The organism is Fructobacillus parabroussonetiae (assembly GCF_018437265.1).
Classification (GTDB): domain Bacteria; phylum Bacillota; class Bacilli; order Lactobacillales; family Lactobacillaceae; genus Fructobacillus; species Fructobacillus parabroussonetiae.
The window spans coordinates 56895-113245 of the sequence record NZ_JAAMFL010000005.1 but is presented as its reverse complement, the minus strand read 5'-3'; the positions used below and the strand labels follow the sequence as shown (position 1 = coordinate 113245).

Annotated in this window: 58 protein-coding genes and 3 pseudogenes (2 of these 61 cut by a window edge); 6 read left to right on the top strand and 55 right to left on the bottom strand. The window is 46.5% G+C overall.

Features of this window, described 5'->3' with window-relative positions:
• Positions 1 to 84: pseudogene (locus G6R30_RS06265) on the bottom strand (aldehyde dehydrogenase family protein) (its annotated part extends 682 nt beyond the left edge of the window); the annotation flags it as partial.
• A 141-nt stretch (positions 85 to 225) separates the two neighbouring features.
• On the bottom strand, positions 226 to 789 hold the full coding sequence (locus tag G6R30_RS03390) for an NAD(P)H-dependent oxidoreductase (RefSeq protein ID WP_213821460.1): 564 nt from the start codon (positions 787 to 789) through the stop codon (positions 226 to 228).
• A gap of 155 nt (positions 790 to 944) precedes the next feature.
• On the opposite strand from G6R30_RS03390, the gene G6R30_RS03385 reads away from it, so the two are divergent.
• Positions 945 to 1391 carry a DUF2798 domain-containing protein gene (locus G6R30_RS03385; protein ID WP_213821458.1) on the top strand — a complete coding sequence of 149 codons (447 nt, stop codon included), beginning with the start codon at positions 945 to 947 and terminating at the stop codon, positions 1389 to 1391.
• A 54-nt stretch (positions 1392 to 1445) separates the two neighbouring features.
• Here G6R30_RS03385 and G6R30_RS06335 read toward each other — a convergent pair whose 3' ends face one another.
• The 4 genes and pseudogenes from G6R30_RS06335 to G6R30_RS03365 form a co-directional block, all read right to left on the bottom strand.
• Entirely contained in the window at positions 1446 to 1697 is a 252-nt protein-coding gene (locus G6R30_RS06335; protein WP_213821455.1) for an IS3 family transposase, read from the bottom strand.
• Positions 1637 to 1918, bottom strand: a pseudogene (locus G6R30_RS03375) (transposase); the annotation flags it as partial. The gene G6R30_RS06335 and the pseudogene G6R30_RS03375, both read right to left, overlap by 61 nt.
• A 60-nt stretch (positions 1919 to 1978) precedes the next feature.
• Positions 1979 to 2116 (bottom strand): annotated as a pseudogene (locus G6R30_RS06330) (IS3 family transposase); the annotation flags it as partial.
• Between the two features lie 1213 nt (positions 2117 to 3329).
• Positions 3330 to 4331, bottom strand: coding sequence for a YeiH family protein (locus tag G6R30_RS03365; RefSeq protein ID WP_213821453.1), 1002 nt, complete (start codon positions 4329 to 4331; stop codon positions 3330 to 3332).
• Between the two features lie 164 nt (positions 4332 to 4495).
• Here G6R30_RS03365 and G6R30_RS03360 point away from each other — a divergent pair, with 164 nt between their 5' ends.
• Entirely contained in the window at positions 4496 to 5194 is a 699-nt protein-coding gene (locus G6R30_RS03360; protein WP_213821451.1) for a YjjG family noncanonical pyrimidine nucleotidase, read from the top strand.
• 42 nt (positions 5195 to 5236) lie between these two features.
• On the opposite strand, the gene G6R30_RS03355 is transcribed toward G6R30_RS03360, so the two are convergent.
• The 17 genes from G6R30_RS03355 to G6R30_RS03275 form a co-directional block, all read right to left on the bottom strand.
• Positions 5237 to 5890, bottom strand: a complete 654-nt coding sequence (locus G6R30_RS03355) for an NAD(P)H-binding protein (protein ID WP_213821449.1) — start codon at positions 5888 to 5890, stop codon at positions 5237 to 5239.
• Between the two features lie 66 nt (positions 5891 to 5956).
• The gene (locus G6R30_RS03350; RefSeq protein ID WP_213821447.1) at positions 5957 to 6613 is read right to left on the bottom strand and encodes a nitroreductase; all 657 of its coding nucleotides are present in this window, start codon (positions 6611 to 6613) and stop codon (positions 5957 to 5959) included.
• Positions 6614 to 6688: 75 nt separating this feature from the next.
• Positions 6689 to 7414, bottom strand: coding sequence for a 2,3-bisphosphoglycerate-dependent phosphoglycerate mutase (locus G6R30_RS03345; protein WP_213821445.1), 726 nt, complete (start codon positions 7412 to 7414; stop codon positions 6689 to 6691).
• Positions 7415 to 7529: 115 nt separating this feature from the next.
• On the bottom strand, positions 7530 to 9350 hold the full coding sequence (spxB, locus tag G6R30_RS03340; protein WP_213821443.1) for a pyruvate oxidase: 1821 nt from the start codon (positions 9348 to 9350) through the stop codon (positions 7530 to 7532).
• 97 nt (positions 9351 to 9447) lie between these two features.
• Entirely contained in the window at positions 9448 to 9714 is a 267-nt protein-coding gene (locus tag G6R30_RS03335; protein ID WP_213821441.1) for a hypothetical protein, read from the bottom strand.
• Positions 9704 to 10099 (bottom strand): hypothetical protein, encoded by a 396-nt coding sequence (locus G6R30_RS03330; protein WP_213821551.1) that lies wholly within the window; start codon positions 10097 to 10099, stop codon positions 9704 to 9706. Before G6R30_RS03330 ends, G6R30_RS03335 begins: the two co-directional genes overlap by 11 nt.
• Positions 10092 to 11429 (bottom strand): Y-family DNA polymerase, encoded by a 1338-nt coding sequence (locus tag G6R30_RS03325; RefSeq protein WP_213821439.1) that lies wholly within the window; start codon positions 11427 to 11429, stop codon positions 10092 to 10094. Before G6R30_RS03325 ends, G6R30_RS03330 begins: the two co-directional genes overlap by 8 nt.
• A 97-nt stretch (positions 11430 to 11526) precedes the next feature.
• Positions 11527 to 12090: a 5-formyltetrahydrofolate cyclo-ligase gene (locus tag G6R30_RS03320; protein ID WP_213821438.1), complete on the bottom strand. Its 564-nt coding sequence runs from the start codon at positions 12088 to 12090 to the stop codon at positions 11527 to 11529.
• Between the two features lie 23 nt (positions 12091 to 12113).
• On the bottom strand, positions 12114 to 13346 hold the full coding sequence (glyA, locus tag G6R30_RS03315) for a serine hydroxymethyltransferase (protein WP_213821437.1): 1233 nt from the start codon (positions 13344 to 13346) through the stop codon (positions 12114 to 12116).
• Positions 13347 to 13484: 138 nt separating this feature from the next.
• Complete coding sequence (locus G6R30_RS03310) at positions 13485 to 14450, bottom strand: asparaginase (RefSeq protein ID WP_213821543.1); 966 nt, start codon at positions 14448 to 14450, stop codon at positions 13485 to 13487.
• Positions 14450 to 15238: a DNA repair protein RecO gene (gene recO / locus G6R30_RS03305; RefSeq protein ID WP_213821436.1), complete on the bottom strand. Its 789-nt coding sequence runs from the start codon at positions 15236 to 15238 to the stop codon at positions 14450 to 14452. Before recO ends, G6R30_RS03310 begins: the two co-directional genes overlap by 1 nt.
• A gap of 80 nt (positions 15239 to 15318) precedes the next feature.
• Positions 15319 to 16230 (bottom strand): GTPase Era, encoded by a 912-nt coding sequence (gene era, locus G6R30_RS03300; RefSeq protein ID WP_213821435.1) that lies wholly within the window; start codon positions 16228 to 16230, stop codon positions 15319 to 15321.
• A 3-nt stretch (positions 16231 to 16233) separates the two neighbouring features.
• Entirely contained in the window at positions 16234 to 16791 is a 558-nt protein-coding gene (locus G6R30_RS03295) for a diacylglycerol kinase family protein (protein ID WP_238476782.1), read from the bottom strand.
• On the bottom strand, positions 16769 to 17251 hold the full coding sequence (gene ybeY, locus G6R30_RS03290; RefSeq protein WP_213821434.1) for an rRNA maturation RNase YbeY: 483 nt from the start codon (positions 17249 to 17251) through the stop codon (positions 16769 to 16771). Before ybeY ends, G6R30_RS03295 begins: the two co-directional genes overlap by 23 nt.
• Positions 17242 to 18252: a PhoH family protein gene (locus tag G6R30_RS03285; RefSeq protein WP_213821428.1), complete on the bottom strand. Its 1011-nt coding sequence runs from the start codon at positions 18250 to 18252 to the stop codon at positions 17242 to 17244. Before G6R30_RS03285 ends, ybeY begins: the two co-directional genes overlap by 10 nt.
• A 90-nt stretch (positions 18253 to 18342) precedes the next feature.
• Positions 18343 to 19761: a pyruvate kinase gene (pyk, locus tag G6R30_RS03280; protein WP_213821426.1), complete on the bottom strand. Its 1419-nt coding sequence runs from the start codon at positions 19759 to 19761 to the stop codon at positions 18343 to 18345.
• A 94-nt stretch (positions 19762 to 19855) separates the two neighbouring features.
• Positions 19856 to 23254, bottom strand: a complete 3399-nt coding sequence (locus tag G6R30_RS03275; protein WP_213821424.1) for a DNA polymerase III subunit alpha — start codon at positions 23252 to 23254, stop codon at positions 19856 to 19858.
• Between the two features lie 193 nt (positions 23255 to 23447).
• Here G6R30_RS03275 and G6R30_RS03270 point away from each other — a divergent pair, with 193 nt between their 5' ends.
• Positions 23448 to 23636: a YjzD family protein gene (locus G6R30_RS03270; protein WP_213821422.1), complete on the top strand. Its 189-nt coding sequence runs from the start codon at positions 23448 to 23450 to the stop codon at positions 23634 to 23636.
• Positions 23637 to 23729: 93 nt separating this feature from the next.
• On the opposite strand, the gene pepT is transcribed toward G6R30_RS03270, so the two are convergent.
• From pepT to G6R30_RS03215, 11 genes are all read right to left on the bottom strand, one after another.
• Positions 23730 to 24962 (bottom strand): peptidase T, encoded by a 1233-nt coding sequence (gene pepT / locus G6R30_RS03265; RefSeq protein ID WP_213821420.1) that lies wholly within the window; start codon positions 24960 to 24962, stop codon positions 23730 to 23732.
• 10 nt (positions 24963 to 24972) lie between these two features.
• A complete protein-coding gene (locus G6R30_RS03260) occupies positions 24973 to 25764 on the bottom strand; it encodes a Nif3-like dinuclear metal center hexameric protein (protein ID WP_213821418.1) in 792 nt (263 codons plus the stop codon).
• Positions 25761 to 26450 carry a tRNA (adenine(22)-N(1))-methyltransferase gene (locus G6R30_RS03255; protein ID WP_213821416.1) on the bottom strand — a complete coding sequence of 230 codons (690 nt, stop codon included), beginning with the start codon at positions 26448 to 26450 and terminating at the stop codon, positions 25761 to 25763. The genes G6R30_RS03260 and G6R30_RS03255 overlap by 4 nt, the downstream gene beginning before the upstream one ends.
• A 111-nt stretch (positions 26451 to 26561) precedes the next feature.
• Positions 26562 to 27326: a ribonuclease HII gene (locus G6R30_RS03250; RefSeq protein WP_213821414.1), complete on the bottom strand. Its 765-nt coding sequence runs from the start codon at positions 27324 to 27326 to the stop codon at positions 26562 to 26564.
• Positions 27319 to 28164 carry a ribosome biogenesis GTPase YlqF gene (ylqF, locus tag G6R30_RS03245; RefSeq protein WP_213821412.1) on the bottom strand — a complete coding sequence of 282 codons (846 nt, stop codon included), beginning with the start codon at positions 28162 to 28164 and terminating at the stop codon, positions 27319 to 27321. Before ylqF ends, G6R30_RS03250 begins: the two co-directional genes overlap by 8 nt.
• A gap of 13 nt (positions 28165 to 28177) precedes the next feature.
• Positions 28178 to 28405, bottom strand: coding sequence for a YozE family protein (locus tag G6R30_RS03240; RefSeq protein WP_213821410.1), 228 nt, complete (start codon positions 28403 to 28405; stop codon positions 28178 to 28180).
• Entirely contained in the window at positions 28395 to 28970 is a 576-nt protein-coding gene (locus G6R30_RS03235) for a YpmS family protein (RefSeq protein ID WP_213821409.1), read from the bottom strand. Before G6R30_RS03235 ends, G6R30_RS03240 begins: the two co-directional genes overlap by 11 nt.
• An 18-nt stretch (positions 28971 to 28988) precedes the next feature.
• Positions 28989 to 29840 (bottom strand): DegV family protein, encoded by an 852-nt coding sequence (locus G6R30_RS03230; protein WP_213821407.1) that lies wholly within the window; start codon positions 29838 to 29840, stop codon positions 28989 to 28991.
• A 9-nt stretch (positions 29841 to 29849) separates the two neighbouring features.
• A complete protein-coding gene (locus tag G6R30_RS03225; RefSeq protein WP_213821405.1) occupies positions 29850 to 30350 on the bottom strand; it encodes a dihydrofolate reductase in 501 nt (166 codons plus the stop codon).
• Entirely contained in the window at positions 30350 to 31552 is a 1203-nt protein-coding gene (locus G6R30_RS03220; RefSeq protein ID WP_213821403.1) for a CCA tRNA nucleotidyltransferase, read from the bottom strand. The genes G6R30_RS03225 and G6R30_RS03220 overlap by 1 nt, the downstream gene beginning before the upstream one ends.
• A gap of 90 nt (positions 31553 to 31642) precedes the next feature.
• Complete coding sequence (locus G6R30_RS03215; protein WP_213821401.1) at positions 31643 to 32905, bottom strand: tetratricopeptide repeat protein; 1263 nt, start codon at positions 32903 to 32905, stop codon at positions 31643 to 31645.
• 235 nt (positions 32906 to 33140) lie between these two features.
• Here G6R30_RS03215 and G6R30_RS03210 point away from each other — a divergent pair, with 235 nt between their 5' ends.
• Positions 33141 to 33692 carry a helix-turn-helix domain-containing protein gene (locus G6R30_RS03210; protein WP_213821399.1) on the top strand — a complete coding sequence of 184 codons (552 nt, stop codon included), beginning with the start codon at positions 33141 to 33143 and terminating at the stop codon, positions 33690 to 33692.
• A 25-nt stretch (positions 33693 to 33717) separates the two neighbouring features.
• On the opposite strand, the gene G6R30_RS03205 is transcribed toward G6R30_RS03210, so the two are convergent.
• The 7 genes from G6R30_RS03205 to G6R30_RS03180 all read right to left on the bottom strand — a co-directional run bounded on the left by G6R30_RS03205 (position 33718) and on the right by G6R30_RS03180 (position 41900).
• Positions 33718 to 34521, bottom strand: coding sequence for a hydroxymethylpyrimidine/phosphomethylpyrimidine kinase (locus tag G6R30_RS03205; protein WP_213821398.1), 804 nt, complete (start codon positions 34519 to 34521; stop codon positions 33718 to 33720).
• Positions 34522 to 34602: 81 nt separating this feature from the next.
• On the bottom strand, positions 34603 to 36696 hold the full coding sequence (topA, locus tag G6R30_RS03200) for a type I DNA topoisomerase (RefSeq protein WP_213821397.1): 2094 nt from the start codon (positions 36694 to 36696) through the stop codon (positions 34603 to 34605).
• A 125-nt stretch (positions 36697 to 36821) separates the two neighbouring features.
• The gene (locus G6R30_RS03195) at positions 36822 to 37442 is read right to left on the bottom strand and encodes a pyridoxamine 5'-phosphate oxidase family protein (RefSeq protein WP_213821396.1); all 621 of its coding nucleotides are present in this window, start codon (positions 37440 to 37442) and stop codon (positions 36822 to 36824) included.
• Positions 37443 to 37529: 87 nt separating this feature from the next.
• The gene (locus G6R30_RS03190) at positions 37530 to 38888 is read right to left on the bottom strand and encodes a cytosine permease (RefSeq protein ID WP_213821395.1); all 1359 of its coding nucleotides are present in this window, start codon (positions 38886 to 38888) and stop codon (positions 37530 to 37532) included.
• Between the two features lie 167 nt (positions 38889 to 39055).
• Positions 39056 to 39454: a DNA-processing protein DprA gene (locus G6R30_RS06310; RefSeq protein WP_338018328.1), complete on the bottom strand. Its 399-nt coding sequence runs from the start codon at positions 39452 to 39454 to the stop codon at positions 39056 to 39058.
• Positions 39339 to 39935, bottom strand: coding sequence for a DNA-processing protein DprA (locus tag G6R30_RS03185; protein ID WP_338018326.1), 597 nt, complete (start codon positions 39933 to 39935; stop codon positions 39339 to 39341). The genes G6R30_RS06310 and G6R30_RS03185 overlap by 116 nt, the downstream gene beginning before the upstream one ends.
• Before the next feature lie 69 nt (positions 39936 to 40004).
• Complete coding sequence (locus tag G6R30_RS03180) at positions 40005 to 41900, bottom strand: ABC-F family ATP-binding cassette domain-containing protein (RefSeq protein WP_213821394.1); 1896 nt, start codon at positions 41898 to 41900, stop codon at positions 40005 to 40007.
• Positions 41901 to 41987: 87 nt separating this feature from the next.
• Here G6R30_RS03180 and G6R30_RS03175 point away from each other — a divergent pair, with 87 nt between their 5' ends.
• Complete coding sequence (locus G6R30_RS03175; protein ID WP_213821393.1) at positions 41988 to 42836, top strand: N-acetylmuramoyl-L-alanine amidase; 849 nt, start codon at positions 41988 to 41990, stop codon at positions 42834 to 42836.
• A gap of 72 nt (positions 42837 to 42908) precedes the next feature.
• Here the strand turns inward: G6R30_RS03175 and G6R30_RS03170 are convergent, their stop codons facing one another.
• The 4 genes from G6R30_RS03170 to xerC all read right to left on the bottom strand — a co-directional run bounded on the left by G6R30_RS03170 (position 42909) and on the right by xerC (position 47973).
• The gene (locus G6R30_RS03170; RefSeq protein ID WP_213821392.1) at positions 42909 to 44921 is read right to left on the bottom strand and encodes a KUP/HAK/KT family potassium transporter; all 2013 of its coding nucleotides are present in this window, start codon (positions 44919 to 44921) and stop codon (positions 42909 to 42911) included.
• Between the two features lie 232 nt (positions 44922 to 45153).
• On the bottom strand, positions 45154 to 46050 hold the full coding sequence (locus G6R30_RS03165) for a hypothetical protein (protein ID WP_213821390.1): 897 nt from the start codon (positions 46048 to 46050) through the stop codon (positions 45154 to 45156).
• Between the two features lie 52 nt (positions 46051 to 46102).
• Positions 46103 to 46978, bottom strand: coding sequence for an aldose 1-epimerase family protein (locus G6R30_RS03160; protein WP_213821388.1), 876 nt, complete (start codon positions 46976 to 46978; stop codon positions 46103 to 46105).
• A gap of 71 nt (positions 46979 to 47049) precedes the next feature.
• A complete protein-coding gene (gene xerC / locus G6R30_RS03155; protein WP_213821386.1) occupies positions 47050 to 47973 on the bottom strand; it encodes a tyrosine recombinase XerC in 924 nt (307 codons plus the stop codon).
• 131 nt (positions 47974 to 48104) lie between these two features.
• On the opposite strand from xerC, the gene G6R30_RS03150 reads away from it, so the two are divergent.
• The gene (locus tag G6R30_RS03150; RefSeq protein ID WP_213821384.1) at positions 48105 to 48353 is read left to right on the top strand and encodes a hypothetical protein; all 249 of its coding nucleotides are present in this window, start codon (positions 48105 to 48107) and stop codon (positions 48351 to 48353) included.
• A gap of 34 nt (positions 48354 to 48387) precedes the next feature.
• Here G6R30_RS03150 and G6R30_RS03145 read toward each other — a convergent pair whose 3' ends face one another.
• From G6R30_RS03145 to prmA, 10 genes are all read right to left on the bottom strand, one after another.
• Positions 48388 to 48726: a type II toxin-antitoxin system mRNA interferase toxin, RelE/StbE family gene (locus G6R30_RS03145; RefSeq protein WP_213821382.1), complete on the bottom strand. Its 339-nt coding sequence runs from the start codon at positions 48724 to 48726 to the stop codon at positions 48388 to 48390.
• A complete protein-coding gene (locus tag G6R30_RS03140) occupies positions 48723 to 49004 on the bottom strand; it encodes a hypothetical protein (protein WP_213821380.1) in 282 nt (93 codons plus the stop codon). The genes G6R30_RS03145 and G6R30_RS03140 overlap by 4 nt, the downstream gene beginning before the upstream one ends.
• Positions 49005 to 49133: 129 nt before the next feature.
• On the bottom strand, positions 49134 to 50477 hold the full coding sequence (locus G6R30_RS03135) for a PFL family protein (protein WP_213821378.1): 1344 nt from the start codon (positions 50475 to 50477) through the stop codon (positions 49134 to 49136).
• Positions 50478 to 50504: 27 nt separating this feature from the next.
• Positions 50505 to 50771 carry an ACT domain-containing protein gene (locus tag G6R30_RS03130; protein WP_213821376.1) on the bottom strand — a complete coding sequence of 89 codons (267 nt, stop codon included), beginning with the start codon at positions 50769 to 50771 and terminating at the stop codon, positions 50505 to 50507.
• Between the two features lie 57 nt (positions 50772 to 50828).
• Positions 50829 to 51272 (bottom strand): nucleoside 2-deoxyribosyltransferase, encoded by a 444-nt coding sequence (locus tag G6R30_RS03125; protein ID WP_213821374.1) that lies wholly within the window; start codon positions 51270 to 51272, stop codon positions 50829 to 50831.
• Between the two features lie 121 nt (positions 51273 to 51393).
• Complete coding sequence (locus G6R30_RS03120) at positions 51394 to 52566, bottom strand: hydroxymethylglutaryl-CoA synthase (RefSeq protein WP_213821372.1); 1173 nt, start codon at positions 52564 to 52566, stop codon at positions 51394 to 51396.
• A 54-nt stretch (positions 52567 to 52620) separates the two neighbouring features.
• The gene (locus G6R30_RS03115; protein ID WP_213821539.1) at positions 52621 to 54246 is read right to left on the bottom strand and encodes an ABC-F family ATP-binding cassette domain-containing protein; all 1626 of its coding nucleotides are present in this window, start codon (positions 54244 to 54246) and stop codon (positions 52621 to 52623) included.
• 97 nt (positions 54247 to 54343) lie between these two features.
• Positions 54344 to 54739, bottom strand: a complete 396-nt coding sequence (locus tag G6R30_RS03110) for a hypothetical protein (protein ID WP_213821370.1) — start codon at positions 54737 to 54739, stop codon at positions 54344 to 54346.
• An 80-nt stretch (positions 54740 to 54819) separates the two neighbouring features.
• Positions 54820 to 55566, bottom strand: a complete 747-nt coding sequence (locus tag G6R30_RS03105) for an RsmE family RNA methyltransferase (RefSeq protein ID WP_213821368.1) — start codon at positions 55564 to 55566, stop codon at positions 54820 to 54822.
• A 9-nt stretch (positions 55567 to 55575) separates the two neighbouring features.
• A protein-coding gene (gene prmA, locus G6R30_RS03100) for a 50S ribosomal protein L11 methyltransferase (protein WP_213821366.1) crosses the window boundary here: on the bottom strand, positions 55576 to 56351 show its 3' portion. The gene runs 115 nt beyond the window's last position; 776 of the gene's 891 nt are visible here — the last part of the coding sequence; its start codon lies off the right edge, out of view; its stop codon occupies positions 55576 to 55578.

Genomic DNA, 56351 nt, shown 5'->3' with positions numbered 1-56351 from the left:
AGCCTGGTTGGTCTGAGTGGCTTTCTTGCCACCACGTAAAATGACCGCGTTCCCAGATTTAATGGTCAAAGCGGCGGCAACGACGCGCTGCCACTTTGCCATTCTCTTTTTCCTCAATTTTTTTTATTATAGCAAGATTTATTGACCTGTCACCCTTTTTATTCAGCACTTTTCATTAAAAATAAAAAACCACGGGAGTTTTTAAAACTCTCATGGTTTTGCTTATTAAACTTCCTTTGCACAAGCCTTAATAAAGGCTTGGCGTTTGGCTAAGGTATCTTTTTTGGTCGTCATGTTTCCCAAAATCAAAACCTTTTTGACTTTGATACCTGAAAAGCCAAGTACCAGTGTTTTCATCCGATAAATAGCAGCACTAAAGGCAGATTTTGTGTACCAGGCCGGGGCACGACTCGTAACAAAGAGCTTAGCGAACTTCCCCTTCAGCAACTGGTCAATCTTGGTTGCTGACTGGTAATGGTAGGCAAAACCCGGCGTGAAAGTCAGATCGAAAAAACCCTTCAAAATAGCCGGTTCCGCTGCCCACCAAATGGGATAGAAAATAGCCAATTGATCCGCTTCTTGAATCATTTTCTGGTAGCGTTTTGGCATCGTTTCATCCGCCATGCGTTGGCGATAGCCATAAGCTAAGATGGGGTCAAAGTCGTCTTTTGCCAAGTCAATCATCGTGACTTGAAGACCAGCCGCCAGCGCCTGTTTTCGGTAATTTTCCGCATTGGCGTGCGTAAAGGATTCAGCATCGGGATGCCCCTGAATAATTAATAAGTTCATATTGCTCTCCTTTGTTTTGTAACAAGTGGCTCCAAAGTTATCTTAACATAAAAAAACTGGGGACGACTTTTTTATCTAAGAAAAATGAAATAATTTGTAACTTACAAGAAAAAAATGATTGTGGTAGGTTAAAAGAGCATGAAAAGGAGAAAAAAATGCCACGTAATTTAAAAGAAGAATTATTTTTTATGTTGATCATGGCCGGCCTAATGGTTTTCGGTATGTCGGTTTATAACGTTTATCTGGCCGACGGCTACAGTAGCCAGTTCTGGAATGAAATCATCATTGGCTATCCTATTGCTTTGATTGTTGCGATGATCGCTGATGGCTTTATCGTCGGACCAATTGCCAAGGGGCTTGCCTTCAAGGTCATCGTGCCACGTTTTAAGGATACTGAGGGCCTAAAGATTCCAATCACCATCTCCCTGCTAATGATTACTGGAATGGTCACGTTAATGTCAGTCTTTGGCCTTGTCATTAATGGAAAGGCCCTTAGCCATTACTCAAGTGCCTGGTTGTTAAACCTCGTTCTTGCCCTTCCCTTACAACTCTTAATTGTCGCACCCATTGCTCGCTTCGCCCTGTCTAAGGTGCAAAATTAAGTCATAAAAATACCGCCCGCTATTAATTGATATGAACCCCAAAATTAGGACATGTTATTGAGCTTGCTTGAGGACGAACGACCGATGTTCCATCCGCGTTCGTCCTTTTAGTTTGTCCTTGATTCGTTTTGTGTTGTAGTAATCGATATAGTTACTAATTGCTCGATGTAGCTCTGAAATGTTTTGAAAGTTGCGTTGAAATCCATAAAACATTTCACACTTCAGTGTTCCGAAAAAGCTTTCAATTAGTCCGTTGACTTGCCTTTCCGTGACATCGATTGCTTCATGCCGTGATCGGACAACCACTTTTGAAAGAGTCCGTGTTGATACTGCCAGCCTTGATCAGTATGAAAAGTCAAATGCTTAGTGTCTGGGTGAGTTAACACCGCCTTCTTCATCATGACCATGGTGTGCTCGAGATTGGGATGTTGTGAGACAGAATAGGCAATAATTTCCGGTGTACAACCATCTAAAAGGGGTAAAAGATAAGTCTTTTCACCACGTAAATTGAACTCAGTAACATTGGCACGCCACTTCTGCTAAGGTTTTAAAGCATGAAAGTTGGCTTTGATTTTACCAATTGGTCCTTAATAAGAACTGTAACGGTTTTTCTTACGATTGTAGCCCATGATGGTCATTAGTCGTTTAACCTTTTTATAATTAACGATACTTCCTTCACGCTTTAACTGGGAAGTAATTCGCCGATAGCCGTAACGGGAATGGTGTTCTTCAAAGTAAGAGACGAATTCGTTCTATTAATCCTTTATTCTTGTCATCTTTATCGACTTTTTTCAAGGTATAGTAACAATCACTTCGAGACAGATGAGGTCAATCTGTACTAGAGTTAATGACGTCTAGAATAAATGTAAAGGAGATCTTTCATTCGCGCCTTAGCTGGGTAACGGCTTGGGTTACTTCTTCCGCTTGTCCTGCTTTTTAGCCACTAAGGCATATAATGTTTTTGTGTATTCGTTGAGATTGTGCAGCCGTAAGTTTTTCTATTGTAAGGCTTTTTTTGTCCTTTTTGAACTGCTTGATTTCTTCTAGCTGTTTTTCGCGTGCGTTACCATCGGGTTTACGTCCTTTTTTCTTAGTAACGATAGTATAACCGTTTTTGCGGTAAGAACGAACCCAATTTTGGAGCAATCATAACTAGGAAGGGCTTTTTTAGAGAAATGGAACGAATCGAATCATGTTCTTTTAGAACTTCTAGAATCACTTTTTCTTTGAAAATGGCTGAATAATATTGATATTGAACAGTTTAGAGATTTAATCCATAACGTTCGATAAAAGTAATTTTATAATCTAACGAACTGTGATGCACTCCGTAACTTTTAGCAATATGTTTCACATCTAAATGTTCGTTCTTCCACAAATGATAGATATCACTTATATCCTGCTTAGGTAGTTTAGTCATCATAAAAACCCCAAAATTTGGTTTGTCCAAATTTTGGGGCTTTTATCATATAATTCCCCAGCAATTTTTTTATTTGTTAGGCGTAACGGCAGTTCCTCAAAAAAAGAGTGAGTGAACAGCCAAGTAAACGGACGCGTTCAGCCGCAATGTTGGCTGGCGCAAATCCAAAATAAGATAAGAGAAAAGTCAACAAGAAGACGAGAAAGATACCAACTAAAATTCCAAGTAAGGCTTTAAGTATTGAATCAACAGTTTTTCTTAAATACATTCGATCGGAAACGTTTCTTGTTCTTGATTACTTGTTATATTTAGATTAGCACTGGCAGCTGGCAAAGCTAATTAAAGAGACAAAACTTTTCTTTCTGTTGAACTGTTATATATTACGGAAATATAACAGTTCAACAGAAAATAGCTAGCAAAAAAACCGCTAATTCTGCTATCAGCGCGTTAACGGTTCTTTTGAATGATTGAACACAATATGTCAATTGTAATGGGTATGTCTGGCATTGAACAATTCCGTATCAAAGAAAGAGCTTAATCAAGACGATGGCTAGGATAACTTGAATCAAGCCAACCAAGAAACCAAAGGAAAGGAACTTCACACCGGATTTTTTAATCACTGACCACTTGAGGTTTAAGCCAATCGCTGCTAAGTTGACCACTCCGAAGAAAGAGGCAATCTGGTGGGCAATGTCGTGAAAAACGGACGGCAACGTTGTCAACGAATTGATAACGAGTAAGAGGACAAAGGCAATGAGATACCAAGGCAATAAGGTGATCTTCGCCTGATGCTCTTCTTCGACTACTTCCTTTGTGGAAGCCTTCTTAGCAATCGTGACAAAGGAAAAGACCACCACAACCAAGAGCATCACCCGGAGTAACTTGAACAAGGTTGCAAAAGTCACCACTGTCGGATTAATCAAGGCAGCCGTTCCAACCACCTGTCCAACTGATTGAACCGTGCCACCAACCAGCGCACCGCTCAATAGATTGTGTGAACCAAAGATGAGATGGCTCAAGGCTGGCAAAGTCAAAAGCAGTAACATACCCGTCAAAGAAACCGTGGCAACGGCCGTCCGACGATCATCATCCTTTGCCTGAATGGCTGGCGCTACTGCCGCGATGGCTGAAGAACCACAGACCGCGTTTCCAGCCCCCATCAGCATGCTTTCCTTCAAGGAGACGTGAAAGACATAACGACCTAGTAAAAAGACGGTTGCGATGACCAGAATCATGTTACAGATAATGAATAGGACGCCTTGGAATCCTAACTCGGCGATTGTTTGAAAAGTCAGTGTCGCCCCCAAGACCGCAATGCCGATTTCAATTGGGTACTTCTCCGACCACTTCACGCCGGCAGCATAATGCTCATTTGTGAAAACGAGATTACCAAGCAAAATCCCAAGCAGCATCGCAATGCCTTCAGCACCTAACTGAGGCAAAAACTTTGCTAAAAATTGGGAAAGAACGGACAGAAGAAGGACCAATACGATTCCTTTTACTTGTGCTTTTTTTATTGTCATTTTGTTTATCCAAACCTTGTGTCGATTTTTGTAGTACCTTTCTATTAAACACCTCTAAGCGCTGCATTTCAAGTATTTTATCAAAAGAAACGATTGGTCTTCTTTTGTTCATTTAACGGTCCTGCTATAATGAAAACATTCGTTTAAAAATTTGGAGGATTCAAATGACTGTCAAGACGCTAATTTTTGACTTAGATGACACCCTGCTCGACTTTCGCGGTGGTGAAATTGCCGATATTTCGTATTTGTTCACAAAACACGCCGGTCTGACAGGAGCAAAACTTGATCAGGCATTAAAAACCTACCAAGAAATTAACCAAACACTCTGGCATCAGTATGAAATGAAAGCCATTGACCGGTCGAAAATTTTTGAGGAACGCTTTCCTAAAACCTTAGCGGCGCTTCAACTAAGTGACAAAGTCGATGCCAGCCAGCTAGAAGAAGAGTACGCTGATCGACGCGACCACAATTACCGTGTCTTAGCTGGTGCAAAAGAGTTGCTCCAGAGTCTTGCCGGACGCTATACCATTCTTGCCGGAACCAATGGACAGGAAGAAACACAGTTGCGTCGACTCAAAGAAACGGGCCTCATGTCCTACTTTGATCAGGTCTTTTCCTCGCAAGGCTTAGGAGTCGCCAAGCCAGACGCCAATTTTTTTGAAAAAATTCTAGCTGCCCGTCAAGACGTTATTCGAGACGAAACGTGGATGATTGGGGATGGGCTTAACTCTGACATTCTAGGTGGTCAAAACGCCCACATCAAAACAATTTGGGTAAATCTGCTAAACCGCCCGTTGCCAAGTGACCGCCACCCCTATCGAGTGGTTCATTCACTTGATGAACTGCAGCACTTACTACAGTAAAAAAGAAGGACCGACTGGTCCTTCTTTTTTTATGAAAGCATTTTATTTAAATTGTTCATCAATTGGTTGATCACCTGCCGTGAATTCAACTATTCGATTTTCCTTATTTTGACTGTGTAAGCTGGCCACCACGGCAGCGGCAACATCAGCTCGGCTGACAGAACCACGTTCTTGTCCGGCTTCCAGTTGCTTGATCCGTCCGGACTTTGCTTCGTCCGTCAGGGTCGTTGGTCGCAAAATGGTGTAATGAAGCGACGACTGCTGCAAAAGTCGATCCGCGTAATGCTTCATCATGAAGTAGGTATAAATACCTGACTTCTTCCAAACGAGGCGATCATCAGCACCCGCTGCTGAGACCATGACGAAGTGGCTGACTTTGGCTTTTTCAGAAGCTTCCATTGCTTTAACAGCGCCATCCAAATCGACTTCGGTTGTACGTTCAGCGCCGCCTTTACCACCAGCACCAGCCGTGAAGACGACTTGTTCGATGGCGTAGTCCTCAAGAATCTTTGCCATTTCATCAGACGACATCGTCAAATCAAAGAGCACCGGATTCAGTCGATCGCTTGTCGGCAAATCCTCAAACTGGTTGGGATCACGAAAACCGGCATAAACTGTATCACCGGCAGCGACCAAATCAGATACGACGAACTGACCGACTTTGCCGTGGGCACCAATCACTAATACTTTTGCCATAATGAAACACTTCCTTTCGTTTGCTCTACTTGTATTTTAACAAAATACACCGTGATTTTGAAGAAGCTAATCCTTAATGGTCAACATATCCTCTTTTTTCATGCGCTTCGAGCGAATCTGATTCAAGGGTTCCTTGTCGTCGAAATAACCGAGTCCAATGCCTAAGATTGGCACCCGGTCAATTGGAAGTTCCAGGGCTTCTCCTAGCTGTTCTGGATACTGAACGTATTGATAAGCAGGAATGGACCCAATGCCCTTATTGGTGGCCGCCAGCATCAATGTCTGAGCAAAGATACCGAGGTCGACCAAGGACCAATTGGACGAATCCTTCGGAAGCGTGAGGTAGACGACTGCTTGGGCCTGATAAAGCTGGTTACCCGTTTGTCCAAGTTTTTCAGAACCCTGATCACCAAGGGCGTCTGTGACTGACTGGAACCACTCTTTCATGTTACTTTGAGCGGGTTCTGGCCATTCGTGGATGGGACGATATGGGATGATTGGCTGACTTTTGACCTTGTCATCAGCGTTTAGCTCCGCGTGTTTGATACGCATCTGTTCGAGCCGATCCCCAATGGCGACCACTGCGCCAACCTCTTGTGCATTTACCCAAGAAGGGCTACTCTGAGCTGATTCAATCAAATCAAAGAGCGTCATCTCGTCGATTTTTTTATCCGAAAACTGGCGAACTGAGTGACGGCTTTTAAGAACTTTATCAAAATCCATGCTGTCTCCTTTCATCTTTCGCCCCCATTCTGAACTTCTTCCCCTTTTTTTTCAAACAAAAAAGACTAGTTTTACCTAGTCTTTTGCATCGGCTGTCAGTACCGTTTTCTGTTTCATTGTTAAATCGTTTGAAAAGTCATAGAGAATCGGCTGCCCATTGGGAATCTCAACCTTCGTCACCTCTTCAGGCGTTAATCCTTCAATCAACTTTGTTAACGCTCGAATCGACGTCCCGTGGGCGACCACCAAGACATCGTGTCCCCTGCGTAGTTCAGATAAGAGCTTTTCTTCATAAAATGGCTGAACACGCTGCTCCGTTGTGTGGATGTTTTCAGACTTTGGCAAGTCAGCAAAGGGTAAGTTTTGGTATCGCGCGTCAAAAGCCGGATAGCGACGGCCGTCAATTGTAACGGTCGGTTCAATGGCCGCTACTTCCGGTGGTAGTACACGATAGGAGCGTCGCCAAGTCTGCACCTGATCAGCCCCGTACTTCGCCCGCATGGCTTCCTTGTTTTCACCCTGTAAAATGCCATAATGGCGCTCATTCAAGCGCCAAGTCTTCTCCTGGGGCACATAGGTCTGGCCAAGCGTTTCCAACACACGGTTAATGGTCATGATCGTTCGGGTCAAGACGGATGAATAAGCCCGGTGAAAAGTCAGCCCCTGGTCCTGAAGCAATTGACCAGCAAGGATGGCCTGTTGTTTTCCTGTATCTGAAAGCTTGGTATCAATCCAACCGTTAAAACGGTTTTTTTTGTTCCATTCACTTTGTCCATGTCGAATTAACACGAGGGTTGGCATCAGTCTTAACTCCTTTTTTATTTGTGATTGATTATACGCTTTCTGCTTATCAATCGGCAAGAAATACGTAAAAAAAGGACGCATTTCGCGCCCTTTTTATCTGTTCACTTACTATTTAAAGCTTAACTCCATAGCTTTCGAAGAATTCTGGTAAAGTCTTTAGATCTTCGCCACCGTAAGAGTTAAGAAAGTCGCGAACGTTCTTTGGCTGTGGTAACTCGAGGTTAGCATTATAGTTAGGGTTGATTCCTTCAACAAAGTGATCCCCCTCTTGGTGCAACTGCAGTTCTTCCACTGGCAACGTCCGTTCGTCTGATATCTTCACATCAATCAAGAATGGTCGTCCAGCCTTTGTGACTTCAACTGCTCGATCAAAGGCAGCCGCTAAGTCTGCGGGATCCCGAACTTCAACCGCTTCAACGCCCATGCCATCAGCAATTTTAGCAAAGTTTTGATCGGCCAAATGAATACCGGAATGATACATGGCCACATCGTCTTGTTCAGATTTGATGAAGTTCAACGTGGTGTTTGACGTAATCACATTAATGATTGGCAAGTGATACTTCTTTTCAGTAATCAAATCCTGCATCACCATTGAGAAGGCACCATCGCCCGCGACTTGAATGGCTTGCCGGTCTGGATACGAGAGTTTTGCCGCCAAGGCACCTGGTAAACCTGTTCCCATCGAAGCAAAGAGTGCCGAAATAACCATCTTTTGCTTCTTTGAAACGTGCATATGACGGAAGGCATTAATAATGTTATCCCCGACATCAATTGAGAAAATGGCATCTTGTTCAGCAATTCGATTAATCTGCTTATAAATCGCAGCTGGCTTGATTGGCGCCGTTTGATCGTCTTCTTGACGCTTCATATAGTCTTGCCAATTCTTATTGTCAGCAATGGCCGCTTGCATAAAGGCTCGTTCGGGAACGGGCGTGGCTTTTGCCAAAGCGGCTTCGACAAAGGCCGTTGCGTCAGACCAGATACCAAGATCCAAGTTGTGGTGACGACCGAGTTCCACTCGGTTATTATCAACTTGGACAAACTTAAATTGATGCGTTTGATAAATCAAATCAGCAAATGGGAAATCCGCACCAATTGTGATTAACAAATCCGTACTTGCCATTATTTCGTCGGCTGCTTTATGTGCCGCACGGTTTGACATCCCAAGGTTGCCCTCGTAGGATTCATCAATATAACCCTTTGCCAATCCCGTCATAACAATCGGAATCTGAAGCTTCTTAGATAAGGCAATGATGGCGTCGCCACCATCTTGAATACCACGGCCAACATGGAAAACGGGCCGTTTAGCTTTTTTAACCATGTCTAAGAATTCATCAATCTCTGCTGCATTTGGCTGAACTTTGGGCGTCTTCTTTTCATCACTTGGGCCATGTGAACCATAAGGTAAATCAGGAATTTGTTCGTAGCCTAAGTCGTTTGGAATAATGACAACCGCAACGCCACGGTGTTGATAGGCTTCACGAATGGCCTGATCCACCACGTGTGGCAAGCTCTTCGCCGTCATGACTGTACGGCAATAGACCGAAACGTCCTCAAAAATTGGATCTTCATTAAACTCCTGGAAAAAGTGTGAGTTCATCACACCGGTGCCAGTCTGACCAACAAGGGCCAAAACGGGTGCGTGGTCTTCCCGTGCATCATAAAGACCAGTCAACAGGTTGGTAGCTCCAGGACCAGCTGAACCGAAAGCAACCCCGAGTTTTCCTGTCAACTTGGCATCAGCCGAGGCAGCCATGGCCCCAACCTGTTCATGTCGAATCTGGACGTACTTCAATCGGTCTTTTTCATCGGCTAAAGCAGCCATTGTTGAGTTAAAGGAACCGCCTGGATAACCGTAAAGGTGGTCGACACCCCAGTTTTCCAATACTTTTAACATTGCGACGCTTGCTGCAACAGTTTTTTCTTCTGACATAAGACATCTCCTGTTTTCTCTGTTTAGACTCAGTATAGTCTTTTGTTTCAAGAATGTTAATGTCTTTTCAAAAAGATGTCAAAGGCCCGTGGAAGAATTAACTATTTACCCGAACTGGCACAGATGGCAAGCGTTTGGTGAGTTCTTGTTGTAGTGTGTGAACCTGTTCAAAAGTCGCATGTGGCAGGCTCTTGATTTGCCGAGAAGTGGTGGCATGGCCAATTCGTCCCCACTCAAAGAAAATGTTTAACTGATCGGAAAAGAGCTGATAAACGAGGTGTACTTCATAAATGGTGTTCCTTTCCTTTTTAAACAGCGGCTGAATGAGCTTAACTAAGTCATTGATTTCTTGATTACTTACCATGATGAACCTCTGCAAAGCGCACCGTTTCCCAATCAACGGGTAGGTCATCGAAATAAAAGCCATCCAAATAAAAGCCGCTCACCCGGCCAATTTGGATCATTGGAATGCGGTTATCTTGGTCAACTTGTGCTTCCTGTAAAGAAAGAGGTTTATTACGCTCGAAAGCCAATCGCACCTGTTCTTGGATTTGCTCCATGGACAAAGCTTCCTGCCAAGTCGCCGTTTCGGCCCCCTGCTCAAATTGCGCCTTTTGCTTCAGCTTCGCCGTGTGGTCAGATAGAAAAAAGCCGTTCCACTTCACCTTTCCTCGCTCGCGATAATCTTGTTTAAAATACTGCGCAACGGTCTGAACCAGATCGTCACCGGTTAAAAAATTCTTATTCATAAGCATTTCCTCCATTGTGTCCACCGACTAGTCCAGCACGTTCAATGGCTCTTGCACCGTGTTCTAAGGAAAGACTGCGAACAACAGCCGCTGATCCAAAGCGCTGCCGTAATTGATCGACAACCTGATCAACGGGATCTTGTTTTTCTTCTGATTCTTCTGCTGGCGCGTCAAAAAGAGACAAGGGCTGCATCCGTTCACTTCCCAGATCAGCCATCGTCACACCAATATGACGGACTGGACGCCCGTCCCAGTAGCGGGTAAATAGCTGTTCCAAAACGTCCATCATCGTTTTCGTCTTATTCGTCGGCTCAATTCGAATCGTCTGGTGCAAACCGGTTGAACGATCATGGCGTTCATCAAAGTCGATTTTTTGTTCGGCATAGCCAAGGTAAAGGCTCACTAAACTGGCCTGAACCCCATGTGCCCGTAATCGGGACGCCACTTGATCCGCCATTTCTAAAATGACCACCCGAATCGCCTCACGATTCCGGTAATTATAGGGCAGCACCTGTGAATTCCCATAGGATTTGTTTTTGACTCGAACCTTCTCTGCTAAATCCGACCGGTCGATTCCCCAAGACAAGGCGTAAAGCTGTTCCCCCATTAATCCCAACTTTTTCTTTAACACATAGGGATTGTAGTGGGCTAAATCACCAAGCGAATTGATGCCCCAAGCGTTCAACTTCTTCGCTGTCTTCCGGCCAATTGACCAAACAGAGGAAAAATCGGTCACGGACCACAGCTTTTCTGGCACATCTTCGTAATGCCATTCTGCTAACAAATGAGCGTCTTTTTTGCCAGCTAAGTCCAGGGCAAGCTTCGCCAACGCTGGGCTGTCCCCAATACCTACTGAAAGATAAATGCCCGTCTCTTTTAACACTTGCTTTTGAATCATCCGGGCAAGTTCTTTCGGCGAGTCAGCAAACAATCGCCAAAAGGCCGTCACGTCCAAAATTGATTCATCAATCGAATATGGCAGTAAGTGATCCGCATCCACATAGCGCTGATAAATGGCGTTAATTTCCAGGTTCTTTTGAATGTAACGGTTCATCCTTGGTTCCGCCTTTACCAGACCGGGTGTGTCCGGGACGTCCTTTTGTCGGGTCACGTTGGAGATACCCAAGCGTTTTTTAGCCATCGGCGAAGAAGCCAGCACAAGACCGCCCTTCAGGTTTTCTTGGTGCGACATCACGACTAACATCGCTTTTAGCGGATTCAGCCCACGCTCCACACACTCAACACTGGCATAGAAACTCTTTGAATCAATCAAAAAAATAACCCGTCGCTCTTCGTTTTCATAGATTTTTTGAAAGTCCTGCTTGGCCATCGACTGCTTCCTCCCCTCACGGTTATTGCTTTATTAATTATACGAACATCTGTTCGTGTTTTCAAGAAAAAAAACAGATGAACGAATTCATCTGTCTTTACTTAATCGTCATGATTTTTTTGACGGGTTGATCAAAGTCATCGATCACCCAGTCCGAGCGCTGCTGCTTTGATAAGGCCAGCCCGATAGTCATCCCATCAAACCTAGCCAACAATCGATCATAGTAGCCAGCCCCAAAGCCAAGTCGCTGGCCCGTCGTCACATCGAATGCTAATGCTGGAACCAACATGAGCTCGATGTCCCTTAAGGGAACCGCCTCCCCGTTCTTTGGTTCAACAATGCCAAAGGCGTTTGGCGCTTGCCAAGCCGTTTGCTGATCAACTTGGATAAAGGTCAGCTGTCGATTTGCCTGCATCGTGGCGACAGCCACGACTTTTCCATCATGAAGGGCTTGAGCAATCAGTGGTTTGGTCGATAACTCCAAAGGCATCGCCATTGTCAATGCGACAACATGGGCAGTGCGCCATGCCTCACTATCAAATAGCTGTCGATACAGCTGCTCTTCTTCCAATCGCTTAGCTTCTGGCTCGTTTCTAGCAAAGGCCAATAAGCGTTCTTTTTGTTCAAGACGACATGCTTTTTTTGAAATTCGAACCGTCATTTTCGCACACTTTGTAAGTGAACTTACGGCATTGGATGAATCATTGCAAGTTTTTCAGCATCACGCTTAATTCGCTTTAAGATTTGTTCATCCTTTGGGTTTTCAAGTGCGCCCACAATTAAACGGGCCACTTGGCGACTCGCTGCTTCATCAAAGCCACGGGTTGTGATCGCTGGCGTCCCGATCCGAATACCAGATGTCACGAATGGCGACCGTTGCTCGTTTGGCAAGGCTTCCTTATTGGTTGTAATGGAAACAGAATCCAGTAACTCCTGGGCTTCTTTACCAGTTAAGCCAGTTTTCGTTAGATCCAAGTTAAAGAGATGGTTATCAGTCCCTCCAGCAACCACACGAATCGTTGGCGCTTCGTTAAAGACCGATACCATGGCTTTGGCATTGGCAATAATCTGCTCCGCATAGTCCTTGAAACTTGGCTGCAAAGCTTCACCAAAGGCAACGGCCTTGGCGGCGATGACATGTTCCAAAGGGCCACCCTGCGAACCAGGGAAAATGGCTGAGTTAATTTGCTTGGCATACTGATCTTGTGACAAGATGACACCGCCACGAGGGCCACGCAAGGTTTTGTGCGTCGTTGAGGTCACCACGTCCGCAATCCCCACGGGGTTTTGATGCAGACCAGCCGCAACCAATCCCGCAATATGCGCCATGTCGACCATCAAAAAGGCGCCCACTTCATCGGCAATCGCGCGGAACTTCTTAAAGTCAATGCTGCGCGAATAGGCTGAAGCCCCCGCCACAATCATTTGAGGCTGAACGGCTTTGGCCTTTTCGAGGATGGCATCGTAATCCAATTGTTCTGTTTCAGGGTCCAAACCGTAAGTTTCGGAATGGTAGACTTTTCCAGAAAATGAGACCTTGGCGCCGTGGGTCAAGTGGCCGCCGGCATCCAAATCCATTCCTAAAATCGTATCCCCTGGCTTCAAGAAGGCCATGTAGGCCGCGGCGTTAGCCTGTGAACCGGAATGTGGCTGCACATTGGCATATTCTGCCCCAAAAAGCGCCTTCAAGCGATCAATGGCCGCCTGTTCGATCACGTCAACGTATTCCGTTCCGCCGTAGTAACGCTTGTAAGGGTAGCCCTCCGCGTACTTATTCGTTAAAACCGAACCCTGCGCAGCACGCACGGCCGGCGAAGCGAAGTTCTCAGAAGCAATTAATTCAATCGTCCGATTTTGTCGGGCGGCTTCTTGTTCAATACCTGAAAAGACCAAAGGGTCTTGCTGCATAAAAGTCATCTGCTTTTCTCCTACGTGTATGTGATCCGGACAATTGACTGAACACGATTGTTCAAGCCAAGTAAAAAGCTTTACCTAATTAGTATACCGGGATTTGGCTGAATCCGTTCTGTAAATTTACAAAGCAGCCGCTTTCTTTTAGAACTCGTGTAAGAAATCCGTTAAAGCGCCGGCGGACAAACCATTTTCAAGGCCAATTAAGAGTTTCAACCGCGCCTTTTGTCCATTAACGGCACGGGCGAAAATCGCCCCCGACTTTTCCAGTTGGATTCCCCCACCGAGATAATCGTAAACGGGTTCTGCAATTCCATTAAAAGAACGGGACACAATGACAACGGGAATGTCGGCGTCGAGTAGTTCCTGAACACCGCGTGCAGCGTCCTCTCCCAGATTCCCAGCGCCCAGGGCCTCGATGATGATGCCATCGATATGTTCGCTTTCTGCAAAAAGTGATAAGATTTGCCCGTCCATTCCGGCATAGGCCTTCATGACAGGAATTTTCTTGCTGACGGAGGCAATCGGATAAGTCATCGTTTTCGGCAAATCATAAAAGAAGATAATTTGCCGCTTGGTGATCATGCCCATCGGCCCAGAAATTGGGGAGGCAAAAGTCGCCACGTTCGTGGCGTGCGTTTTCGTAACAAAACGAGCTGCATGAATCTCATCGTTTAAGACCACCATCACGCCACGGTTCGAAGCCTCTTCATCAATGGCCACGCGCAGTGCTGATTGGAAGTTATAAAGGCCGTCAGAGCCCAACTCATTCGACGAGCGCATCGCCCCGGTCATCACGACTGGAATCGTCAAATCAAGTGTTTTATCAAGGAAAAAGGACGTTTCTTCCAAGGTATCCGTTCCATGTGTGATGACAACGCCGTCATAGCTCTTGTCAGCGTCTTTTAACCGCTTGTAGAGTGTCAGCATGTGTTCAGGCGTAATGTGCTCTGAGGGGATGTTAAAGATGTTATCAATCGTTAAATCCACCGCCGGCAGATCAAATTGTGCCTGGTTCAATGGATTTTCTGCTCCGACTTCGACGTCACCATCTGCTGCAGCATGCATGGCAATCGTTCCGCCGGTATGTAAGACGAGGATTTTTTTCATCATTCTTGCTCCTTTTTCCGTGGTTTAATCTGAAACTGGCCCTCAAAGGCGGCCATTTTTTGAATAAAACGTTTTTCTTTTGGTTGAAAGCCGACCTGGCGGTCGTAGAGATAGTCGATGACACGCTGAATCCCCCGTTTCGTCACGGGTGACAGCGTGATTGCCCCCAGTTTTTGGATATCAATCGTTGAAAAGAGGCGGAGGTAATAAACCGTTTTTTGGTCCAAATGCAAGCGGTGATCATCCATGTCAAAATGGGCCTTTTCGATAATCCCGTTGTACTTCTCCGAATAGTCGAAATCACCCGTTTCAGCACCCGATAACGGATCTTTTTGCCAGTTTGGCGAAACGCCAAAAACCGGTAGCAACTGCAACTCAACGATGTTGGCGATCACCTGGGGATCCTTTTGCTGATTCAGTTGGTCAAAGGCAGCTAACATTTTTGCGTACCAAACTGGCTGTGGCTCGTTTTCTTCAAAGGCCACGGTCAAGTCTTTTGCAATCAATGCAGCGTAAGCCGCCGTTGTCAGGTCAACCAGGACGTTTTTATAAATACGGCTCTCCTGAACGGAGTTAATAAAGCCCAGTCCCTGCTGATTCTTAGGGTATACACCGTCAACGACGACCCAAGTATAGGGCTGATTGACAACGGTTAACTGCGACTTTTGCTTCTTTGCGCCACGAGCCATCGCCGTGATAATGCCGGCTTCCTTGGTAAAGAGCTTAACCAGTAGATCATGCTCACGGTAAGCGGTCGTTTGTAAGATCAGCCCTTCGATTAACGCCATGTGCCACCTCCTTTCTTGCCAAATGATTATGTACGAAAAAGCGGCCAGTGTGCGACTAGCCGCTCGCTTCCTATCGTTTTTTAAAAGTCGTCCTTACGATAACCCAGCGACTGCAGTGCCTGTGGGCGATCGCGCCATCGTTCTTCGACCTTTACCCAAGTCTCCAAAAAGACGCGAGAGCCCAGTAGTCGTTCAATATCTTTTCGGGCGCGGGTACCGATTTGCTTAATCATCTTCCCCTGCTTTCCGATGACAATGTTTTTCTGCGTTGGCCGTTCCACGATAATCGATGCCTGAATGTGCACGATATCGTCTTCGCCCGTTTCAATCTTATCAATGACAACGGCAACGGAATGTGGCACTTCTTGCTGCGTTAACTGCAGGACTTTTTCACGGATGAGCTCTGAGATAACAAAACGTTCCGGATGATCCGTCAGTTGGTCAGCGTCAAAGTACTGTGGTCCTTCATCCAGGTCTTGAATAACCGTATCCAGTAGCTCTGGCACGTTATCCCCTTCTGTTGCCGAAATTGGGAAGATTTCCGTCCATTCCGGTGCATCTTCTTGGTAAGTCTGAATCACTTCAAAAAGGTCCTCTTTTTTCAAGAGATCGACTTTGTTAACCAAGAGGAAAATCGGCGTGTTGGTCACTTCCTTCAAACGGTTAATGATGAAGTTGTCACCTGCTCCACGCTTTTTTGATGCGTCCACCACAAACCAAATGGCATCGGCTTCGTGCAAAGCGGAAAAGGCAGACTTGACCATGTAATCGCCAAGCGAGTTCTGTGGCTTGTGCACACCCGGCGTGTCAATGAAGACCACCTGGGCCTCATCCGTCGTATAAATCCCTTGAATTTTATTGCGCGTGGTCTGCGCCTTATTCGACATAATGGCGATTTTCTCACCAACGATGCGGTTTAAAAGCGTTGACTTCCCAACGTTTGGCCGACCAATGATGGCCACAAAACCTGATTTAAATCCTTCTTTTGTCATGAATTATCCTTTCAAACGGTGAATGAAACGTGAAAAGTCGGTTTGGATACCGAAGAAGTGCCAAAGGTGTGGCTGGAAGATCAAGAAAAGAATGATCATCTCAGCAGCCACTGAAACCAGGACCATTCCAGCTGAAACGTCTTTGACCAATCCAGCCAAAGGATGGTAGCGCTTATCGACCATCAAGTCGATCACAGCCTCCACGACGGTGTTCACAAATTCACCGTAAATGGCCAAGAACACCCCAATGACGACCCAAAGCCATTCTGAACGATTCAATCCCAAATAAAGGCCACCGGCTAAGACCAGGATGGCGAAACCCACGTGAAAGCGCATGTTTCGCTCACGAATGAGTACTAGGAAAATCCCCTTTAAGGCATTGAACAGGGATTTGAAGAAGTTCCGGTTACGACCAGTCTCGCGTCCGTGTTCATCACTAATTTCTCTTTGCTGGCTCTTTTCTTCAACCGCCTGCGACTGGTCAATCTCATCTTGAAAACGAGCTAACTCGTCCCGTTGGAGATTACCAGCTTGTTTTTTAGCGTCGGAGTCCATAGTCATCTAAAATCTTCCTTTGCAGATCAAACATTTCTTTTTCTTCTTTGTCGCCGAGCATGTGGTCATACCCGTTCAAATGCAAAAAGCCATGAACGACCAAAAAGCCGAGTTCGCGTTCAAAAGAGTGGCCGAGGTATTCTGCTTGACTCTCAATAATATCAACAGAAACCAAAATATCGCCAATGTTCTTCGCGATTTCAGCAGCCATTTCTTCATCTTCGATGACAGGACTATCATCGCCCTCTTCTTCAATGGCAAACGAAATGACGTCCGTTGGCTTATCAAGACCACGGTACTCGCGATTATAGGTTTGAATCGCATCGTTATTCATAAAGGTCACGGACATTTCCGTGTTATCGGGTAGTTCGAGGTACTTACCGGCGTAATCTAAGACATAAGTCACCAAGTCTTTATGAAACTGTGTGACACCGTCTTTGGTTTGATCAATTAAAGCTAAATCCATTCTGTTTTTCCTTTTTCACGCGCTTCTTTAAGGGCTTTGACCTTTTCGTCCGCTTCTTCATAAGCACTGACAATTTGGCCGACAACCGGATGTCGAACAACATCTTGGCTATCAAAATGAACGAAAGCCACTCGGTTGAGTCCCTGTAAAATCTTTTGAGCTGCAAGTAATCCCGACCTTACACCCTTTGGTAAATCAATTTGCGAAGGATCCCCGTTAATCACCATCTTTGATTGGAAACCTAAACGAGTGAGCACCATTTTCATTTGTGCATTCGTGGTGTTCTGCGCTTCGTCAACGATCACAAAGGCGTCGTCCAAGGTGCGACCACGCATATAAGCGAGTGGCGCAATTTCCAAGACACCGCGTTCCATTAATCGTTCGACATGATCGGCACCAATTAACGAATTCATGGCGTCGTAGATGGGCCGCATGTATGGATCGACCTTTTCTTTTAAATCACCTGGCAAGAAACCAAGCGATTCACCCGCCTCGACGGCTGGTCGGGCAATGATGATACGCTCAACATCACCTTTTTTCAGCGCGGCAACAGCCATTGCAACGGCCAAAAAAGTCTTTCCAGTACCAGCTGCACCGATTCCAAAGGTCACGTCATTGTGCTTAATGGCTGAGACATACTGCCGCTGGCCATAGTTTTTCACACGAATGGCCCGGCCCTTCTTATCCTTCAGAATGGACCCCTGATAAAAGTCTAAGAAATACTGGAGCGTGCCCTTCTTTGCCATGGTGGTGGCGGACACCACGTCAGCTGGACTAACGGTTACTTGCTTTTTCACTAATTGGCTGAGTACGTCTAAGACGGCGTAGGCCGAAGAAACCGCGGCATCATCACCGGTAATTGCCACCTGGGCACCCCGAACATGAAGTGTCACCGACAGGCCCTCTTCAATCAAAACGAGTAACTGGTCGTTTGCCCCAGAGACAACGGTCTGCTGTTCAACGTTTTGAAAGGTAAAAATCTTTTCACTTTGCTTTGTCAAAAATCATATCCCTCATTTGCTTGGAACTTTCTTCATTTTAACATAAAAAAAGCCCGACAGAGTCGGACTTTTCAGTCTAAAGACATTGAATTAGAGCGTTTCGATTGAAACGTTGTTTGCTGACTTCGTCTTGTCAAGTGGCGCAACCGTCATCACAACGATCTTGTCACCAGATTCGGCCAATCCTTGGTCCTTAGCAGCTTGCTTTGCAGCAACGATCAAGTCGTCAACTGACTTTGGCGTTTCGGCCAAGACAGGAACAACACCGTTGTTCAAAGTCAAACCACGTTGTACGCGTTCTTGTGACGTCATGGCAACGATTGGTGCCAATGGACGGTGCTTTGAAACCATACGAGCTTCGTAACCCGTTTCAGTCAAGACAACAACAGCCTTTGCTGAAACTGAGTCAGCCAAACGGGCAGCTGCAGAAGCAACTGATTCAACTGAGTCGTTGTGGTAGAACGTGTCTTGGTGACGTGAGTAAAGTGGCAAGGCTGTTTCAGCCTTTTCATCCAACTTTGCCATCATCGTAACGGCTTCTACTGGGTATTCCCCGTTAGCTGATTCACCAGACAACATCGTAGCATCCGTTCCGTCCCAAACAGCGTTGGCAACGTCAGAAGCTTCGGCACGTGTAGGACGTGGGTTTTCTTCCATTGAGTCAAGCATTTGAGTAGCCGTAATAACTGGCAATCCACGCTTGTTCATGTTTGCCATCATTTCCTTTTGAATCAAAGGAACGTTTTCGGCAGGAATTTCAACACCCATGTCACCACGAGGAATCATCAAACCATCTGAAACATCCAAAACGGCATCCAAGTTGTCGATACCTTCTTGTGATTCAATCTTAGGAATGATTTGAACATGTTCCATGTTTTTTTCCTTCAACAAGGCACGGATATCCAAAACATCTTCAGGCTTACGAACAAATGAAGCCGCGATGTAGTTGATTTCGTGATCCAAACCGAAACGGATGTCATCGGCATCCTTTTCAGTGATACCTGGCAAGTTGATTGAAACGCCAGGTGCGTTAACACCCTTACGTGAACCAAGCAAACCGTGGTTATCAGCCTTTACGACCAATTCCTTGTTAGCTTCGTCCTTTTCCATGATGGTTGTTCCAAGCAAACCATCATCAAAGAGAACCTTTCCACCAACCTTTACGTCATCGAACAAACCTGGGTAAGTAACGGCGATCTTGTCGTGCGTTCCTTCCAAGCTTGCGTCCATTGAGATGCGGAATACATCACCAGTGGCGAATTGAATCTTACCATCCGCTTGCTTCGTGGTACGGATTTCCGCACCCTTCGTGTCAAGCAAACGACCAACAGTCTTACCAGTAATCTTTTCAGCTTCGGCAACATTCTTCATGCGGCCCAAGTGTTCTTCGTGATCACCGTGGGAGAAGTTGAAACGGAATACGTTAGCACCAGCTTCAATTAACTTCACAATGGTTTCGACATCGCTAGATGACGGACCAAGCGTTGAGACGATTTTCGTCTTTTTCATGGGTAAATTGCTCCTTTGATATCTTGGTGAGTTGCGACAAACAACTTCCTGCTCATATTGTAATACACAAACCTGTCTGTTCACAAGCTAGAATCTAACCTTTTTCTTTAAAAACAACGTTTTTTTCACCTAAAATTGCCTGCAGAGGCGCTAGAACAGTTGTTTTGTCAGCTAAACCATAGTTTTTTGGCAAATTTTTTCTTTTTTTCGTACTTGGCCAATAGAGCGTGACAGCGTTTTTTCCAGGGTGTTCTTTCATCAACTGCCAAATGGCTGCTTTTTGCTTTTTTTCCTGGCTTTCATCAACGAGGCGAAGGAACCAAGTGCCGGCTCCCCCATCCCCTTCTTGCTTGGACGAATCTTCCTTCAAAAGTCCTTGCTGCTGTCGCTCCTGATTCCCGGCGTCTGGGTTAACCGCAACCAGACGATTGGCGATCAAAGAAAGCCCCTGACGAATCTCGGTCTTTCCGGAAATCAAGAAGACCTGCCCAACCTTTAGTTGATCAGCCAACCGTTCGTAAAGTTTTGGAAAAACCGTCACATCAAGTGAACCAGTCATATCAGACACCGAAAGGAAGGCCATCTGGTCGCCTTTTTTCGTCTTAATGACCTTGACTTGTTTCACTAAGCCATAGACCGACAGCTGTTGGTTTTCACTTAGATCAGCGATTTTCTTCGCTTTCCCCTGATCGTATGCCAGCGAGAAAGCCTCGGTTGGATGCCCTGACAGATTAAAGCCGAGCACGTCTTTTTCACGTTGTAAGCGTTCAACCAAGCCAAAGTCATGGACTTTTTTCATCTTGGTTTCTTTCAAGACCTGCTCGCCAAAGGCTGCCGCCGTGAGCAAATCATCCAGATTTTCAATTAACTCTGCCCGGTTATAGCCGAAACGATCAAGTGCACCGGCATTAATCAGCAAAGTCAACACTTTCGACTGCCGCCATTTTTCGGGCAGGGCCAAGAGAAAGGCAGAAAAGTTTGAAAAAGGCCCCTGCTGTTCGCGAATCGAAAGCAGCTCTTGAACAAAGGGGGTCGGTAAGCCAGCGATATTACCAAGGCCCATTTGCAGGACGTCTTCTGCAATGGACCAATCGGCTACCGAGCGATTAATATCCGGGCCCAAAACCCGAACCTGACGCTTACGCGCTTCTTGTAAGTATCCTTGGGCTTTGGCAGGCCCACCCTGGTGTGCGTTTAGCAAGGCCGTGTAAAAGGCTAGCGGTGCGTGGGCCTTCAAATAGGCTAAGGAGAAGGACAGTTCTGAATAAGCAACGGCGTGGGATTTGTTAAAGCCGTAATTGGCAAATTGGTCAATGTAGGCAAAGAGCTGTTCGGCTTCCTTTCGGCTGTGCCCCTTGGTTTCGGCCCCCGTCAAAAAGGCCTCTTTGGCCTGTGCCATCTGCTGGACTTTTTTCTTGGACATCGCTGAACGTAAAAAGTCGGCCTGGGCCAAGCTAAAGCCAGCGTAAGCTTCGGCCACCTGCATCACTTGTTCCTGATAGACCAAAATGCCATAGGTCTCCGAAAGGATGCGATCGACGACTGGATCAGTCACTGGCACCGCTTCTTGTCCCAATCGCCGTTTAATAAAGGTCTCAATATGTTGACTAGGACCCGGCCGGTATAAAGCGGTCGAGGCAGTAATGAGCGAGAAGCGATCGATCTTTAACCGTCGCAACATCCGCTGCATCCCCGCCGATTCAAATTGAAAGACACCGTTCGTCTCGCCACGAGCAAAAAGGGCCAAGGTCTTTGGATCTTCAAAGGAGATTTTTTTAATATCAAAGTCATCCCCCAAGACCGGACGAGCCAAGGCAATCCCCTTTGCTAAAATTTTCAAAGTCGTTAAACCAAGAATATCGATTTTCAGCAAGCCCAGCGCTTCCACCGGTCCCTTGGGCAGCTGCGTCATTAAGTAGCCATCGTTTCCGGTTTGAACCGGTAACGTGTTCGTTAAAGGTGCATCCGATAGCACAACACCCGCCGCATGAGTGGAATAATTACGTGGCAGATTTTCCAACTTTTGGGCCGTCTTTAGAAGTAAGTCACCGAATTCGAACTTTTTTAATGTCGGTTCGAGACGGTTTTTAGGGTCGGCCAGGGTGTCTGACAGACTCACCTTTCGCCCGTTTTTACCAGCCGGAATTGTATCGGTCAGCTTCTTTTGTTCCTTGGCATCGAGGCCAAAGACACGGCCAACGTCACGCAGTACCTGCTTGGCAGCCAAGGTACCAAAGGTAATAATCTGGGCAAAGTCCTCCTGGCCGTATTTGTCATGAAGATAAGCCAGCAGCTCATCGCGACGATCATCTGGCCAATCAATATCAATATCCGGCATTTGGGCACGCTCAGGATTCAAGAAACGCTCAAAAAGCAAGCCAGCTGCCAATGGATCGACGTTTGTAATGCCTAGGCAGTAGGCCACCAGGGAACCAGCAGCCGAGCCACGGCCGGCCCCTGTTTGAACATGGTGATCGCGTGCAAATTTTAGAATATCCCAGACGATGAGGAAATAATCCGCAAAGCCTAGGTCGATGATCGCCTTTAACTCACGATTCAAGCGTTTCACATATGGTTGCCCATCTTGAATACCTGCCAGTTGCAAACGCCGCTTCAAACCGACTTGTGCCAGTTGCTTTAGATAGTCCGCCGACGAAAGGCCGGAATCTTGTTGATAGACGGGTAAGGCTGGTTTTTTAAAGTTTAGGGCTACCTCGACTTTGGCAACCAGGGCTTCGTTGTTTTCATAGGCCGTCTTCAAATCAAGGGTCTGCTGATAAGCCTGCGCGAGCTCATCGGCATCCCTCAGGTAAAAGGCCCCCTTTTCATGGACGAGTGGGCCAATGTTTTCGAGTACGGTAGCACTACCAATTGCGCGTAGCACCTGAGTCGTAAAGGCGTCTTCCGTATTTAAGTAATCCACACGGTCCCAGGCAATCAGTGCGAGCTGCTGCTCTTTAGCATAAGCCGCCAAGGCTTTTTGCTGGACAAAGGAAAGATTGGGGCTAGTCCCTAAGTACCGTTCGCCCCCTTCGCCCAACTGCTGATCAAGCAAGGACAAATAACGACTAGCAGCTGGATCAGACGAAGCGATTAACTGGCCTAATTCCGACTCCGGTGTAAAAGTCAGGGCCAAACCATCGAGGTGCCCAGCCATCATGGCCATGGTCATCGGCTCATCGGATTGGGTCATCTTGGTTGACGACAGCCAGACGAGGTTCTGGTAGCCCTGCTGATTGTATGCCGTCAGTAAAATTGGAAAGGCTGTCGCCAGGTTCACCAAGCCGTTGACCATCAATTGCAGGGAGAAAATCGGCTTAATGCCCTTTTCCTTTGCTTCTTGATAAAAGTCGACCAAAGAGTACAAGACGTTTTGCTCAGCCAACGAAATGGCTTGGTAACCACGAGCCTTAGCGCTTTCGACAATTTGTTTGATACTACTTGGGCTTTGCAGCAGAGAGTAGCCACTCTTAACTTGTAACGGTGCGTACATGAAAGCCTCCAACGAGTCGTTAATTCTTCTTTTATTATACCGAAAATTTGTTCTCTTTATGAAAAGATTTTTCTTAGCCGGTTCGCATTGCCATTGACTTTTTCAGCCATTTCGAACAAAGCATTCATTCTGTTGCTTGACCAATTCTAAAAGAAGCGGTAGATTAGCAGTAAATAAAAAAGGTGGTGTTAACATGCGCTATATCGTAACTGCACTCTGGGCAGCCTTCTTCGGCTTGCTGCTCGGCTACTTGGTCGCTCAGATGACGAGCGTGGCCTTCAACCCAGCACTTTCCGCTTTGGTCACGGTGATCATTGCAGAGCTTGCTTTGATTACCGTTCCCGCACTTTCCAAGGACAAGACCGCAGATCAAGCCAAATAAATCTAATCAGCAAAAGACCCCTTGAGAAAATTCTCAAAGGGTCTTTTTTATTTTCATTAAGAGTCAGCATGAACAAGCGCTCAGAGCTGTCCTTTAGCGGGCTGCTTCTTGAACAATTTCCAGTAAGACATCCGTTGCCTGAGCCATCACCTGCTTGGAAACGTACTCAAAACGACCGTGCATGTTCTCACCGCCAGCAAAGAGATTGGGTGTTGGCAAACCAAGGAAGGTAATCTTTGAACCGTCGGTTCCCCCTCGAACGGGTTCGACGATTGGTTCGATGCCAAGGGCCTTCATGGCCGATTCTGCCAGATTGACAACTTCTTGTTTGTCTTTCAAGACTTCGCCCATGTTATAGTACTGATCTTGTAAGTCCACTTTCACTCTTGGCTGATCGAAGGCCTCGTTAAAGGACCGTTCCAATTCTTTAAGAAGGGCCTTTTTGGCTTCAAAAGCGGTCCGGTCATGATCACGAATAATGTAAGCCATCGTCGCCTCTTCCGGCGTTCCCTCCAAATCATGGAGGTGGTAGAAGCCCTGACGACCTGCCGTTTTCTCTGGCCGTTCTTCTTCTGGTAAGGCGTTATGAAAGTCAATGGCCACTTGTAAGGCATTGACCATCGCGCCCTTGGCCGTACCAGGATGAACGTTTCGACCAGTAATTTGGACTTTGGCAGCAGCCGCGTTAAAAGTCTCCCACTCCAGTTCACCTAGAGGACCACCGTCCACCGTGTAGGCAAAGTCGGCGCCAAAGGCTGAGACGTCAAAGTGATCAGCGCCCCGGCCAATTTCTTCATCCGGCCCAAAGGCAAAGGACAAAGCCCCGTGCTTGACCTCTGGATGCGCCAATAGATAATCAATGAGCGCCAAAATCTCGGCAACACCCGCCTTATCATCAGCCCCAAGTAGGGTCCGACCATCAGTGGTGATCAAATCATGGCCACGGTATTTCTTCAAACTTGGAAAATCTTTTGGATCCAATGAAAAGCCGGAATCACCAAGCGCAATAACAGACTGCCCATCGTATTGCGGCACTTCTTGTGGGTTGACACCCTCACTATTAAAGTCGGCCGTATCAACGTGTGAAATAAAGCCAATCGCCGGAATCTCTTGATCAGTATTAGCCGGTAACTTAGCGAAGACATAGCCGTCTTTCATCGTCTTGACGTCTGAAAGCCCCATGTCGCTTAGTTCAGTCGCCAAGTCCTTCAAAAAAGCGACTTCCTTTGGATCAGACGGCGTCGTGGTTGAGGCCTCGTTTGACCGTGTATTGACTTTGACAAAACGCAGGAAACGGGGAATTAATTCAGGATATTTTTCAGACATAACAAACCTCCTATAGGTAACGGTAAGGATCCGTATTCACTTCAGATGCCCGCACGGATAAGGACGAACCAAACCACTCACGCACCTTCTCGGCCATCGGCTCTTTCGCCAAGGCCTCCATGTGGTGATCAGGATCTAAAACAGCAAAGTCAGCAGCTAAAACATCATGACCAACGTGATAGTACAAGTCAGCCGTAATAAACAAATCGGCGCCAGCTGCCTGGGCCTGTCGCCAGAACTTGCCGCCGTCGCCACCAAGAACGGCAACGGTTTGTATCGTGGTCGCCGGCTCGTTGGCAATCAGGCGGACCTGATCAACACCACAGCGCTTTTTTACCTGCAAAGCATAATCCTTAAGCGTGATAGCTTCCGGCAACTGGCCAATTCGGCCTAGTCCGGCCGCTGGATTTTCTTCTGAAATAACCAATGGCCTGCTGTTTTGAATATCGAAGGCTTGGCAGAGCCAGTCGTTCAAACCACCAACTGCCGCATCCAAATTGGTATGTGAGGAATAAACGAGAATATTATGCTTAATTAAATCCGCGTACATTTTATTTTGTGGATTCGACAAATCGAGGTTCTTAGCTGGAAAAAACAGTGGCTCGTGGTGCGCCCAAATAAAGTCAACCTGCTGATCAATGGCTTCTGCCACCGTCTCTGGACGAACGTCCAAGGTGGTCATCACCTTTTTCACGGGCTGATTCGGATCGCCAATCTGTAAACCGATTGGATCGCCCGCTTCTGCTAAGGACTTTGGCGCAAAGGCTTCGATCTTTTCAATCACATCACTGGCTCGAATCATGAGTGCAACTCCTTTTTGATTTGTGCAATTTTGGCCGCGACCTCTTGGTACTTGGCGTTGGTCTTTTGATTGGCTTCTTCCAGTCGGTCTAAGACAAGCTGCAGCCGTGCCTGCTCATGCTGCCACTTGGCTTGAAAAATTGGTCCCGCCTCTTTTCGAAGGATTGGACCAAAAATCCGATCAGCATCTGACAGTTCTTCTTGGCCAGGCTTTGCCACAATGATTTCATAGCGATGAGGTTGTTCTTCCACCAATTGTTCCTGAGAAATGCGATAACCGTTTGCCACTAACCAAGAACGTACAGCATCCTGATCGGTGTTTGGCTGTAAGACGAGTTGCTGAAAAGGCCCAAGTGCTCGATTGTCATTGAGGATTTTTTTAATTAACAAACCACCCATACCAGCAATGACAACGGTTTCCACCCTGTCTTCTGCTTTCAGTGCAAAAAGGCCATCGGCTAAACGGCAATCAATCTTAGTCGACAGGCCCGAATTCGCCACCGTCTTTTTGGCATTGTCCAAGGGGCCCTTCGCCACTTCACCAACGATGGCCTCGGCAACCCGACCACTTTCGACCAAATAAGTTGCCAAATAGGCATGATCGGATCCAATATCGGCGACTTTTTGCTTGGTTTCGACTAAATCAGCGACTGCTTGGAGTCGTGGGCTTAGTTTAATCTGGGACATGGCGGCATTCTCCTCACTCTCATCTTAACCGTTTTCTTTATTATACGGTTCAGTTCACGTTTCAACAAGGTTAAATTAGAAACAAATTAAAAAAACCGCCAAGCGGTTCTCTTATGATAATAATTTTTTTACCGGTGCAAAGCTGCGCCGATGGATGGGACAAGGCCCCAAGCGATTCAGCGCCGCAAGATGTGCCTTCGTACCATAGCCATCGTTATGACCAAAGTCATAACCAGGATATTGTTCATCATAGGCCACCATCATGGCGTCACGGGTTACCTTTGCAAGAATGGAAGCGGCACCAATGGAATTCGAGCGCGCATCCCCCTTAATTAATTTCTCTTGGGGCAAAGGCAAATCCACCACCATGGCATCAACCAACAAATAGTCGGCCGGTACATCCATGGCTAAAACAGCGGCCTTCATTGCCTCACGAGAGGCTTCGTAAATATTGATTTCGTCAATCCGTTCCGCCGAAACAACGCCAACACCATAGGCGACGGCCTTCTCCTTAATGGCTGTAACGAGCTCGTCACGAACCTTTTCAGATAGTTGTTTGGAATCAATAACCCCATAACAATCAAAGTCCGGCGGTAAAATCACAGCCGCCGCAACAACCGGTCCAGCCAAGGGGCCCCGTCCGACTTCGTCAATACCAGCAATGGCTTGAAAGCCTTGTGTCCACAGCTGGGATTCAAAGACAAAGCGAGTCATAAAGTCAGCCTTTTGCTTCGCTTCTTTTTCGATCCGACGGTCAAAAGCCTTCAGCGCTGCTTGAACACCGGCCCGTTCATCAGTTCGCCAAATGGCCAGCCGTTCATCATCAAAGCGAGCGGATTTTAATTCAGCCCGAATGGTTGCGATTGTTTCACTCATGTTCACGATCCAATGTATAACGACCCAGTTTTCCAGAACGCAGGTCATTCAGCATACGAACAGCCGCCTTGTCATAGTCGTCTTTGAAACCAAGCTTTTCGGTAATCAATAACAGCAGGTTAACATCCGTCTGATCGAAGGCATCGCCATTTAAATGATAACGGTCGATAATGGCTTGTTGATTATATTCGCGGAAGAACGCGAGCATATTCAACGCGGCGTCATCTTTGGCAAAAATGGTATCTTTGACAGCACCAGTTAGCGCTAACCGCTGACCGGTTCTTTGGTCTTCAAACTTTGGCCAAAGAACACCTGGCGAGTCGAGGATTTCAAGGCCGGTTGCCGTTTTCAGCCAAGCCACCTTCTTCGTCACCCCCGGTTTATTCGCTGTGATGGCGACGTTTTTTTGGACCAGGTGATTGAGGAGCGTTGACTTACCCACGTTTGGGATACCCGCGAGCATCACTCGGATGGGCCGGTTTTTAATCCCCTTCGCCTCTTGTGCGGCCAAATGATCTTTTAAAACATCCTTTGCAGCTTTTGTCATGAACTGCGCCGTTTTTGGCCCACGAGTATCCAAAACCGCCACTGCCAAACCTTGTTTTTCAAAGTAGTGTTTCCATGCGGTGGTTTCTTTTGGATCAGCTAAATCGGCCTTCGTCAACACAAGTAAACGGGGCTTTTTTTCAATTAATTTATCAACTTCTGGATTCCGTGAGGATAATGGCACACGCGCATCGACAAGCTCAAAGACAATATCAACAAGGGAGAGGTTTTCGCGCATCAAGCGAAAGGCCTTTGCCATGTGTCCTGGGTACCATTGAATATTTTGTCCCATGATTGTCTCCTAACTAACGAGAAGCCTGGTACTCGGCCCAGGCTTCATCAAAAATCGTCATTGACATTAGATACGGCGCTGCCGTTTCCAAATATTCAGAAATCTCATCGAAATCCATTGATTGCTTCGGAAAGGAAGCGTCCAAGAACGCATTGTTGGCAAACTGTTGCACTTCATTTGCCGCCACGCTGTTGCGGTTCGTCATTAACCAACCGTAAAAAGAGCGGTTTCTACTGGGCATTTTGCATCACTCCGGTAAAGGTAAAGCGGTTGTCCTTCAAGTTTAATTCATCTGCTTGAAGCGTCCAACCATTTTTCTTTGTTAACTTTGCAAGGTCTAAGGAAATTTGCTGCTGATCTGGTTGGATGTTGACACCCTTTGGACCAGAATACATGGACTTAATGTAGCCCATGGCAACGTTGACTGGCAAATCAAGTTTGCCTAATTCGACTTTTTTGACAGCCATCACAATGTTGCCATCACTCGTCGTTTGGGGATCCATCGTCAACTTAGCATCCATTTTTTGACCAAAAATCGTCACGGTCGTTTGGGCAACCACATGATCATCATTGACGACAAGCTGGTACTTACCATTTGATTCATTGGTCAAATACGTTTTTGACAGCGCGTTTAATTGATCACGATTCAAGGTTAAATCAATCTTCGTGTTATCGGCGTTCTTCGTCGTGCTGAAATTCGTCCGAGTCGGTACCATGGCTAAATAAGTGGTATAGGCACCAGCTGACAAAATGGCTACTACGAGAAGCCAAAAGAGCCAAAACCAAATAGAACGGTGTTTCTTCATGACAAAACCTTCTAACTTTTATTCTGCTTCGAACAGGATCGCCAAAGCGCCTAATCCTGTGTGTGTTGAAATCAATGGGTTGGTAACCGAAACCAAGATGTCGATATCCGGCCAAATCTCGTTCAGCCGATCCGCCATTGCCTGTGCTTCCTCAGGAATACCAGCATGGCTAACACCAATGCTCTTCATCTTCTTGAAGCCCTTCATCTTTTCAATGACATCATCGTTAAACTTGTTTAACGTCTTCATGCCTCGGCCCTTGACTGCAACATCGACTTTTCCTTCGCGGTCAACAAAGGCCCCCACCTTAATGTTCAAGATGTTTCCAATCAGGCCCTGTGTCTTTGACAAACGGCCACCCGCCACCATGTTATCGAGCGTACGGAAAGACAGGTAGATGTAGGAGTCTTTTCGAGCCTTTTCGGCTGCTTCCAGAACTTCTTCCATGCTTCCACCGTTTTTAGCAACACGAGCAGCTGCCAAAACAACGAAAGCTTCTGCACGGTCGGCCTGACGCGTATCAAAAGTTTCCACCTTGTTCTTTACTAAGGCTGTCGCTTGTTGTGCCGCGTTAACCGTTCCTGAAAGTCCAGAAGAGATGTGCAAGGACAAGATTTCAGCATCGGGATCCGATGCTAACGCCTTCTCATAGGCCTCCTGAAAGGCGCCAATCGATGGCTGTGACGTGTGTGGCAATTCCTTGCTTTCCGCCATTAACTCCAAGAATTTATCGGAAGAGATACTAACCCCATCCTGATAAATCGTTCCATCGATTTCAACAGATAAAGGGACAACTTGAATGTCAAAGTCCTTTAATTCTTGCTCGGTCAAACGAGCAGAGGAATCAGTTACAATTTTCACCTTAGTCATCATGGCCTCCTAGGCTTTTCGTTCATACGTTAAAAATTCAATTGGCTGATCATGGTCAACCAGTTTCTTTTGCTCAACCAATTCGAATTGGTCGGGGTCGATTGGGTCAACAAAGGTATCGCCATCAAAGTTCCCCATCACTTTGGTAACGGAAAGGTCCGTTGCCAAGGGCATGAGCAAACGGTAAATTTGTGCGCCACCCGCAACGGTGACGACCTTACCAGCCGCCCATTCCTCATGAATCAGCGTTACTAACTCGTCTTTTGAATGCAACACGGTCACGTCATCGTAACCAGGGTCAAAAGTCGTCTGGCTCGTTAACACAACGGAATGGCGCTTTGGCAAAGGACGTCCGATGGATTCCCACGTTGCCCGCCCCATTACCATTGTTGTATGGAGCGTTTCTTCTTTAAAATGAGCCAAATCCGCTGGTAAGGACCAAGGCAAGTGACCGTCTTTTCCAATTGCATGCCGATTATCTTCTGCCCAAACCATCTTTAATATTGCCATTATTCGGCCTCCTTTGCAAAGTCGAATAGCGCCTTTTGCGTATTTTCAAGTCGACCGAAAACGACTGCTTCTTCCATCTCATGCAACAAGCGCCCTAATGCTGGCCCGGGTTTAGCGAAACCGGAACGAATTAACTCGCCACCATTAACCGCTAAATCCTTGGCAGAATGGATGGGTAAAGCAGCGAACTTCTCTTTGATTGATAAGTGCACAGATTGCTCCATCCCCATCAAATCAAGAACTTCTAAGAAAGTGTCCGCCAAGTCATTGACTTGATAAAGATCCCAAACACTCAGTTCATCACGCTTTGCAATCATCGGTGCCAAGCGGTTAACCGTTGCCATCAATTCCCGAGAGAGCTTCCAGGACCGAAGCGCTTCTTGCCTTTTTCCGGTCGAAAGCGGCAGGGTCGCTAGATACAAAGTCCAGACAACGGGCAAAGAAGTTGGTTGCTTCTTTGCCAACCAGCCAGCCATTTCTAAGAAATGCCCGTCCTCTTTGCCAATCGTTCCTGGGAAGTAGGCAAAGAGACCAACGGACACCATGCTTTCCAAGGCAGAAGCTGCCGCCTGTCCCATCAGCAGTTTCTCAAATTCAACCTGGATGCGTTCAACCGCAATTTTTTCAAGATTTGGCGCAAGAGCCGTTAGGGCTTCCAAGGTCGCTTCTTCGATTGAAAAACCGAGTTTTGAAGCAAAACGGAAGGCTCGCATCATCCGCAAGGCGTCTTCCGTAAACCGTTCTTTCGGATTACCAACCGCTCGAATCTGCTTTTTTTTCAAGTCGGATAGGCCGTCAAACAAATCGATTACGCGACCATCCGCATCCAGAGCAAAGGCGTTAATGGTAAAATCACGCCGCTTCAAGTCTTCCGATAACGAACGAACAAAGGTCACCGAATCCGGCCGACGAAAGTCCGTATAGGTCGATTCTGTTCGAAAAGTCGTGATTTCATAACCCTCGCCATGGTCTAAGACCATGACGGTACCGTGTTGGATACCGGTATCAACCGTCTTATCGAAGATGGCCTTGATTTCTTCTGGATAAGCTGATGAGGCAATGTCGACATCATGAAGGGGTTCTTCCAGAATCATGTCCCGGACACAGCCACCAACAAAATAGGCTTCGTAACCAGCCTCATTAATTTTATCTAAGATTGGTTTGGCTGCGACTAACTGACTGGGCAGTTGATTAAATTGCATGGGCCACCTCACTTTGGCTTATCTTCTTACTTTCAATCTTAGCAAGAAAGCAAAGAAATTGCACGAATTATGCACCTTCGAATCGCGCTGCTAATCTTCCAAATCAGCCAAACGGCCTTCCATTTCAAAGTCGTCTGGTGTGATGGCCAGCAAGCGCTCAATGGTCTCTTTTTCAGCCGCTATTTGACCAGTTTCATGGTACCAATCGGCCAAGTCGTGCAGAAAGTCCGTATCGGCCGGATAATCCTCAAAGGCTTGCTGCCAGTATGGTTTAGCTTGTTCATCCAGCTCTTTGGCGTGGTATGCACGGGCCAAATCCCAGTTAAACTTTGGATCAACCAAGTCTTTCTCGCCGGCTTCCTTGATGACACGGATTGTCTGATCGTAATCGTGCTTTGCTAAGTAAAAGTCCGCCAGAGCGGCAATGGTCGTCAAGTCCAAGTCATCCAGCGCCAGGGCCTTTTTGTAAGACTCCTCGGCTAAGCTATCGTCTGCTAACTGGAAAGCCAGATTTCCCGTTAAGCGGTACAAAAGTGGATTGGTCTGATCATAGGAAAGACCGGCTTGATAAGTTTGCAAGGCCCCCTTCTTTTCGTTCGCCTTTTCTTGTGCTTGACCAAGTAAGGGATAGACCGATGTGTAGTGTGGATCTTGGTCCAAGATTTCTTCATATAAGTCAATGGCCTGATCAATCTGCCCCTGTTCCTGATAAAGGAAGGCCAATTGGAATTTCGTATCAATGGTCAAGTCCAATGGCTTGATTTGTTCGAGATAGGCAATGGCGTTTTCGACATTTCCAACTGCTGCATAAGCCGTTCCAATGCGTGCAGCCATATCGACTTTGGCAATGCGCCGTTGACCTTGTAATAAGAGGGATCGATAGAGCGAGATTGCCTTATTGTACTCACCTGTCGAAAAGTAAAATTCCGCTAAGGCAAACGTCACAATCGGTTCATCCGGGGCCAACTGCCTGGCCTTAGTCAAAGACAGTTCCGCCGATTCCTGCAAGCCTTCTTGCTGATAGAGGTCCGCTTTTACCAGGAGTGATTGTAAATAAGCCTCAGAATCCGGTGAAATCTGAGCTAAGTAATCCTGAGCCTCTTCCAGTTGGTCTTCTTCAATGGCCAATTCGGCCAGGGATGACTTTAACTGGTCTTCATCAGGATGCTTTGCCAGCAACTGCTGATAGGCTTGTTTTGATTCATCCACAAAGCCCATGGCATATAAATCCTCCGCTAAGGAAAAGACCAGGTCGTCGGAATCTTCTTTTAAGGACAAGTCAAAAGCCTTTTGTGCTTGATCGACTTGGCCAAGTTGCAAGGCACTCATCATTTCTTCTGCGTGATTGGTCATTTACAGCCTCTTTCTAATCCGTTAAAACTCTACCAACCATTATAGCCTGCCAAAGGCTTTCAATAAAGGCACAATCGCCATTATTTTCCAGGTAAGCAAACGAAAACAAGAAATTTCAATCCCTTTTCAACAATTTAATTTTCCTGTAATTCACGAATAGACCAATTCGTGGTAGAATTTATCCGTTAAGCCTTTGGAAGAAACCAGAGCGTTCATTTTTTAGAAAGGAGTCCTCATGTATTCATTAACAAAGAAACGCTACCAAGCCATCAAGAAACAAGACCAGAGCTACGATGGGAAGTTCATTTACGGTGTTATGGAAGACCACCGTGTCTGCTGCCCTTCTTGTGAACGGGAAAAGGATTGCGTCCCACAAGATATCCGCATTTTTAAGACGGACGACGAGGCACTCTTTGAAGGGTTCATCCCCTGTCCTGACTGCCAACCCTTCGGCGAGTTAACCGAAAAAAACGAATTGGTTAACAAGGTCAAAGTCTATCTGGCGCACAACTACCAAAAGCGCCTCACGCTTGAATCGCTTGCCGAAACCTTTGGTATTTCAACAGGCGTCTTGCACCGGGCCTTTATGACACTAACCGATGAAAGCCCACAGGCCTACTTGATTCGTTTGCGAATGTACCAGGCCAAAAAGATGCTTTCAGAAAGCAACGAATCCGTTGCCCTCATTGGTCTTAAAGTTGGCATTCCCAACCTGTCATACTTCAACACCGTCTTCAAGCAGCAAAACGGCATGACTGCCGTGCAGTATCGAAAGCAAAACAAATAAAAAAACGACTCAGCTGAGTCGTTTTTTATTTTGCCTTAACGGACCAATTCGACAACACATTGCCTGCCAGTCTTTCTGAAAAGGCATAGCCGTGGGCAATGGCCATTTGGGTATAGTCGGCAGCCGCCATGGAAGCGTCGTGCAAACTTTCCCCCTTTGCCAAACCTGCCGTTAACGCGGCCGATAAAGTACAACCCGCACCGTGGTTATTGGCTGTTTCAACACTATGGTGGCGGAAAATCGATCGATGACCATTTTCGTCAAAGAAAAGATCAATGAATTCCTCTTGCTTTTCTGGATTACCAACCTTTAAATAAAGCGAACAGCGGGCTCGTTGGCTCAATTGCTTTGCCAGTACCAAAGCGGCCGTACGACTCTTTGGTACCTCAGAACTCCCCGTCAAAGCCAGGGCTTCTTGAATATTGGGCGTTGTAATCGTGGCCAATGGTAGCAAGTGATCCAGATAAGCATCAATCAGCTCCTGATCGACCGCCAATTGCCCTTCTTTAAAGGCAAGGACCGGATCAACCACGACGGGACCAATGTAATTTTTCAGGAATTGACTAACCAAGAGCACCTGGTCAACGGATTGAAGGAGGCCGACTTTGATCGCATTGAACTGATCGACCTGTTCGATTGATGCCAGTTGCTTCTTGAAAATCTCGGTTGGGATTGCCGTTATTTCAACTTTATTTGGCCCAATCAAGGCCAAGGACGAAATGACGGAGAAGCCAACCACGCCCTCTGCTGAAAAAGTCGCCAAATCCGTTTGAAGACCACCACCAGACAGGCTATCTGAACCGGCAATTGTGAGTACCTTTGTCACCATTCGCTCTTCTCCTTTCCAAAAGGGCGGGCCTTTCGGCTCGCCCCGCCATGAAACAACTAAACAGTCAGCTCAAGGCCTTTTTTATTTCTTCTTAGTCTTTTCTTCGGTCGTCTTATCCGTTTTTCCTTCTTCACCCGCGGCCTTTGGCTTGTCCCATGAGACAAAGTCACAGTCAGGATATCGAGAACAACCATAGAACTTTCGGCCACGCTTGGTCTTTCGTTCAACGACCTGCCCCTTGTGGCACTTTGGACACTCAATGCCAATTTCTTCGACGATCGCTTTGGTATTCCGGCAATCTGGGAAACGCGAACAAGCGTAGAACTTGCCGTAACGGCCCATTTTAATCACCATTGGGGCGCCACAGACTTCACAGTCCATCCCCGCCAATTCGTCGTGCATCGTGATTTTTTCAAGGGTCTTTTCGGCTGATTCAACCTCTTTTGCAAAGGGGCGGTAGAACTTATCAACAACAGGCACCCATTCCTCATCGCCCACTTCGATTTCATCCAGTGAATGCTCAACTTGGGCTGTAAACTTCGTATCGGTGATATCGGGGAACTTGTCATCGACAATGTTTTGAACAATCTCACCCAATTCCGTTGGCACGAATTTACGAGCGTCCACCCGAACATAGTTACGACGTTGAATGGTATCCAAGGTTGGCGCATAGGTTGAGGGACGACCCACCCCGTTTTCTTCAAGGGCCTTAATCAAAGCCGCTTCAGAATAGCGAGCTGGTGGCATCGTGAAATGCTGTTCCGGATCCGTTTTTGCTAGGTCAACCACATCACCTTCTACTAAATCAGGCAAGAGATTATCCTTTTCCTTGGCAGCAGGATAGGCCTTGGTGAATCCTGGGAACTTGGTCTTGGAGCCATTGGCATGGAAGAGCACACCGTTTTGCTCAACCGTTACCGCCATGGTATCCAAAATTTCAGGCGTCATCAGGGAGGCCACGAAACGTGACCAAATCAATGAATACAGCTTAAACTGATCGGGCGTTAGCTTATCCTTAATCGATGCCGGCGTCTTCGTCACATCAGTTGGGCGAATCGCTTCGTGGGCATCTTGGGCGCCTTCTTGCGGCACACCGGCCACTGGCTTGTGACTCGAATAAGCCTCGCCCCATTCGTTGTGAATATACTGAGCGGCTGCGTTTTTAGCCACTGCTGAAAGTCGGGTCGAGTCCGTACGCATATAAGTAATCAACCCAACCTGTCCGAGCCCTCGGCCTAAGTTGATTCCTTCATACAATTGCTGGGCCGTCATCATCGTCTTACGCGTTCGGAATTTCAACTGCGTGTTAGCCGTTTGCTGCATGGTCGAGGTCGTAAACGGTGGCTGTGGTGAACGTTTGCGTTCCTTTGCCTTTACAGAAGAAATCGTAAAGGCTTGTTTCGTATCCAACTTTCCCATGACCGATTGAACAGCAGCATTGTCAGGTAAGGCTTGTTTCTTCCCATCAAAGCCGTAGAAGTTGGCTTTGAACTTTGACCGGCCTTTTTTAAACTCGGAATCAATCGTCCAATATTCCTCAGGCTGAAAGGCTTGAATTTCTTTTTCACGCGCAATGATCAATCCAAGAGCAACTGACTGCACACGGCCAGCGGAAAGGCCACGTTTGACCGTTTTCCATAAGATCGGCGAAATCGAATAACCAACCAAGCGATCAATAATTCGACGGGCTTGCTGAGCGTCCACCAAATCCTGGTTAATCGTTCGCGGTTCTTTAAAGGCATTCTTGACAGTGTCTTTGGTAATTTCATTAAAGACCACGCGGTTCGCCTTTTTAGGATCCAGTCCCAAAATGTATTGTAAGTGCCAAGCAATGGCTTCCCCTTCACGATCCGGATCGGATGCGAGGTAAACTTGCTTAGCGTTCTTGGCTGCCTTCTTCAGGTCCTTGATAACAGGCCCTTTACCACGAATATTGATGTATTTTGGTTGGTAGTTCTCTTCGACATCAACACCCAGCGTTGACTTTGGTAAATCACGAACGTGACCAATTGACGCCACGACTTGGTAAGTCGACCCCAGGTACTTTTCGATTGTCTTTGCCTTGGAGGGTGACTCCACGATGACTAATTTTTTGTTCTTTGCAGCACTCTTTTTGCTTGCTTTTTTCGTTGTTTTCTTACGAGTTGTCGTCTTGCTCGTCTTCTTTTCTGCCACGACAGATCCTCACAGTTCATTTAGTTACGTGCATTATAGCATATCGATTATTAAAACCAAGCCGTTTTCAAGGACTAACTTTCAAGAAAATAAAAAACGAACCATCCAATGGCTCGCCTCCTGCCTTAGAAAGCAAGCATTTCCGCCGGCTTTTCAAAGGATTCAATTACAATAGAAGAAAAAGTTAATTTGATGACCACTTGATTCCGTGCATTATCCGACAAATCAAGGATTTCTGGGTGTTCGTCAATTTCGTTTGCTGCTAATTGATCTTCTAACACACCGCCCTGAACCTGATTCGAGTGCAGACGCAAGCCGGACTTTGCATACCATGTGGTCAGAGCACAGGCTGAATTCAAGCGTAGATCAGCCGCCTTGACGGCGTGGCGATCCGTCACCAAGTACCAAACCTGCTCATCGGTCGACGATGGTTTAAAGGTAATCAAAGTATTCGCCAGCTCACCTTCCGCATCTTTGGTAGCTAGGGAAACAAGGTTGGGAACTTTTTCATAAACCGCTGACAAAGCCACATGGCGACTGTTACCGGTCTCTTTTGAAAACTTCTTCTGATTCTTTTTGATTGTCATCAAAGTCAGAGGTGTTACAAGGAAGAGATAACCAATCACCGTCACAAAGAAAATCCGTTGCCATAAATGACTAAGTGAAAAAAGGGCAGCCAGGCTCTCTGATAATAAGATGGTCACAAAGAAAGCCAGAAACAACTGAATGAAACGCTTCGGGTACATGAGAGCACTCTCCTACTTGATTTTAATTCCTACTCAATATAGCATGCTATTTCAAATTAAACAAGAATGAATCTAATCAAGGTTTTTTTACCTCTTTTTCCTTTCTGACAAAAAGCAAAACAGAAAGTAAAGCAAGGAAATCAGCGCCATAACTGGAAAAGTCGCGCCGATGCTCTCTCTCAAAAACGGAGCATTACTTAGAAATAAGTTCAATAAAACACCAAAAACAAAGAGAAAAATGACTGGCCAGTGAAAGCCGTGTTGATACCAAAAGGCCCCCTGCTTCCTTTCGAAATTAACTTGTTCATAGCGCTTGGGCCGGTAGAAGAAATCAACGACCATCATGGCGATAATTGGTCCCAAGAACATGCCAATATAATCCAAAAAGGCAGTAAACACGGAAAGAAAATTTCCGTTGATTAAAGGAATAAAAGTCATCAATGTCGCAATGACCGTTGCAATTAAGAGCGCTTTTTTCAAGGATAAGCGACTGAGCATATTATTTAAAGCTGATCCAGCTGCCTGCAGGTTCACGGCATTTGACGTCATACTGGTCAACACAATCACAACCATGGCAACCGTGCCCATGCCCAGCTCATTGGCAACGGTACTTGGATCCGAGTTATTGGGATTATAAAGGCCGGTTGCAAGCGCGATACTAATGGCTGTTCCCAAACCCATTGACGCAAAGGCGATAACGCCCACTAAAGCACCCCAAAAAGAAGCAATGGTTGAAACTGCCCGCCCCTTAGCAAAACGGGAAAAATCAGCAGCAGAAGTTACCCAAGCCAGATTAAAGGCCGCCAAAATATCCAAAGCCGCCCCAAAGGGCATCCGGTCCTTTACCGGAACAACCCAGTTCGACAAGGCATGAATGGACGTGTGCGAGAACACCACAATGCCTTCCCAAAGAACAACGAAAATAACCAGCAGAATACCAATGCGTTCGATGATACGAACGGACTTTTGACCAGCGATAATGCTTAGAATGTGCAAAACACTCATGAGCAAAATACCTAGGATCAGTCCCTTATTTCCCCCACTTTGTCCATAAACTGGCCAACCGAAAAAGCCGTGAAAGAGAAAGGACAAAGACGTGGCCGCAATAAACGTGTTAACAGCCGTCCAACCCATAAACATAATGAAATTAATGATGGAAGGAATGAGGCTGCCTCGAATACCAAAGGTCGCACGGGATAGCGTGGTGGTTGACAGGCCAGTTTGATAGCCCATGTAAGACACCAAGCTCAAAAAGAGATACGAAAGCACGGAGGCCAAAAGCATTGCCCAGAGGCCAGCAATCAAACCACAGGCAGCGATAATGCCCCCAATGTACCAAGTCCCATTATTGGCATTCGCCCCAAACCAAGTCGCAAACATATCCCAAGGTCCAAGATTTCGATTTTTTCTTGCGACTGGTTGCACTCGATAACGTTCCTGATCCATTGATGGGCTCCTTTTTGATAACCACTTTGCATAAAAACGGTCATCAAAGAAGTGCTGATGAGCAGCAATCCATGGCGGCAAATCCCTTGAAAAAAGAACCGTTTTCATTAAAACGAAGATGAGTCCAGAATACCATAGTTAAAAATGATTTTAAACGAGCTGCGTAGTCAATTTCCCGTCATAAAATTTACTGCTTCCAGTAGTTCCTTCACTGAACAAACCGGCCTTGCTCCTGCAGCAATTAAGTCGTGGCAGCCAGCAGATTCTGCTGAAAAAATCGACCCAGGTACCGCTAGAACATCCCGGTTATTTTGTAAGGCGGCATTGGCCGTTATCAACGAACCGGATCGTCCTTTAGCTTCCACGACCAAGGTGGCCTGTGCCAAGCCAGCGATGATTCGATTGCGTTCTGGAAAATGCGCCCGATGAGCTGGTGTTGCCTTCGGATATTCAGAAATCAAAAGGCCCTGTTGGCCAACTTCTTCTTGTAAGTATTGATGCTGCTTTGGATAGGTCCGACCGATACCGGACCCAATGACGGCAATTGGTACGCCCCCCCGCTGCAAAAGTCGCTTGGTGCGCCATGACATCAATCCCCTTTGCCAATCCGGACACAATCGCAATTCCCTGGTTCACGAGCTCGGGGATAAACTGTCGGATAACCTCTAGGCCATACGGGGTTGCCGTTCTGGTTCCAACGACGGCCAGAGCAGGCAAAGTCAAGGCCCTTCGATCCCCCTTGTAAAAGAAAACAAGTGGCGGCTGATAAATCTGACGTAAGCGCTCAGGATAATCATCGTCGAAATAAGTCAGGTAGTTCTCTTGATACTGCGGCGCTTGCTTCAGCGCCTCTTGATAAGCACTGGCTAAATTAGCAAAAAAAGCGGAGTCCATCTCACTGCCTAAAACAAAAGCTAAGGCCGTCACTGACCAGGGAAAGCTTTCGGGCGCTTGCTTTGCTTCAATCCGTTGAATAATGACCGCTTCCCGGGCTCGACCAATCCCTTTGGTCAGGTGCAAAGCCAGCATAAATTGGCGCTTTTTCATGTCAAAATCTCCTTTACCTAATGACACGAAAAAGGCAGCCATTCCACATAAAAAAGCACAGCCAACAGGCTATCCTTCCACGATTTCAGAAAGTTCAGTCCAACGAGTCATTTTATCGTCCAACTGCTTTTCTTTTTCATCTAATTCGACTTGAATCGTTGCGACTTTTTCATAATCCGAGCCGTTTTCGGCCATGGCCTCGTTCAGCTCGTCCACCGCAGCTTCCAAGGCCGCAATATCGTCTTCAATCGTTTCCCATTCTTGCTTTTCTTTATAAGTTAACTTACGTTTTTTATCTGATTTCTTTGGTTCGTCCGTTTCTTTTTCGTCGGCTTTTTGCTGATTCGAATTCTTTTCTTCCTTTGGCAAAACAACGTCTTCCAAATAAGTGGAGAAGGCCCCGTTGTAGCGATCAACAACGCCCTGACCAGCCAAATAGTAACCAAAATCAGCAACCGAATCCAAGAAATACCGATCGTGGGATACCGTGACAACCGTTCCAGCAAAACGGTCCAAGAAATCTTCCAAAACAGTCAAAGTCGCAATATCCAAATCATTGGTTGGCTCATCAAGTAAGAGCACGTTTGGTGCTTGCATCAAAATCTTCAGCAGATACAATCGCCGACGTTCCCCACCTGATAATTTGCGGACCAGCGTTCCGTGCATGAAAGGCGGAAAGAGAAACTGTTCGAGCAGGTCTTTGGCCGAAAGAACTTGACCATTCTCATCTTGAATCGTCGAAGCCACGTCCGTCAAGTATTCCACCACGCGCTTGTCTTCTGGAATCTCCTCTGTTACCTGGGTATAGTAGCCAATCTTGACCGTTTGACCCATCTCGTAAATTCCATCGGTCAAAGGCAGACGGCCCGCCAAAACGTTTAAGAGTGAGGATTTCCCCACACCATTCGGACCTGTGATACCCAGACGGTCACGCTGTCCCAAAAGGAGGGAAAGATCCTTAAAAATCAGATGGTCCCCGAAGGAAAGCGTGGCATGCTCAAGCTTCATCACCTTTTTTCCCAAACGGGACTGGCCCAAGGAAAGCGCAATGTCATCGTCTTGCTTGACTTGGCCCATGGATTCTTCCAAACGGGCAAAAGCCTTCTCCCGCCCCTTTTGCTTGGTCGTTCGAGCACGGGCCGATTTGTTCATCCAAATCTTTTCCTGCTCATACTTTTTTTCACGCTTATGCTCAGCCAAGGCCTCGTCAGCTTGGCGCTGCGCTTTGCCCTCGATGTAATCTTGATAATTACCATCGTATTCGTAAAGCTTACCAAATGACAGTTCAAAGATGCGGTTCGTGACACGGTCTAAGAAGTAACGATCGTGGGTCACCGTAAGCAAGGCTCCCTTATACTTCGCTAGATAGCGTTCCAACCAATCGATGGAATCGAAATCCAAATGGTTGGTTGGCTCGTCTAAAATTAAAAGGTCGGGTTCTTGAATCAAAACTTGGGCCATGCCGACACGTTTCTTTTGCCCACCGGATAAATTGACCACCTCGGCTTTTAAATCTGTTAAATGTAGCTGGGTTAAAATCGTTTTGATTTGAGATTCAATTGTCCAGGCATCCTCTTGATCCATGGCGGCCTGTGCTTTTTCAAAGCGGTCCGCTGCCCTGTCATCTTCCGGATGCAAGGAGAAATTATCCAAGGCTTCCTGATAGGCACGAACGGTTTTGAAAATCGGTTGGTCACCAGCATAAACGGCATCTAAAACGGTTAGGTGGGCATCCAAATTTGGTTCCTGCTCCAAGTAGCCAATTCGGTAGTCGTTTTGCCTGGTAATCGTCCCCTTATCTGCGGGGTGTTTACCGGAAAGCGCATTGAGCAGCGTGGTCTTTCCGGAACCGTTTACGCCGACTAAACCGACCCGGTCCCCGGAGGAAATCAGAAAGGATAAGTCATCAAAAAGGACTTTTTCACCATAAATAGACGTTAAGTTGTCAACTCGAAATTGTTTCATAACCCCTATTATACTGAAAAACGCCAAGATTTTCTGCCTTGGCGTGGTAAACTATTTAAGAAAGTTACTTAAGGAAAGAATCATCGGATGATTAATTGGATTCAAAAAAATAAAATCGGTTTATCAGCCCTGGCGTTAATTATTTTAACGACTTTTTTATTGGTTTTGTCTCTTTCACAACAAAATCAACTAACGACACGTCCCGACGACGTGCCCCTTCGAAAGAGTCCCAACCGTCAGTCTAAACAAATCCTTGCCCTTAAGTCTGGGACAAAGCTAACCGTTTTGAAGCGGCAAAACGGCTGGTGGTACGTCAAGGACGCCAAAGACGATAAGGCAGGCTGGGTCGCTTCTTGGGTGGCCAACAACACCTTCTTAAAAAAGCCGACCGCCCTTTCTGAAGCAACCATCGTCTTAGACCCAGGCCATGGTGGTTCGGATACCGGCGCCATGTCATACAACAATAAGTATTACGAAAAGACCTACACGCTAAAAACCGCGCTAGCCACTCGTAAAGAGTTGGAAAAGACCGGGGCCCGTGTTTTGATGACGCGAACCACAGACGTCGTCGTTCCCCTCCTCTACATTCCACGCAAGGCTGAAAAATACCAAGCCGATGCGCAAATTTCCTTCCACTTTGATGCTTCTGGCAGTCATAATTCGGCCTCTGGCATTTCGCAATACTATTACAACAGCAATTCCTTAGGACTCGTTCAGTCACTCTCCAATTCCTTGAACAATCTGCCCCTGCAAAACCGCGGTTACGATTCGATTCCTTACCTGGTTATCAAGGACGTGACTCGGCCGGCTGTCCTGCTCGAAATGGGCTTCATTGATTCCGACAAGGATCTTACCTACATCAAATCAACAAGCTATCAGGAAAAAGTCGCAAAGGACGTCAAAGCCGGACTCCTCAACTACATTCAAAACAATTAAAAAACAGCAGACCGTCATGATCAGTCCTCAATATCGGGCTCAGATCACAGCAGCTGCTGTTTTTTTATTTCATTATTCTGAAATTGGTAAGTTCTTTACTTCGAGTTGCCGCAGTTTGAGCACCTGTCGGTGTTCAATAAAGAGCGGTACTATCTCTTCAACTGTATCCGATAAACGGAGACGGTAGAAGTAACGAAGGTGAACAGAATGGGATTGCAGCCAGACACGGCCACCAATTAAGAAGCGATCCCAGGATGAAATCTGGGAAACCGTCTTCAAATCCGTATAGTAATTGTTCGTTAAGACGTATTTAAAGTCCCCAACGGCACGGTTCTTATCAAGGCCGTAGCGGATCTTTTGTGGCTCCAAATAGCCCTGCTTAACCAAGGTCTTGGCAATATGTCGGATGTAGTATTCGACCTGTGGATCGACTTTAAAGCCAAGGTTCAAAACAACCCGAACCATGTTTTGGCTACCCATCAAATCGACCGAGTAGGACTTTTCATAAGGATTAATCGATTCCTTAATCGTGACAAACCAATAAACCTTGGCCCGCTTTGGCCGAGCGCCCAAAAGGGAGTAAATCACGGATTTCTTAATCTGATAATCATCGTGCACATTCACAATGTAAACCAGATTATTGGCCATGAGTGGTTCTTCTTTATCATGGGCTAACTGCATCAACTGCCGGCGATAATGCTTCAAGGACAAGTAATCATTGTTGTACGACAAGGCCTCCCGGCGCTTGTTTCCGTAATACCAGAAAACCATCACCGAAAGAATGAGCAACATCAAAAGTACCGTGAAATAACCACCATAAATGAACTTAACGAGACTAGCAACCAAGAAGAGGCTTTCAAGCAAGCCAAAAGTCATGGCGAACAAGACTGCGTATAAGAGCTTTGTCCGCGCCCGAATATACTCAAAGAGTAAGAGCGTGGTCATTAACATGGTCACGGTAATGGCCAGGCCATAGGCCGATTCCATGTTGTGTGAGGTCTGGAAGAGTAAGACAACCAGAATGCCTGCTGCAAACAACAACCAGTTGACAAAGGAAATGTACATTTGGCCACGGAAAGTATTAGGATAAGCAATCCGCAAGCGAGGCATCATCTTTAGCGAGATGGCCTCAGAAACGAGGGTAAAGGCTCCCGTAATCAGGGCCTGGGAAGCAATGACTGCGGCAACCGTACTCAAAATAACACCAACTAGGCGCCATTGGTTTGGCAAAATATCAAAGAAGAGGTTTAGATTCGTGCCGTTGACCGAGTGCAGAATCGTCCAGGCCCCCTGCCCCATGTAATTTAAAATCAACATCGTATAAACAAAGGGCCAACTGAGATAAATGTTTTGCTTACCAACATGCCCCATATCGGAATAAAGGGCTTCCGCTCCAGTTGTCGCCAGGAAGATATTCCCCAAAATCAAAATCCCGAGGTGGTTATCCGAGCTGAAGAGTGTCTGCACCGCATAAACAGGCGAAATCGCCTTTAAAATCTCTGGATAAGCCAGAACTTGTAAGAAACCGAAAAAACCAATGAAGGTGAACCAAATCAACATCAAGGGGCCAAAGAGACGGCCAATTTTCGTCGTTCCCTTCCGTTGCAGCGTAAAGACGAAGAGCAGAATCGTTAAAACAACTGGTACGACAAAGTCCGTTCCCGTCGGAAAGACCAGTGCACCAAAGTGTTGTCCTTCCAATCCCTCGACCGCCGATGTCACCGTCACCGCAGGGGTCAGTGCTCCATCTGCCAGTAAGGCAGCGCCGCCAATCATGGCAGGTAGAATTAGCCACTTCATCTTACTCGTTCGCACTTTACTGTACAGTGAGAAAATACCACCTTCACCGTGATTATCAGCCCGAAGCGCAATCAACACATACTTCACGGTCGTAATCAACATTAAGGTCCAAAAAACAAGTGAAATGGAACCAATCACGAGCGCTTTCATGTCGTCCGTGTGAACGTTACCGGCGATAATCGCATTCATGGTATAAAGAGGCGATGTTCCAATATCGCCGTACACAATACCAAGGGCAATTAAGAAGGCCCCGTAGCGAAAGCCAGATTTCTTTTCTTCAACCATTTTATTTCTCCCAATCATTGCATCATCGATCAAAAAGAATGCCCAACGGACTTCCATGCAAAATCGATCAAACAAAGTCATGCAGAGTTTAACGCTTTCAATTAACGGAAACAAGTCTTTTTGGTAAAAAATGGTAAAAAAAACGACACCCTTTCGGGTGCCGGGTAGGTAGATAGATACTACCCAGTTGGTCAAGAACTAGTATAGCACATTTTAGCTGAAAAAAATGCTGTTAATGCCAACCAACTTCTTTTACGGTCGAATGAATCATTGGCGTTTGGTAGCGGTCAGACAAAGCCAGCGTAACAAAGGCAGAAGGGAAAATCAGCCAGGCCTCTAGCTGATCCTTTGATAACTGCCCCGTCAATGTCAACACCAATTCCACTTGGTCCTTATACTTATCTGACAAAGTCGTTAACAAGGCTTCCAAATCAGCCAAATCGACTTGGGCCAACATATCGGCGGATAGCTCAAGGTTAACAAAGGTCGCACCAAAAGTCAGGGTTTGCTCAAAGGCCTCTGTCAAAGAAGCAGTGGTCAAATCACTGACTTGAACCGTTTCGATGCAGGCAACATGAGCGGCAGCTGCAGCATCACGGACTTTGCCTTGTAGATTCTCATCTAAATGGCTGGGAATGAAGACGGCATCGAACAGTTGCCCAGAGACTTTTAAGGCCGAGGTCAAAAAGAACGCTTGATCAGCCGGGGCCATCTCCCCTTGACCACCCTCATTCGTTGTCGCATAAGCTAAGAAAAGGAAGCGATCCCCAACCGTTTCCTTGGCATTGGTTGCGAGTTCCTGGACGACTTGTGCTTGGATGCTTGGCCAATTCGCCAAGAATTCCTGGTGGACTTGTTCAAGTTCAGCTTTCATGGCGGCCTTTTTCATGGCTGATAGATCACCATCATCAACCGCTTGACCGCCCCCTGCCTTCACCTGATCCCAAATCACCTCTTTGGAAAAATCATCGGCAATGGCGTCAGCCTGCCAAATCACCGCATCGGGATTTTCTTCATTTAAGAGCGTTTTAAAGGGCGTAAACTTATCGTTTGGTCCCAAGGCCATTGGTACGGTTAAAGTGGCCTGATTGATGGCCGCTTTTTCTTTGATCTGCGTTAAAAAATCCATGTCATTCACACAAAAGCCAGCTGCTTAGCAACTGGCTTTCCCTTATTTTGATTTAGAAGAAGTTCATCGAGTAAGAACCATTAAAGGTATCGCCGGCAGCAAGCACATTGTTGCCAAACTTTTCCTTAAAGTTCCCGGTCGCATCGACCGTGTCCGCAATTCCCCACCAGGGTTCAACGGCAATAAATGGTGCGTCTTTTCCAGCAGGCGTCCATATACCAAGGTACTGGGCGTTATCAACCGTCATTTCCATGCCGTGTTGGTTTGCCAAACGAGCCAACAAGAAAGTCGTCTTCTGTCGATCCAACTTCAAAATAATGGCATCGTCATGATAGTCCTCTTGGCGAAGACGCAAGGGAATATCCGCATTAAAAGGCGATGGCATGTTCGGATTGGAGTATGGTCCAACCAAACGAATGCGGTCATAAATCTTTTCAGGTTTCACCGATAAGTAATAATCCGAGAACTTACCGCCATCGAGAGGTAAGTTAAAAGCCGGATGACCACCAACTGAAAAGAACAAGGATTTCTGCTTATCCGGGTTATGGACCTCATAATCAACAAAGAGCTCCGTCCCAACTAACTTAAAAATCACATCAAATTGGAAGGAAAAAGGATAAATTCGCCAGGTGGCTTCAGAATCGGTCAATGAGAAGCGAACGTAATCGGCATCCTGTTTGACAATGTCAAAATCCATGTTTCGGGCAAAACCATGCTGGTTCATATAGTAAGTTTGCCCGGCCAAGGTGTATTGGTCACCTTGTAAGCGACCAACAATTGGAAAGAGATTGGGCGCATGGCGTCCCCAATACATGGGATCCCCGTACCAGATGTACTCCAGGTTCGCTTCCTTGTTGAAAGCCGAAACGAGCTCAGCCCCGTGCTGGTTGATTTTAACAATAAGTTGGTCGTTTTCTAGCGTTATCATAGTTCTATTCTACTACCTCTGCTAAATTCTGACAATAGTTAAAAATGCCTTTGTTAGGCAATTGGAAGCGGTTACTTATCAGACCGCTTAGCCCGTGGAAAATAGTTTTGATAAGAGGACTGGAGCATCGCTTTTGACACGTGCGTATAGATTTGTGTCGTTGATAAATTGGCGTGGCCCAGTAATTCCTGAACGGTTCGCATGTCGGCTCCCCTGTTTAACAAAGTCGTGGCAAAGGTATGCCGCAACATGTGGGGATGGATTTTGGCGGTTAAGGAAGTTTTGTTCATTAACTGATTCAAAATATACGTTACCCCAGCCGACGTTAACGCCCCACCATGATTATTGAGGAATAGTTCATCAGGCTTCTCCGCCATCTTATTTTTGGCAAACAAGTGCGGCCGTTCGTTTTCAAGATAATCGACCAGCGCCTTTTTAGCATAGGAGCCAAAGGGCACATACCGATCCTTATTCCCTTTTCCGTGCACCAGCACTAACTGGTTGGCCAAATCGACCTGGTCAATGGTCAAACTTGAGAGTTCCGAAACGCGAACCCCCGTGGCAAAGAGAAATTCGAGCAGTGCAGCATCCCGACGGTAGCGGGGATGATTGGATTTGTCGTAGGCGACTTTGAACAGTTCTTGTAATTCGTTTTCATAAAGAAATTCAGGTAAATGGGCCTGGTGCTTACGCAAGGCAACGCCCTCAAAGGGATTATCCTGGGCAATGCCCTCTTTTACTAAATAGGCATAAAAGTTCTTCAGGCTCGAAACCTTTCGCGCAATTGTCGTTCGGGCCATGACCGCATCATAAAGGCTGGCCAAGTAGACGCGGACATCCAAGGGCTGGACCTTTTGAAAAGTCGTAAAGCCGCCATTGTCTTTTAAATACTCAACAAAGGCCTGAATATCTTTTTCATAAGCCTGAACGGTGAGTGCCGAATAGCCACGTTCCGCATTTAAATACGATTGATATTGTGCCAGTTCTTTCTCCATACCTTTATTATACGCTAAAAGGCAAATCTTAAGAAGAAGTAAAGACTCTTACGATTCGGCAAAAGGCCTAGTCGCCACGCCTTTTGGGCAGTATAGTGAACATAGTTAAACAAGTGCTAGGAGGCAATCGCATGAACTTACCAATTAATTCAAATACCGATTATTTGCGCCACAACTTGGAGATGAAGCGGGTTAAGTTTTCTGCCTTCTTCCTCCGTTTCCGCGATAACATCTTAAACAATCGCGACAAGCGTGTCGCCCTCGAAGAAGGTCGTCACTATGAAAACCAGCATCACCAAGCTTCTGACTTACTGACGAAGCGCGTCATGGTAGAAAACGATCGCTATGATTACGGTGCTCGCCCATCACGTCGACACTAATAAAAAGACCCGTTCGGGTCTTTTTTTGTTGCTGTTAATGTTTTTTCTGGTTGGTGCCAGAAAATAGATCGGAGTGTGAACCAATTCTAGCAATGAACAGTAAGTGAATATCTTTTCGATAGCGGTAAATCATTAAAATATCATTTCTATCATTCGCCTGTTCACCCTTTGCAGGTGTGCGAATATGACACTCTCGATATTCATACCACTTACGATTCAAAAAATGACTATTAAACTCATTTGGCAGCGTTTCGGATTCCAGTAGCATCTCAATCACTTCCAAAATTTCTCGAACAATTCCGATATCCAATCGGTTATAACGCTTCAATGCTTTTTCCGCTTGTTCAGATAAGCGATAGTCAAATCGTTTCATGAATTAATCCGTTTCAGCAAGTCAACAAAATCCTGTTCCCCCTCTTTTGTTGGTAAAAGGCCGTTTTCTTCTAATTGAAACTGCGCCACCGAATAGGCTAACGAATCTTCTGGACTATCCAAAATAATTTGTATTAATTCTAAATTATCGCGATAAACCATTGGAACATCCGACTTGGAACGCGGAATTGCTAGTGGCTCACTTCCGCCTTGTTCTTCTAATTCAAACAGATAGTCTCTTAAGTTTTCTTTTAAAGATATATGTTTTAAAGCAATCATGAAAAACGCTCCTTTCGCTATGCAATTCTAGCCAAAGAATAACAGCCTTTCATTTCGTTGCATATAGCAAAAAGCGCGTCTTTGTCTCATATCAACAAAGGCGCGCTTTTTTATTCAACTGGCAATCAATTAGTTTTTAAACGAATGAATTGGAGCTGGCACGTGTCCCCCACGATTAATAAAGTCAGCCGATGACTTTGGTACAACGGGCATGACGGGAGCCGTTCCCAACAAGCCACCATAATCCACCATGTCACCAACCTTCGTGCCATTTGTTGGCAGAATACGAACCGCCGTCGTCTTATTGTTTTGAATACCGATGGCTGCTTCATCCGCAACCATTGCCGAAATGGTTGTGGCCGGTGTTTCACCCGGAATGGCAATCATATCAAGGCCAACGGAACAGACCGAAGTCATGGCTTCCAGCTTGGCCAATGACAGTGTACCAGCCTTGACAGCGTCAATCATCCCAGCGTCTTCTGAAACGGGGATGAAGGCACCAGAAAGACCACCAACGCCTTGAGCGGCCATGACGCCACCCTTTTTAACTGCATCGTTTAGCATCATCAAGGCAGCAGTCGTACCATGGGCACCGACTTGTTCCAATCCAATGGCTTCCAACACTTCGGCGACAGAATCGCCACGAGCTGGCGTTGGGGCCAATGACAAATCAACAATACCAAATTCGACACCCAGTCGTTCTGCCGCCAAGGAACCAACTAATTGACCAACACGGGTAATCTTGAAGGCCGTCTTCTTAATTGTTTCGGCCACCGTGGTAATGGACTCACCCTTCACTTTATCAAGGGCACGCTTGACAACACCCGGTCCTGAAACCCCAACGTTAATGACCACATCGGGTTCCGTAACCCCATGAAAGGCCCCCGCCATGAAGGGGTTATCTTCCACTGCATTGGCAAAAATAACCATCTTGGCGTTCGCCGTATCTGACAGATCGGTAATCTTTTTGACCGTTTCCCCCATCAATTTAACGGCATCCAAGTTCATCCCCGCCTTTGAAGAAGCGATGTTGACCGACGACATGACCAAGTCCGTTTCGGTCAAAGCCCGTGGCAGCGACTTAATCAAAGCCAAGTCCCCATGTGAAAAGCCCTTTTGGACTAGTGCGGAGTATCCACCCACATAGTCAACGCCGACTTCTTTGGCGGCATCATCCAATGCATGGGCTAATACCAAGATTTCCTCTTCATTAGCTGAACCCGCCACCAAGGAAATCGGGGTTACAGAAATCCGCTTATTCGTAATGGGCACACCGTATTCGCGTTCGATTTGCTGGGCGACTTTGACCAAGTCTTTGGCATAGGTCGTGATCTTTTGGTAGATGTTTTTCGCCGTTTCTTCGACACTACCACCCACTGTATCGAGTAGCGAAATTCCCATCGTGACCGTACGAATGTCGAAGTTATCCTCTTCAACCATCTTAATCGTTTCTTGAATCTGCGTTGTTTCCATCTGCTTATCCTTTTACTTTGTGGTGCCTTAAACGTGGGCCATGGTGTCGAAGATTTCTTCGCGCTGAACATGGACAGAGACGCCCATTGAAGCGCCCTTTTCCTTCAACGCCGCATGAATTTCGTTAAAGGAATCCTCTCCACTAATGGCAACCAACATGGACATCGTAAAAGTCGATGACATGATCGTTTGTGACAAGTCTAAGATGTTCACTTCATGCGCGGCCAATTCCGTTGCAATGCCAGCAACGATTCCCGTCTTGTCCTGCCCAACAACTGTAACAACTGCTTTCATAATCGTTTCCAATCCTTTTTTAATGGAAAGCCTGATTGGCTTTCTGACAATTAACCCTTAGATGACCGGTCCGTCGTAATCCGTTTCGGTCATTTTATCAAAGTCGTAGTCCGCCACGTCTTCTACCTTGTGCAGATAAGCCGTCAAAGACTTAGCCAGCATGAGATTCAAGGTTTCCGTATCCTCTTTGATCGTCAACACTGGTATTTGCTTGGCATAGGCGTACCCGAGTTCCCAGGCCGTCCCCGAATCCGTATCAGCACCGTCAAAGTCCGACAAAGCCACGATGACATCGGCATCGTCAATGGCTTGAACATCTGAGGCGAAAGTGACTTTTTGCCACTCGGGCGAAAACATTTCGTATTCCTCGTGCTGGTGCTTTCGGGGTGAGAAAACATCACCGATTTGTGGGTGATCAGCTAGCACCTTTTCCAAGCGTTCCACTTGGGCAATCTGCGTTTCAGAAAAGAAAGGTCCTGCCAGGTAAACTCGTTTTGCCATGATAAACTCCTTCATTTTGTCTTGAAACTAGTTTAACAAAAAAGAATGACTTGGGGATGACTTTGTTAACATTTTTGACATAAAAAAGCCCTGGCATTGATTGCCAAGGCTTTTCAATTTTTTATTTGTTTGCGATTCGATATTGGCGATACTGCCCTTTCCATCCGATAAACTGGCAATTATTCGTTGCCTCTGGTGCATCGGTTGGCTGCTCATCCTTTGAATCAAAGCGTTGATCTCGGAAAACCGCCTCGTATTCAGCCATTGAAAGCGACCGTCGTGCTGCTAAGCGTTCTCGGAGTCCCTGATCGTCAATCACCTCTTGAAAGCCATCGGTTAGCGTGATTGAAAACAATTCAACCTCGGCACCAGAGCCAAAGGAAAAGAGTCCAATTCGGTTCCCTGCCGCTAAGCCGTCAGCACGGCCTAAGAGGGACAACAGTGATAAGTAGAGCGATCCAGTGTAAAGATTTCCAACATGCCGGTTATAGTACTGGGCATCCGCTAAGCGCTCTTTGAACAAACGTTGTTTTTCTTCATCGACTTCAGGCAAGATTTGATCAAGGGCCTTCTTAGCCATCTTTGTATAGGGCATGTGAAAGGCCCAGCCATCGAAATCAGACAAGGCCAGGCCACTAGCTGCTTGGTAGCGTGTCCACAGCTTTAAGAACATGTCCTTATAAACATCGGTGGATTGATGGCCATCAACTAAGGCAATGTCGGAATCAATTGGTCGCCAGAAGTCAGGTTCATCCACTGTCATGTAAACCGTATCATCGTTAATCGTGGCGATCTTTGGATCCGCCGAAATCAACATGGCCACTGCGCCGGCTCCCTGGGTCACTTCCCCTGGGGTCTTTAATCCATAGCGGGCAATATCTGAGGCAATCACCAGGACTTTTTTATCAGGATGAAGCGTGACAAAGTCCTTGGCCTGCATCAGTGCAAAGGTTCCAGCATAGCAGGCCTGCTTCATTTCAATCGCTCGAATGGCATCCTTTAAGCCAAGAAAATTCTTTGCAAAGATCGCCCCTGACTTTGAATTGTCGACCGAAGATTCGGTGGCAAAAAGCAGCATCTCGATTGCTTCACGATCCACCCGGTCGATAAAAGTCATGGCCGCATTCACGCCCATTGTCACCACATCTTCATAATTGGGTTGAACGGATTGGGTGGTCTGTCCAATCCCAATCGTGTATTTGTCGGGCTCTTCATGACGAGCCTTGGCCAAATCCACCATGTCTAATGACAACGCTGGCGTATAAAAGGCCATCTCTTCAATTCCAACAGACATTTTGCTCTCCTTACCCTGCCATGTAAAAAAGCGCTCAACGCGCTTTTAACTTACTTAATCATACAATGCTTTGACCTTTGCTTGAATGGCATCCGACGTAATGAATTCATCATAAGTCGTATCCAAACGATCCACAACGCCCTTATTTGACACTTCAACAATGTGGTTGGCCGTCGTTTCCAAGAACTCGTGATCGTGCGAAGTCATGATCACAGAACCCTTAAAGGCCGTGACGGCTTCGTTGAGGGATTGAATGGACTCCAAATCCAAGTGGTTGGTTGGATCATCCAGCAACAAGACATTGGCCTTTAAGAGCATCATCTTTGCCAAAACGATTCGGACCTTTTCACCACCGGAAAGCACCTTAATTTGCTTCAAGGCGTCGTCACCCTTAAAGAGCATCTGACCAAGCATACCACGCAAGGACGTGTTATCCTTTTGCTCTTCTTCTGCAAAGTCACGCAACCAGTCCAAGATGACCATTTCTTGATCATCAAAGTTGTCGTTCAAATTCTTTGCCAAGTATGACTGTGAGGTGGTAACACCCCAGGTAATGCTTCCTTCATCCGGCTCCATTGTACCGGCTAAGATTTGCATCAAAGTCGTCGTAGCCAAATCAGAACGGGAAAGAATGGCAATCTTGTCACCAGGACGACCAGTAAAGGTAATGTTATCCAGGACTTTTTCGCCATCGATGGACTTTGAAATGCCTTCGACTTTGACCAAGTCGTTCCCCATTTCACGGTTGATTGGGAAGGAAATATAAGGGTACTTACGTGATGAAGGCTTGATATCATCAAGTGTGATCTTATCTAATTGCTTTTTACGGGCCGTTGCTTGTTTGGACTTCGAAGCGTTGGCAGAGAAGCGAGCAACGAATTCTTGCAACTGCTTAATCTGCTCTTCCTTCTTGGCGTTTTGTTGCGAAGCGAGTCGTTGCGCCAATTCAGCGGATTCGCGCCAAAAGTCGTAGTTTCCAACGAATGGCGTAATCTTACCGTAGTCCACGTCCAAGATGTTCGTCGACACAACGTTTAAGAAGTGACGATCGTGGGAAACAACAATCACGAGGTTTTCAAAGTCAGCCAAAAAGTCTTCCAACCAAGAAATCGTTTGAACATCCAAACCGTTCGTTGGCTCATCCAAGACCAAGATGTCAGGATTACCAAAGAGCGCTTGGGCCAATAGAACCTTCACCTTATCGTTTTCCGTCAACTCCCCCATCATGGTGTAATGCATGGATTCGTCAATGCCTAGCTTCGTCAACAACTGTGCCGCTTCCGCCTCAGCGTTCCAGCCATCGAGTTCTTCGAATTCGGCCGAAAGGTCCCCAACGCGCACACCATCCTCATCTGAGAAATCGGGCTTGGCATAGATGGCATCCATCTCCGTCTTTACTTCGTAAAGGCGCTTGTGACCTTGAATCACTGTATCCATCACAGTGGAATCGTCAAAGGCGAAGTGGTCCTGTTGCAAGGAAGACATTCGAGCACCTGACGAAATGTTAATGCTCCCTTCTGTTGGCTCTAATTCGCCTTGGAGCAACTTCAAAAACGTCGATTTTCCAGCGCCGTTTGCACCGATAATCCCGTATGTGTGACCGGGAATCAATTTTAGGTTCACATCCTGGTAGAGTTTCTTACCAGAAAAAGAAAAAGTCATGTCTGAAACAGTAATCACGGTGTTTCCCTCCGTTTTCATTAAAATACGCGTTTTACCTTATAACAGTCTAACAGAAAAACGCCCAAAATTGGGCGTTTTTTCTTGATCGATTCACTTAGACATCCTGGTAACCACCATCAACGGGTAGTTCGTTTTCGTCAGGATCGTTTGTTGTATTGGCCAGATAAGTAAAGAAGGTCAAAACGAGGTACAAAAAGGCAAGGTAATAACCATAGGTCTCGTTCACCAGGCTAAAGAACCAGTTGGATAGAAGAGCAAAGACTAAAGGTTGCAAGAAAACGTAATAGAAGTGAAAGCCCTTTTTACGAATGGCGTAGCCGAAGGCTAAGGCAAACCCACCATTCAAGAAAAAGTACAACACAAGCACCTTACTCAAGGTTGACAAGTTATAGACCGATGCCAAGTAAGGCAACAACAAAGTGACGATTGCCATCGTTAATAGCCACTTCGTCAGGCTTTTCTTCAATCCGTTCATTACTGCTTGCAACATCGGTCTTCCCCGTTTTTTCGTTTTATTATCTTACTATTATAGTTTCTTTTGACAAAGTCGGCAAGCACATTAGAGGCGAATCAGCGCCCTTCTTCCAAGTCCCAAACAGTCGATAGGGCAGCCAAAGCATATAGGGGCGCCGTTTCGGCTCGGAGAATGCGTGGGCCCAGGCCGGCTGGTCGAAAGCCGTGTTCTTCTAATTGCTTAATTTCCGTTGCCGACAAGCCCCCTTCGGGGCCAAAGAGGATGGCCAACCGTTGCCCATCAGCCAGACGCTTAGCCGTTTTCAACAATTGTGCCTGTTCCCCTTCTTTCGCCGATTCTTCCCAGGCGACCAATCCCTGATCCTTTTCTTCCGTTAGAGCGGTTGCATAGTCTTCCATGATAATTTCTGGGACTTTTAAACGGTGGGACTGCTCGGCAGCATTGAGGGCGATTTTTTCAAAGCGGGCAATCTTCTTTGCTTCTTGCTTGCCCCAGTCAACAACGGTTCGCGCCATCTTTGTTAGCACAATCCGGTCAACCCCTAACTCCGTTGCTTTTTGAATGAACCAATCCGTTCGGTCGTTTTTAACCGGTGACACAATCACCGTCACTTGTACGGGGAGCTCGACTTTTTGTTCGAGCTCCTCTTGGACTTCAATCACCGCTTGATCAGCATTCAGGTCCAGCAGCTTGCCGACAACCAAACGCTGACTGGGATCGACAAATTCGGCTTGACTGCCGACTTTGGCACGGCGAACGCGCACCAAATGATGGTAAACCGGTTGCTCAGACGTTAGAACCAGACGGCCTTCAATTGCTTTATCTAAAAAATAACGATGCATGAAAGCCTCCTAATCCTTTTCATCAATCAAGCGGCAGCAATAAGCGTGCCAGGTCCCCGACTGCATCTTCTGTTCAATGACAAAGTCATGGGCGAGCAAGGCTTGTTCGATTGTCGCTGCCACATCATCATAAATACCAGACACCAAGAAGTGGCCGCCTGCCTTTAATACTTGACGAACTTGTGGAATCAAGGACTCAATCACGTCCGCTAAGATATTGGCTAAAACCAAATCCACACCAGAATGAACAAAATCGCTTGGAACGTCCTGCATTAAATCAGAAGCTAAAACGGTCACGTCCTTTGCCACCGGATTCAAGGCGAGGTTTTCTTCTGCCGTCTTCACAGCCGCATCATCAATGTCTGTCGCCAGTAATTCGCCAACGCCAAGGTGTTTGGCCGCCACGGCCAAAACGCCCGAACCGGTTCCGACATCAATCGTCTTCTCGCCACCTCGAACGACGATTTCAAGTGCTTGAAGCATCAATGACGTTGTCGGATGGGTACCCGTTCCAAAAGCCTGATCAGGGTCCATGACGATGAGTTGTTCACCGTCTTGTTGCTTCTGATAATCCTCCCAGGCCGGAACAACGGTAAAGCGATTGGTCACGCGGCTAGCATGGTAGTAATTTTTCCATTCGTTTTCAAATTGATCCGAAGCTAAATCACGATTATCAACAGGCTCAGCAGAAAGCGCTAGGCCCTGATCAGCTAATAGTTGTAGACCAACCTGGTAACTTTGGATTCGTTCTTGCCAGCCGTCTTTTCCTTGATCTTCATAAATGG

What these genes read in the sequence shown, in the direction of transcription:
- G6R30_RS03390 (WP_213821460.1), bottom strand. Translation starts at nt 789, where the DNA reads ATGAACTTATTAATTATTCAGGGGCATCCCGATGCTGAATCCTTTACG.
- G6R30_RS03385 (WP_213821458.1), top strand. Translation starts at nt 945, where the DNA reads ATGCCACGTAATTTAAAAGAAGAATTATTTTTTATGTTGATCATGGCC.
- G6R30_RS03365 (WP_213821453.1), bottom strand. Translation starts at nt 4,331, where the DNA reads ATGACAATAAAAAAAGCACAAGTAAAAGGAATCGTATTGGTCCTTCTT.
- G6R30_RS03360 (WP_213821451.1), top strand. Translation starts at nt 4,496, where the DNA reads ATGACTGTCAAGACGCTAATTTTTGACTTAGATGACACCCTGCTCGAC.
- G6R30_RS03355 (WP_213821449.1), bottom strand. Translation starts at nt 5,890, where the DNA reads ATGGCAAAAGTATTAGTGATTGGTGCCCACGGCAAAGTCGGTCAGTTC.
- G6R30_RS03350 (WP_213821447.1), bottom strand. Translation starts at nt 6,613, where the DNA reads ATGGATTTTGATAAAGTTCTTAAAAGCCGTCACTCAGTTCGCCAGTTT.
- G6R30_RS03345 (WP_213821445.1), bottom strand. Translation starts at nt 7,414, where the DNA reads ATGCCAACCCTCGTGTTAATTCGACATGGACAAAGTGAATGGAACAAA.
- spxB (WP_213821443.1), bottom strand. Translation starts at nt 9,350, where the DNA reads ATGTCAGAAGAAAAAACTGTTGCAGCAAGCGTCGCAATGTTAAAAGTA.
- G6R30_RS03335 (WP_213821441.1), bottom strand. Translation starts at nt 9,714, where the DNA reads ATGGTAAGTAATCAAGAAATCAATGACTTAGTTAAGCTCATTCAGCCG.
- G6R30_RS03330 (WP_213821551.1), bottom strand. Translation starts at nt 10,099, where the DNA reads ATGAATAAGAATTTTTTAACCGGTGACGATCTGGTTCAGACCGTTGCG.
- G6R30_RS03325 (WP_213821439.1), bottom strand. Translation starts at nt 11,429, where the DNA reads ATGGCCAAGCAGGACTTTCAAAAAATCTATGAAAACGAAGAGCGACGG.
- G6R30_RS03320 (WP_213821438.1), bottom strand. Translation starts at nt 12,090, where the DNA reads ATGACGGTTCGAATTTCAAAAAAAGCATGTCGTCTTGAACAAAAAGAA.
- glyA (WP_213821437.1), bottom strand. Translation starts at nt 13,346, where the DNA reads ATGACTTTTATGCAGCAAGACCCTTTGGTCTTTTCAGGTATTGAACAA.
- G6R30_RS03310 (WP_213821543.1), bottom strand. Translation starts at nt 14,450, where the DNA reads ATGAAAAAAATCCTCGTCTTACATACCGGCGGAACGATTGCCATGCAT.
- recO (WP_213821436.1), bottom strand. Translation starts at nt 15,238, where the DNA reads ATGGCGTTAATCGAAGGGCTGATCTTACAAACGACCGCTTACCGTGAG.
- era (WP_213821435.1), bottom strand. Translation starts at nt 16,230, where the DNA reads ATGACAAAAGAAGGATTTAAATCAGGTTTTGTGGCCATCATTGGTCGG.
- G6R30_RS03295 (WP_238476782.1), bottom strand. Translation starts at nt 16,791, where the DNA reads ATGACTATGGACTCCGACGCTAAAAAACAAGCTGGTAATCTCCAACGG.
- ybeY (WP_213821434.1), bottom strand. Translation starts at nt 17,251, where the DNA reads ATGGATTTAGCTTTAATTGATCAAACCAAAGACGGTGTCACACAGTTT.
- pyk (WP_213821426.1), bottom strand. Translation starts at nt 19,761, where the DNA reads ATGAAAAAGACGAAAATCGTCTCAACGCTTGGTCCGTCATCTAGCGAT.
- G6R30_RS03275 (WP_213821424.1), bottom strand. Translation starts at nt 23,254, where the DNA reads ATGTACGCACCGTTACAAGTTAAGAGTGGCTACTCTCTGCTGCAAAGC.
- G6R30_RS03270 (WP_213821422.1), top strand. Translation starts at nt 23,448, where the DNA reads ATGCGCTATATCGTAACTGCACTCTGGGCAGCCTTCTTCGGCTTGCTG.
- pepT (WP_213821420.1), bottom strand. Translation starts at nt 24,962, where the DNA reads ATGTCTGAAAAATATCCTGAATTAATTCCCCGTTTCCTGCGTTTTGTC.
- G6R30_RS03260 (WP_213821418.1), bottom strand. Translation starts at nt 25,764, where the DNA reads ATGATTCGAGCCAGTGATGTGATTGAAAAGATCGAAGCCTTTGCGCCA.
- G6R30_RS03255 (WP_213821416.1), bottom strand. Translation starts at nt 26,450, where the DNA reads ATGTCCCAGATTAAACTAAGCCCACGACTCCAAGCAGTCGCTGATTTA.
- G6R30_RS03250 (WP_213821414.1), bottom strand. Translation starts at nt 27,326, where the DNA reads ATGAGTGAAACAATCGCAACCATTCGGGCTGAATTAAAATCCGCTCGC.
- ylqF (WP_213821412.1), bottom strand. Translation starts at nt 28,164, where the DNA reads ATGGGACAAAATATTCAATGGTACCCAGGACACATGGCAAAGGCCTTT.
- G6R30_RS03240 (WP_213821410.1), bottom strand. Translation starts at nt 28,405, where the DNA reads ATGCCCAGTAGAAACCGCTCTTTTTACGGTTGGTTAATGACGAACCGC.
- G6R30_RS03235 (WP_213821409.1), bottom strand. Translation starts at nt 28,970, where the DNA reads ATGAAGAAACACCGTTCTATTTGGTTTTGGCTCTTTTGGCTTCTCGTA.
- G6R30_RS03230 (WP_213821407.1), bottom strand. Translation starts at nt 29,840, where the DNA reads ATGACTAAGGTGAAAATTGTAACTGATTCCTCTGCTCGTTTGACCGAG.
- G6R30_RS03225 (WP_213821405.1), bottom strand. Translation starts at nt 30,350, where the DNA reads ATGGCAATATTAAAGATGGTTTGGGCAGAAGATAATCGGCATGCAATT.
- G6R30_RS03220 (WP_213821403.1), bottom strand. Translation starts at nt 31,552, where the DNA reads ATGCAATTTAATCAACTGCCCAGTCAGTTAGTCGCAGCCAAACCAATC.
- G6R30_RS03215 (WP_213821401.1), bottom strand. Translation starts at nt 32,905, where the DNA reads ATGACCAATCACGCAGAAGAAATGATGAGTGCCTTGCAACTTGGCCAA.
- G6R30_RS03210 (WP_213821399.1), top strand. Translation starts at nt 33,141, where the DNA reads ATGTATTCATTAACAAAGAAACGCTACCAAGCCATCAAGAAACAAGAC.
- G6R30_RS03205 (WP_213821398.1), bottom strand. Translation starts at nt 34,521, where the DNA reads ATGGTGACAAAGGTACTCACAATTGCCGGTTCAGATAGCCTGTCTGGT.
- G6R30_RS03195 (WP_213821396.1), bottom strand. Translation starts at nt 37,442, where the DNA reads ATGTACCCGAAGCGTTTCATTCAGTTGTTTCTGGCTTTCTTTGTGACC.
- G6R30_RS03190 (WP_213821395.1), bottom strand. Translation starts at nt 38,888, where the DNA reads ATGGATCAGGAACGTTATCGAGTGCAACCAGTCGCAAGAAAAAATCGA.
- G6R30_RS03185 (WP_338018326.1), bottom strand. Translation starts at nt 39,935, where the DNA reads ATGAAAAAGCGCCAATTTATGCTGGCTTTGCACCTGACCAAAGGGATT.
- G6R30_RS03180 (WP_213821394.1), bottom strand. Translation starts at nt 41,900, where the DNA reads ATGAAACAATTTCGAGTTGACAACTTAACGTCTATTTATGGTGAAAAA.
- G6R30_RS03175 (WP_213821393.1), top strand. Translation starts at nt 41,988, where the DNA reads ATGATTAATTGGATTCAAAAAAATAAAATCGGTTTATCAGCCCTGGCG.
- G6R30_RS03170 (WP_213821392.1), bottom strand. Translation starts at nt 44,921, where the DNA reads ATGGTTGAAGAAAAGAAATCTGGCTTTCGCTACGGGGCCTTCTTAATT.
- G6R30_RS03165 (WP_213821390.1), bottom strand. Translation starts at nt 46,050, where the DNA reads ATGGATTTTTTAACGCAGATCAAAGAAAAAGCGGCCATCAATCAGGCC.
- G6R30_RS03160 (WP_213821388.1), bottom strand. Translation starts at nt 46,978, where the DNA reads ATGATAACGCTAGAAAACGACCAACTTATTGTTAAAATCAACCAGCAC.
- xerC (WP_213821386.1), bottom strand. Translation starts at nt 47,973, where the DNA reads ATGGAGAAAGAACTGGCACAATATCAATCGTATTTAAATGCGGAACGT.
- G6R30_RS03150 (WP_213821384.1), top strand. Translation starts at nt 48,105, where the DNA reads ATGAACTTACCAATTAATTCAAATACCGATTATTTGCGCCACAACTTG.
- G6R30_RS03145 (WP_213821382.1), bottom strand. Translation starts at nt 48,726, where the DNA reads ATGAAACGATTTGACTATCGCTTATCTGAACAAGCGGAAAAAGCATTG.
- G6R30_RS03140 (WP_213821380.1), bottom strand. Translation starts at nt 49,004, where the DNA reads ATGATTGCTTTAAAACATATATCTTTAAAAGAAAACTTAAGAGACTAT.
- G6R30_RS03135 (WP_213821378.1), bottom strand. Translation starts at nt 50,477, where the DNA reads ATGGAAACAACGCAGATTCAAGAAACGATTAAGATGGTTGAAGAGGAT.
- G6R30_RS03130 (WP_213821376.1), bottom strand. Translation starts at nt 50,771, where the DNA reads ATGAAAGCAGTTGTTACAGTTGTTGGGCAGGACAAGACGGGAATCGTT.
- G6R30_RS03125 (WP_213821374.1), bottom strand. Translation starts at nt 51,272, where the DNA reads ATGGCAAAACGAGTTTACCTGGCAGGACCTTTCTTTTCTGAAACGCAG.
- G6R30_RS03120 (WP_213821372.1), bottom strand. Translation starts at nt 52,566, where the DNA reads ATGTCTGTTGGAATTGAAGAGATGGCCTTTTATACGCCAGCGTTGTCA.
- G6R30_RS03110 (WP_213821370.1), bottom strand. Translation starts at nt 54,739, where the DNA reads ATGTTGCAAGCAGTAATGAACGGATTGAAGAAAAGCCTGACGAAGTGG.
- G6R30_RS03105 (WP_213821368.1), bottom strand. Translation starts at nt 55,566, where the DNA reads ATGCATCGTTATTTTTTAGATAAAGCAATTGAAGGCCGTCTGGTTCTA.